The sequence below is a fragment of the Polyangium jinanense genome, assembly GCF_028435365.1.
Genome location: NZ_JAGTJJ010000043.1, coordinates 1 through 57,671, shown reverse-complemented (window position 1 = coordinate 57,671; position 57,671 = coordinate 1). Strand labels below are relative to the sequence as shown.

46 protein-coding genes (1 of these 46 running past the window's edge) are annotated in these 57,671 nt (G+C 65.9%); 25 read left to right on the top strand and 21 right to left on the bottom strand.

Annotated elements, in window-relative coordinates:
• Positions 1–366, top strand: partial view of a glycosyltransferase gene (locus tag KEG57_RS40225; RefSeq protein ID WP_272426238.1) — the end only. It extends 831 nt beyond the left edge of the window; the window shows 366 of its 1,197 coding nt (coding positions 832–1,197); its start codon lies beyond the left edge, outside the window; it ends in the stop codon at positions 364–366.
• A gap of 41 nt (positions 367–407) precedes the next feature.
• On the opposite strand, the gene KEG57_RS40220 is transcribed toward KEG57_RS40225, so the two are convergent.
• Positions 408–920, bottom strand: a complete 513-nt coding sequence (locus KEG57_RS40220) for a hypothetical protein (RefSeq protein ID WP_272426240.1) — start codon at positions 918–920, stop codon at positions 408–410.
• A 277-nt stretch (positions 921–1,197) separates the two neighbouring features.
• Here KEG57_RS40220 and KEG57_RS40215 point away from each other — a divergent pair, with 277 nt between their 5' ends.
• Positions 1,198–2,082 (top strand): ADP-ribosylglycohydrolase family protein, encoded by an 885-nt coding sequence (locus KEG57_RS40215; protein WP_272426241.1) that lies wholly within the window; start codon positions 1,198–1,200, stop codon positions 2,080–2,082.
• A 23-nt stretch (positions 2,083–2,105) separates the two neighbouring features.
• Here the strand turns inward: KEG57_RS40215 and KEG57_RS40210 are convergent, their stop codons facing one another.
• From KEG57_RS40210 to smpB, 3 genes are all read right to left on the bottom strand, one after another.
• The gene (locus tag KEG57_RS40210; protein ID WP_272426243.1) at positions 2,106–2,387 is read right to left on the bottom strand and encodes a hypothetical protein; all 282 of its coding nucleotides are present in this window, start codon (positions 2,385–2,387) and stop codon (positions 2,106–2,108) included.
• Between the two features lie 188 nt (positions 2,388–2,575).
• The gene (locus KEG57_RS40205; protein WP_272426245.1) at positions 2,576–5,059 is read right to left on the bottom strand and encodes a bifunctional aminotransferase class I/II-fold pyridoxal phosphate-dependent enzyme/GNAT family N-acetyltransferase; all 2,484 of its coding nucleotides are present in this window, start codon (positions 5,057–5,059) and stop codon (positions 2,576–2,578) included.
• A 175-nt stretch (positions 5,060–5,234) separates the two neighbouring features.
• On the bottom strand, positions 5,235–5,717 hold the full coding sequence (gene smpB / locus KEG57_RS40200) for an SsrA-binding protein SmpB (RefSeq protein ID WP_272426247.1): 483 nt from the start codon (positions 5,715–5,717) through the stop codon (positions 5,235–5,237).
• A 114-nt stretch (positions 5,718–5,831) separates the two neighbouring features.
• Here smpB and KEG57_RS40195 point away from each other — a divergent pair, with 114 nt between their 5' ends.
• The 3 genes from KEG57_RS40195 to KEG57_RS40185 all read left to right on the top strand — a co-directional run bounded on the left by KEG57_RS40195 (position 5,832) and on the right by KEG57_RS40185 (position 8,730).
• Complete coding sequence (locus tag KEG57_RS40195; RefSeq protein WP_272426248.1) at positions 5,832–6,602, top strand: hypothetical protein; 771 nt, start codon at positions 5,832–5,834, stop codon at positions 6,600–6,602.
• A 242-nt stretch (positions 6,603–6,844) separates the two neighbouring features.
• Positions 6,845–8,065 (top strand): DUF4374 domain-containing protein, encoded by a 1,221-nt coding sequence (locus KEG57_RS40190; protein ID WP_272426249.1) that lies wholly within the window; start codon positions 6,845–6,847, stop codon positions 8,063–8,065.
• A gap of 44 nt (positions 8,066–8,109) precedes the next feature.
• Positions 8,110–8,730 (top strand): MXAN_6652 family MXYO-CTERM-anchored protein, encoded by a 621-nt coding sequence (locus KEG57_RS40185; RefSeq protein ID WP_308215663.1) that lies wholly within the window; start codon positions 8,110–8,112, stop codon positions 8,728–8,730.
• Positions 8,731–8,764: 34 nt separating this feature from the next.
• On the opposite strand, the gene KEG57_RS40180 is transcribed toward KEG57_RS40185, so the two are convergent.
• The 3 genes from KEG57_RS40180 to KEG57_RS40170 form a co-directional block, all read right to left on the bottom strand.
• The gene (locus tag KEG57_RS40180; protein WP_272426252.1) at positions 8,765–10,372 is read right to left on the bottom strand and encodes a GMC family oxidoreductase; all 1,608 of its coding nucleotides are present in this window, start codon (positions 10,370–10,372) and stop codon (positions 8,765–8,767) included.
• A 30-nt stretch (positions 10,373–10,402) separates the two neighbouring features.
• The gene (locus tag KEG57_RS40175) at positions 10,403–10,888 is read right to left on the bottom strand and encodes a sugar dehydrogenase complex small subunit (RefSeq protein WP_272426253.1); all 486 of its coding nucleotides are present in this window, start codon (positions 10,886–10,888) and stop codon (positions 10,403–10,405) included.
• A 235-nt stretch (positions 10,889–11,123) separates the two neighbouring features.
• Positions 11,124–11,450, bottom strand: a complete 327-nt coding sequence (locus tag KEG57_RS40170) for a hypothetical protein (protein ID WP_272426254.1) — start codon at positions 11,448–11,450, stop codon at positions 11,124–11,126.
• 66 nt (positions 11,451–11,516) lie between these two features.
• On the opposite strand from KEG57_RS40170, the gene KEG57_RS40165 reads away from it, so the two are divergent.
• A complete protein-coding gene (locus KEG57_RS40165) occupies positions 11,517–12,152 on the top strand; it encodes a glutathione S-transferase family protein (protein WP_272426255.1) in 636 nt (211 codons plus the stop codon).
• A 29-nt stretch (positions 12,153–12,181) separates the two neighbouring features.
• On the opposite strand, the gene KEG57_RS40160 is transcribed toward KEG57_RS40165, so the two are convergent.
• A complete protein-coding gene (locus KEG57_RS40160) occupies positions 12,182–12,709 on the bottom strand; it encodes a hypothetical protein (protein ID WP_272426256.1) in 528 nt (175 codons plus the stop codon).
• 307 nt (positions 12,710–13,016) lie between these two features.
• On the opposite strand from KEG57_RS40160, the gene KEG57_RS40155 reads away from it, so the two are divergent.
• Positions 13,017–14,027, top strand: coding sequence for a hypothetical protein (locus KEG57_RS40155; protein ID WP_272426257.1), 1,011 nt, complete (start codon positions 13,017–13,019; stop codon positions 14,025–14,027).
• A 62-nt stretch (positions 14,028–14,089) separates the two neighbouring features.
• On the opposite strand, the gene KEG57_RS40150 is transcribed toward KEG57_RS40155, so the two are convergent.
• Positions 14,090–16,957: an MYXO-CTERM sorting domain-containing protein gene (locus tag KEG57_RS40150; protein ID WP_272426260.1), complete on the bottom strand. Its 2,868-nt coding sequence runs from the start codon at positions 16,955–16,957 to the stop codon at positions 14,090–14,092.
• Between the two features lie 422 nt (positions 16,958–17,379).
• On the opposite strand from KEG57_RS40150, the gene KEG57_RS40145 reads away from it, so the two are divergent.
• The 6 genes from KEG57_RS40145 to KEG57_RS40120 all read left to right on the top strand — a co-directional run bounded on the left by KEG57_RS40145 (position 17,380) and on the right by KEG57_RS40120 (position 25,222).
• Positions 17,380–17,916 carry a hypothetical protein gene (locus tag KEG57_RS40145; protein ID WP_272426261.1) on the top strand — a complete coding sequence of 179 codons (537 nt, stop codon included), beginning with the start codon at positions 17,380–17,382 and terminating at the stop codon, positions 17,914–17,916.
• Between the two features lie 52 nt (positions 17,917–17,968).
• The gene (locus KEG57_RS40140) at positions 17,969–18,334 is read left to right on the top strand and encodes a carboxypeptidase-like regulatory domain-containing protein (RefSeq protein ID WP_272426262.1); all 366 of its coding nucleotides are present in this window, start codon (positions 17,969–17,971) and stop codon (positions 18,332–18,334) included.
• Positions 18,335–18,444: 110 nt separating this feature from the next.
• A complete protein-coding gene (locus KEG57_RS40135; protein ID WP_272426263.1) occupies positions 18,445–19,809 on the top strand; it encodes a serine/threonine-protein kinase in 1,365 nt (454 codons plus the stop codon).
• A 179-nt stretch (positions 19,810–19,988) separates the two neighbouring features.
• Positions 19,989–21,917 (top strand): serine/threonine-protein kinase, encoded by a 1,929-nt coding sequence (locus tag KEG57_RS40130; RefSeq protein ID WP_272426265.1) that lies wholly within the window; start codon positions 19,989–19,991, stop codon positions 21,915–21,917.
• A 121-nt stretch (positions 21,918–22,038) separates the two neighbouring features.
• A complete protein-coding gene (locus tag KEG57_RS40125; RefSeq protein ID WP_272426267.1) occupies positions 22,039–23,040 on the top strand; it encodes a PEGA domain-containing protein in 1,002 nt (333 codons plus the stop codon).
• Between the two features lie 1,156 nt (positions 23,041–24,196).
• Positions 24,197–25,222 (top strand): hypothetical protein, encoded by a 1,026-nt coding sequence (locus KEG57_RS40120; RefSeq protein WP_272426268.1) that lies wholly within the window; start codon positions 24,197–24,199, stop codon positions 25,220–25,222.
• 1,065 nt (positions 25,223–26,287) lie between these two features.
• Here KEG57_RS40120 and KEG57_RS40115 read toward each other — a convergent pair.
• Positions 26,288–27,853, bottom strand: coding sequence for a hypothetical protein (locus KEG57_RS40115; RefSeq protein WP_272426270.1), 1,566 nt, complete (start codon positions 27,851–27,853; stop codon positions 26,288–26,290).
• Between the two features lie 12 nt (positions 27,854–27,865).
• Positions 27,866–29,086: a GTPase domain-containing protein gene (locus KEG57_RS40110; RefSeq protein ID WP_272426272.1), complete on the bottom strand. Its 1,221-nt coding sequence runs from the start codon at positions 29,084–29,086 to the stop codon at positions 27,866–27,868.
• Between the two features lie 156 nt (positions 29,087–29,242).
• Between KEG57_RS40110 and KEG57_RS40105 the strand changes: the two genes are divergently transcribed.
• The 5 genes from KEG57_RS40105 (at position 29,243) to KEG57_RS40085 (ending at position 35,573) form a co-directional block, all read left to right on the top strand.
• On the top strand, positions 29,243–30,808 hold the full coding sequence (locus KEG57_RS40105; RefSeq protein WP_272426274.1) for a serine/threonine-protein kinase: 1,566 nt from the start codon (positions 29,243–29,245) through the stop codon (positions 30,806–30,808).
• 106 nt (positions 30,809–30,914) lie between these two features.
• Positions 30,915–33,338, top strand: coding sequence for a DUF2169 family type VI secretion system accessory protein (locus KEG57_RS40100; protein WP_272426276.1), 2,424 nt, complete (start codon positions 30,915–30,917; stop codon positions 33,336–33,338).
• Between the two features lie 69 nt (positions 33,339–33,407).
• The gene (locus tag KEG57_RS40095; RefSeq protein ID WP_272426277.1) at positions 33,408–33,797 is read left to right on the top strand and encodes a hypothetical protein; all 390 of its coding nucleotides are present in this window, start codon (positions 33,408–33,410) and stop codon (positions 33,795–33,797) included.
• 9 nt (positions 33,798–33,806) lie between these two features.
• Positions 33,807–34,568, top strand: a complete 762-nt coding sequence (locus tag KEG57_RS40090; protein WP_272426278.1) for a hypothetical protein — start codon at positions 33,807–33,809, stop codon at positions 34,566–34,568.
• Positions 34,569–35,573 (top strand): WD40/YVTN/BNR-like repeat-containing protein, encoded by a 1,005-nt coding sequence (locus KEG57_RS40085; protein WP_272426280.1) that lies wholly within the window; start codon positions 34,569–34,571, stop codon positions 35,571–35,573. It abuts the gene before it with no gap.
• Between the two features lie 71 nt (positions 35,574–35,644).
• Here KEG57_RS40085 and KEG57_RS40080 read toward each other — a convergent pair whose 3' ends face one another.
• The 7 genes from KEG57_RS40080 to KEG57_RS40050 form a co-directional block, all read right to left on the bottom strand.
• Positions 35,645–36,397 (bottom strand): hypothetical protein, encoded by a 753-nt coding sequence (locus KEG57_RS40080; protein ID WP_272426281.1) that lies wholly within the window; start codon positions 36,395–36,397, stop codon positions 35,645–35,647.
• 136 nt (positions 36,398–36,533) lie between these two features.
• The gene (locus KEG57_RS40075; protein WP_272459488.1) at positions 36,534–37,130 is read right to left on the bottom strand and encodes a hypothetical protein; all 597 of its coding nucleotides are present in this window, start codon (positions 37,128–37,130) and stop codon (positions 36,534–36,536) included.
• Positions 37,131–37,163: 33 nt separating this feature from the next.
• Positions 37,164–39,827: a type VI secretion system tip protein TssI/VgrG gene (gene tssI, locus KEG57_RS40070; RefSeq protein ID WP_272426284.1), complete on the bottom strand. Its 2,664-nt coding sequence runs from the start codon at positions 39,825–39,827 to the stop codon at positions 37,164–37,166.
• A 91-nt stretch (positions 39,828–39,918) separates the two neighbouring features.
• Positions 39,919–40,638: a polysaccharide deacetylase family protein gene (locus tag KEG57_RS40065; protein WP_272426285.1), complete on the bottom strand. Its 720-nt coding sequence runs from the start codon at positions 40,636–40,638 to the stop codon at positions 39,919–39,921.
• Positions 40,635–41,522, bottom strand: a complete 888-nt coding sequence (locus KEG57_RS40060; protein ID WP_272426287.1) for a DUF4123 domain-containing protein — start codon at positions 41,520–41,522, stop codon at positions 40,635–40,637. The genes KEG57_RS40065 and KEG57_RS40060 overlap by 4 nt, the downstream gene beginning before the upstream one ends.
• Positions 41,519–41,881 (bottom strand): PAAR domain-containing protein, encoded by a 363-nt coding sequence (locus tag KEG57_RS40055; protein WP_272426289.1) that lies wholly within the window; start codon positions 41,879–41,881, stop codon positions 41,519–41,521. Before KEG57_RS40055 ends, KEG57_RS40060 begins: the two co-directional genes overlap by 4 nt.
• Positions 41,882–41,892: 11 nt before the next feature.
• Entirely contained in the window at positions 41,893–43,977 is a 2,085-nt protein-coding gene (locus KEG57_RS40050; protein ID WP_272426291.1) for a type VI secretion system Vgr family protein, read from the bottom strand.
• 292 nt (positions 43,978–44,269) lie between these two features.
• On the opposite strand from KEG57_RS40050, the gene KEG57_RS40045 reads away from it, so the two are divergent.
• The 4 genes from KEG57_RS40045 to KEG57_RS40030 all read left to right on the top strand — a co-directional run bounded on the left by KEG57_RS40045 (position 44,270) and on the right by KEG57_RS40030 (position 52,424).
• Entirely contained in the window at positions 44,270–46,279 is a 2,010-nt protein-coding gene (locus KEG57_RS40045; RefSeq protein WP_272426293.1) for a protein kinase domain-containing protein, read from the top strand.
• A 171-nt stretch (positions 46,280–46,450) separates the two neighbouring features.
• Positions 46,451–51,040, top strand: a complete 4,590-nt coding sequence (locus tag KEG57_RS40040; RefSeq protein WP_308215662.1) for an nSTAND1 domain-containing NTPase — start codon at positions 46,451–46,453, stop codon at positions 51,038–51,040.
• 86 nt (positions 51,041–51,126) lie between these two features.
• Positions 51,127–51,987 (top strand): helix-turn-helix domain-containing protein, encoded by an 861-nt coding sequence (locus KEG57_RS40035; RefSeq protein ID WP_272426297.1) that lies wholly within the window; start codon positions 51,127–51,129, stop codon positions 51,985–51,987.
• The gene (locus tag KEG57_RS40030; protein ID WP_272426298.1) at positions 51,984–52,424 is read left to right on the top strand and encodes a VOC family protein; all 441 of its coding nucleotides are present in this window, start codon (positions 51,984–51,986) and stop codon (positions 52,422–52,424) included. The genes KEG57_RS40035 and KEG57_RS40030 overlap by 4 nt, the downstream gene beginning before the upstream one ends.
• Positions 52,425–52,468: 44 nt before the next feature.
• Here KEG57_RS40030 and KEG57_RS40025 read toward each other — a convergent pair whose 3' ends face one another.
• Positions 52,469–53,098 carry a hypothetical protein gene (locus KEG57_RS40025; RefSeq protein WP_272426299.1) on the bottom strand — a complete coding sequence of 210 codons (630 nt, stop codon included), beginning with the start codon at positions 53,096–53,098 and terminating at the stop codon, positions 52,469–52,471.
• 108 nt (positions 53,099–53,206) lie between these two features.
• Between KEG57_RS40025 and KEG57_RS40020 the strand changes: the two genes are divergently transcribed.
• Positions 53,207–54,184 carry a DUF4423 domain-containing protein gene (locus KEG57_RS40020; protein ID WP_272426301.1) on the top strand — a complete coding sequence of 326 codons (978 nt, stop codon included), beginning with the start codon at positions 53,207–53,209 and terminating at the stop codon, positions 54,182–54,184.
• Between the two features lie 12 nt (positions 54,185–54,196).
• Here KEG57_RS40020 and KEG57_RS40015 read toward each other — a convergent pair whose 3' ends face one another.
• A complete protein-coding gene (locus tag KEG57_RS40015) occupies positions 54,197–54,562 on the bottom strand; it encodes a thioredoxin family protein (protein ID WP_272426303.1) in 366 nt (121 codons plus the stop codon).
• A 99-nt stretch (positions 54,563–54,661) separates the two neighbouring features.
• Here KEG57_RS40015 and KEG57_RS40010 point away from each other — a divergent pair, with 99 nt between their 5' ends.
• Both KEG57_RS40010 and KEG57_RS40005 read left to right on the top strand, forming a co-directional pair.
• A complete protein-coding gene (locus tag KEG57_RS40010) occupies positions 54,662–55,207 on the top strand; it encodes an RNA polymerase sigma factor (RefSeq protein ID WP_272426305.1) in 546 nt (181 codons plus the stop codon).
• 103 nt (positions 55,208–55,310) lie between these two features.
• Positions 55,311–56,102 carry a hypothetical protein gene (locus tag KEG57_RS40005; RefSeq protein WP_272426307.1) on the top strand — a complete coding sequence of 264 codons (792 nt, stop codon included), beginning with the start codon at positions 55,311–55,313 and terminating at the stop codon, positions 56,100–56,102.
• On the opposite strand, the gene KEG57_RS40000 is transcribed toward KEG57_RS40005, so the two are convergent.
• Entirely contained in the window at positions 56,099–57,280 is a 1,182-nt protein-coding gene (locus KEG57_RS40000) for a hypothetical protein (protein WP_272426309.1), read from the bottom strand. The two genes, KEG57_RS40005 and KEG57_RS40000, sit on opposite strands and share 4 nt — an antisense overlap.
• Positions 57,281–57,671: the final 391 nt, after the last annotated feature.

The following is a 57,671-nucleotide window of genomic DNA, read 5'->3' as shown; positions in this document are numbered from 1 at the left end:
GGTCTGATCGACGGCGCCTCCGATTGCATCGCGATCGGCGACGTCAATCAGCAGGCGCTGTTCCCGAGGGTCGCCGCGGTGGTGCACCACGGCGGGGCGGGTACGACCACGACCGCGGCGCGCGCGGGCGTCCCGCAGGTGATCGTCCCGATGTTCTCCGATCAGCCCTATTGGGCCTCACGCGTCCGGGCGCTCGGGATCGGGACGTCCGTGGCTCGTGGAGCATTGAGCGCGGAGTCCCTCCGGCCTGCATTGAGGGACGCCCTCGATCCCGGGGTCGCTGCTCGCGCGGCCGCGATCGCCGGCACCGTGGCGGTCAACGGCACGGCCGTCGCCGCCGACCTCATCGAGCGGGTCTCCGCGTAAAACCTCGGGGGGAAAGGCACGATCGGACGAGCCTGCCCAGCTCACGGAGTCGGGGCCATCGCCGTCGTGACCTCTCCGCAGGTCCAGTCGGTTTCGAGCGGCACGCAGTTCACGAGTTTGGGAAACTCGGTGCAGTTGCCCGGCTGGCACGTATCAGGCGGGTCCGCCACATCGCACAACTCGTGCGCGCCGAGCTCCCAGGGCATATTCGGCAAATCGCAGAACCCGCCGTCTTGGCAGGCGCGGGTTCGGCCCTGGACGAGCGCCCTACCGTCCCCCAAGAGCAACGTGAGCTTGTCGCCCATCCAATTGCCGGGGCCCGGCCGATCGTGCACCTCGATCGCCCCGCTTTCACCTTGGAGCCAGACGTCACCCGGGCACGTCGGCGGTTCCGATCCGCCGCCGCTGCAGTCGGCAATGGAGAGGTGAATGCAATATGCAGGGCAGCTGAGCTGCACGCCGCAGGCGAAGAGATCCACGTGCGCGGGCGGGGTCGCCTGTGGTTCATCCTCGATTGCAGTGCCGCAAGCGATCGAGCCAAGTGCCAGGACCAAGGAGAGTCCACCAAGAAGGAAGGAACGGGGCGAGAATGAGGAGTGTCTCATAGCGGCCGGCGCCTCAGGCACGAGTTGTGCCAAAGAAAAAGACTCGGCTTTGATGGGGTGTGTGAGCCAAACTCGAGGTCATTTTGGCGCAAGATGGCGCAGAGTATATACAACGTAATCGCATTATGCTGCTGACAATGAACGGCCCTCTCGGACGGCCCCCACGGGGTATCCGCGCCTGACCAAAGACGAGCGCCACCGGTGGTGCCGGCGTAGACTCCCGACCATGACCGACGTCGAAGCGCGAACACTCGCGCGGAACTGCCTGCTCGCGGGGGCTCTCGGCGATGCCTGGGGCGGTCCCTATGAGGGTCGCGCCGGGCCACTTCAGCCGGTCTTTCCGGAAGAACCGCGACTTTCGGATGACACTTGGTTGACCCTTGCCACATGCGAAGCGATCGTGCTGAGCCGAGGGCGTGTGCAGCCCGAGCGAATCGCAGAGCGATTTCGTAGCTGGTTCGAGTCCGGCCGCATCACTGGCGCGGGGTCTGCGACCATCAAGGCGCTTCGTGACCTTGCGGCAGGCGCCCATTGGGCCCTTGCGGGAGCCCGCGGCGAATTCGCCTCGGGCTCGGGCGCTGCCATGCGGGCCGCTCCGTTGTCGTTCTTCTTGGACCCGCGTGTCGAGGCCGACCGTCGAACGATTCGAGACGTCTCACGAATCACCCATCACAGCGACGAAGCCTACGCCGGTGCACTCGCCGTGGTCGTCGCGCTTCGACTCTGCGCGCAGCACGCGGCCGTGCCAGGACACTTTCTCTCGCTGGTTTCTGACGAGCTTCCCGACACGGCGGTCCGCGACCGGTTGCTCGACTTATCCACCTGTCAGGATTCGCCGAGCGACGCCGCCGGGCGGTTTGGGTGCTCCGGGCATGTGGTCGAGGCCGTGCCAATGGCCCTGTTCGTCGCGGCCAAAACTCCGGATGAGTCTATGGAATCGGTCATCTCCACAGCGGTATCTTTGGGCGGCGACACCGATACGATCGCCGCCATCACGGCGCAGGTCGCTGCCATTTCTGGACGGCCGCTCCCGGACACTCTCGTCGCAAAACTTCCCGAGGCACCGCGATTCGGCCCGGTACTCGACAACTTCGTATCGCTCCTGAAATGACAGTTCGCCAGGGTGCCATCGCGTCAGCGCGCGCGGGCTCCGACCACCAGGATTTCCCTCGGTGCTAGGTTCCGACTGCGGGAGCGGGAGGCGGTGTGCCCTCGGGGCCGACCATTCCGAAGGGTGTCGAACGTGCCGTTCACGGCGACCGTCGCCTCACCCCCCGTCCGGTCCTCGTCACTCTCGCCGTCGGCGCCAAGCGCCGCGGACTCCGTCTCGGCGGGCGCCTCGACCTCGGCGATGCACCCCACGCCGACGACAGCGACAGAGGCGGAAAGACCGAGCAGCGCGAAGAGCTTCGACATCGCAGTCATCTTGATATCCCCGTTTCTTCCTTTGCCTGGCGGCGCCGCAAAGGATCGCAGGGTCCCGGGCTCATCCCGACGACCCCGGATCCCCTTCGGCCCGCTCGCCCCGATGTCGAGGGGTCGCGTCCGCGCGCGCTCACGCTGCGAGCGATCCCCTTCCCTCCACCTTCTGCCCCGAAATTCCGCTACGAGTCGGCGCGGTTTCTGCGAATGGCGAGGCGGGTGACGTACTCTTGGAGCTGCGTCGCCTGGTAAGCATCGTCAGCCCGGACAAACGCGAACGTGGGATGAGCCGTCGCGCCAAAACGAGTCTTCTCCCGACCCGTGCCCATCCCCAGGTGCAGGCGCTTGCACCCGAGCTGGCCCGCGCGACGCACCACCTGCCAGATCAGCTGGCGGTAGGGGCTGACCTCTTCGGTGTTGAATCCCTCGTAATCGACCCCGGAATAAAGCCACCTGTGATCTTCGCCCACGTGACGGCAAGCCCCCCAGGCCACGGGCGCGCTCTCCCCCTTGCGCCTCAAGACCAGCACCTCCCATGAGCCGCTCTTGATCTGCGCCCGCAAGAGCTCGACCGGCAGGGGGAAGATGTTGATGCGCAAATTCTTCTTCGCAATGTTCAGGTAGAGCGCGTGCATCCGCCGCAGATCGTCGTCCGAGACGTCGGTCTTGCTGTCCCAGATCTCGACGTCGAAAAGCCATGACCGTTCGTGGATGGCTCGTACGTGCTTGCGCCGGGAGGCTGTCGGCAGCGACGCAATGAAAGATTCTTCGCCGCGCCAATCGAGCTCTACCATGTAGGACTCCACGAGCGGCACGGGGACGAAGCCTTGCCCGGTGAGCGCTTGCGCGATCTCGGGGTCGTCGCTGACGTCGCGAATGACCAACGTGCTCGACCCCTGGGCTTTCATCTCGGCGACGCCTGCCTCGACGAGCTTGACGAGCCCCTTCCTTCTGTCCGCCCCTGGGCGGAGGAACATGTGCTCGCCCTCGGACGCGAGCGTGCCCATGACGACGGCGCGAGAGGTGAAGAGGTAGGGGGTCTTCGCCCGTTCTGCTTCGAGTGCGACGCTGACCTCGGCGCTCATGAACGTGTCGTCCTTCATCAGGCACGTCGTGAACGGCGCTGCGGCGAGCGGCGCACCGGACGCGTCGCGCACCACAACGTAGCGGAAGGACCAGCGGTGCTCAGGTCGATCGTTCCCTTGGTGAAACACGCGTTCGACCGCGCGCATGGTGCGGGCGTCGATGTACGAGAGGCCTCCGACGAGCGAGTCCCAGAGCTCGGGAGTAATCTGGTCGATGGAGTCGAACGTCTCGACCGAGCCCGTATCATGCGCGGCGGTCTTTCGCTCCGGGACACGGTACATGCCCGACATCACGTTCTTCGCGAACCGCATGAAAGGCGGGAGCACGCCCTGGAATTGCTCGTCGACCTCGGCCCGCGTGACGCCCACGCTCTCGAGGACCGGCTCGAGGTGGCCAGCAATCGCAGAAAAGAGCGCGTCGACCTCGCGCTCTTCGTGGTTTGCATTGATGGCGACGCGCAATCCGCCGCGGCTCGACGGCACGGCAGGGAAGCCCGAGACGTTGACGTGGAAGCCGTCGTCGCGCAGCCTCTCGGCCATCTGATAGACGGCCTCGACGCGGCCGAGCGCGACGAAAAAAATGGGTGCTTCGTTGCGGATGACGAGCGGAATGCCCAGCCGGTCGCACAGGGTGTTGGCCTGTTCGATCCGGCTGCACAAAACCGCCTGGCGTTGGCCGAGCTCGGGGCTCAGGTGGATACGCGCCGAGGCCACGCTCGCCCCCAGATCGCCAGGGCGAAGCGGCCCCGAGAATGAGAAGGGCCCGCCCACGAGCCTCGCCATCTCCAGAAGTTGTGGGTCCTTGACGACGACGACCCCGCCCCCGGTCGCAAATGCCTTGGCCAGCGACGTCACCACCACCATCCGCTCGTCGAGCGGGAAACGGGACAGGAAGTGGCCACGACCGTTTTCACCCGCCCAGCTCATGCCATGCGCGTCGTCGACGTAAAGGCGGACGTTCGGCGCCACGTCGAGGACTGCCTGCAAAAAGCTCTCGGGCAGGTAGTCGCCGTACATGGAGTAGACGCCGTCGCAGGCGAACCAGACGCTCTGGTGCTTCACGGAGAGCTTTCGCAGCACGTCGAGGGCCCTGTCGAGCTCGCCGTGTTTGACGATGACCTTCGTCGCGTTGCTTCGCGCGCATTGCAGCGTGATCGCGTCGTCGACGGACTTGTGCACCTGGTGGTCGAACACGACCGCGTCCTTCTCGGTCAGCAGCGCGGGCAACACCACGTGGTGGGCGATGCTCGTGCTGGGCAAGACCAGCACCCGGGGGACGCCGAAGATCTGCGGAAAGAGCTCCTCTTCCAGCTCGTGATAAAGCGGACACGACAAGTACCCTCGGCTGTACGACGTCTGTGAGCCGAAGCGGCGGTAGGCCTCGACCCCGCCCTCGATGAGCCTCGGATCGAACTCGAGGCCCAGGTACGAGCAGCTGCCAAACGACAGCAGTCGTTGGCCGTTTACCTGGATATGACGGTCCGAGAGCCGTTCGTCCTCGGACGCCAGGAAGTAGTGCCCGCGCTGCCTGCCGTGGTTGTGAACCTGAAATACTGCGTCGCGGAAGCTAGATGCGTCCATTCTCGTGCACCTCTGGCGGTGGAGCCTCGGCGGTGTGGCATTGGTGCCCGAGGCCACCATCGAAGAATGGTATCGTGCACGGCATCGTGCAGATCATCAAGAAAAACTGAAGTTCGACCGTGCCGAGTGATCTACGTCGCGGATGCACCATTCCGCGCAATGCACGAGCCCCGCGTTACCCGCCGCGGCGCTGGCGGGCCCGCAGTTCTTGGAGCGTTTCGCGTTCCTCCGTGCGCTCGGCGATGGTGGCGCGCTTGTCGTGGACCTTCTTCCCGCGACCGACGCCGAGGGTCACCTTCACGTGGCCATTACGGAAATGCAGGTCGAGCGGCACGAGCGTGTAGCCCTCGCGCATGATGGCGCGCTCGATCTGCTGAATCTCGCGCGCGTGGAGGAGCAGCTTGCGTGCGCTGCGCTCGTCGTGCGGAAACGCGCGCGCGTGGAAGAAGGATGCGATGTGCATGTTCCGCAGCCATACCTCGCCACGCTCGACGACCGCGAACGCATCGGCGAGGTGCACGCGCCCCTCACGCAGCGATTTCACCTCGCTCCCGCGCAGCACGATCCCCGCCTCGTACCGGTCCGATAGCTCGTAGTGGAACGTCGCCGCGCGGTTTCGCGCGATGACGTGCTCGTCGCTCTGCTTCCGTCCTGTCATGCAGCGTCTTTCGGCGAGGCGGATGATGGCATCGTCGAGGGTTCTTGGGTACATTCCGCCGCGTAAAGATGGCGTGTCTGGGCGGAGCCAGCACCCTCTGGTCACGAGGACTCGATGGGATTCTTGCACATCATCGCGCCGGCTTCCGTCGGCGAGGCGGCGCTCCGCGAGGCGGGGGCGGCGTTCGAGGGATACCACTCCAAGCTCGTCGATGCCGGGAGCGGTGAGCCTTGCCTGCTCGCGTCGCTGAAGCCGGAGCGCGACTGGACGCGGTACGGGGGGTGGCCGCTGCACTGGGCGTCCCTGGAGGGGCGGCTGGATACGCACCGGTTTTTCCCGCTGTTCGAGGCGCTTTCGCGCGCTGCGGGTGCGCGGCCCGTGGCTGTGGTCGAGCTGGATGGCGTCATCGACATGGCGACCTTGGCCGTGTTTCGAGAGGGGGTGCTCGCGACCTTCCACTCGGTGTCCGACACGCCCGCGTGGTTCTCTCCAGCGCCGCCTGCCGTGGGGCCCCGCATCAAAGAGGTGGCGGATCCGCAGATCGTCGCCGCCTCGATTCCGGAGGCCTCGCTGCAGAGGAGTCCCTCGCGGCGTGTTCCCGGATGGAAAGAGTTCATCGACAGCGCGACGCGCGCGGCTGCTGCGTGGACGAGGCCGGGGATGAAGCCAGGGGCCTGCCCGGGGCTGTTCTCGCTCGTCAGCGAGTACCTCGTGTCCGAGGATGATTTTGCGGCGCCGTTCTCGAAGAAGGCCGGGGCGGCGAAGAAGAAGGCCACCGCCGCGAAGAAGGCCACCGCAGCGAAGAAGGCTACCGCCGCGAAGAAGGCCACCGCCGCGAAGAAGGCCACCGCAGCGAAGCGAAGCGCGCCTCGGCGAGGCCGGTAGGCGCCTCCGCGCCCGCCACGCCCGCGCGGCCCCTGAAGCCCAGACCTACAGCCCGCCTGCCCACGGCATCAACGACGCTCCCCGCGGAAGACCTGCGCGGAAGCCGCGGGGAAGGTATTCGCGCGCGCTCCGACGCGTGATCTACTTCACCGACATCCTTCCTGCGCTTGACATGCCAGGAACGCTCTTGTACTGAAAATGATAATGAGTATCGATTTCATTTACGCAGAAAGGCCGCTTCGATGAAGAACGTAGGCACACCCACTTTCTTGCGGCTTTCCTCCGGTCTGTTCGCTGTGGCCCTGGTCACGGGCTGTTCTGACGCGACGACAACGCAGAACGGCGACGACAACGGGCCGCTGTACGCCATCACCACGCAGCTGCTCGTCGCCGATCCGGTGGACAGCTACGTCATCGTGACGGACCAGGCGGAGCAGACGGCGTCGCTCTCTCTCGACAACGCCGTCCGGGTGTCCGGCCGTGCGCTGGGCGTGGGCATTCCCAAGTCCGGCACGGTCTACGCCGTGAGCGACGAGAGCGCGACGGTGACCCGCTACAAGCTCAACGGCTCGCGGGCGCTGGAGCCGGCGGGCACCGTGAGCTTCGACAGTCTGGGAGTGACGTCGCTCGGGGAGTACCAGGCCAACTTCCAGTTCGTCTCCGAAACCAAGGCCTACTTCTTCGATGGGGCCACCGCCCAAATCGTCATCTGGAACCCCGAGGAGATGACGGTCACAGGCCAGATCCCGCTCGATGAGCTGGTCACGCCGGATACGGTCATGGCCTTCTCGGGCGCGGCCATCCGGCTCGACGATCAGATCCTCATGCCCGTGGGTTGGCGTCCCGTCTCAGGCGTGGGCATCACTCCCAAGGCGGGCGTGGTTTCCATCGACACGGCGACCGATGTGGCCACCATCGCGACGGACGAGCGGTGCGGTTACACGCATGACGCCGCCGTTGGTCCCAACGGCAAGGTGTACCTCGCGACGGAGGCGTATGGAGCTGCGGTGCGCCGGGTGGTGGGCGAGGACGCGCCCGCGCCGTGCCTGCTCAAGTTCGATCCCCACACACGGACCTTTGATCAAGGCTTCTACCGGACGCTCGAGGAGCTCGTGGGGGGTGGCACCGCGGGCACGCTCGTCCCAGGCCCGGAGGGGACAGCATACGTGCGCGTGCTCGATGAGACCGTCGCCCCGGTCCTGGAAGGCACGCATCCCCGCACCATTGCGAGCGGGACGGGCTGGCAATGGTGGGAGCTAAAGCTCGACACGATGACCGCGACGCGGAAGGACAGCTTCCCGGCGACCTCGGGCAGCGTCTTTCTCTTCGAGTCACAGAACCACACCCTCTACACCGAATTCGGCGCGGGCGCCGCGTCCACCACCCTGCGCGTGCTGGAGGACAACGGCAAGCCCACGGTGACCACGGAGGGACTCTCCTTCTCCTTCCTCCAGCTTCGCTAGCGCGGCTCTAGCAACACCGCGTCTCACCCCTCCTTGGAGATTCCATGCATTCTTTGCTCCGTGTCGCAGGTCTCTTCGCCGTTCTAGCGTTATGGTCGTCTCCTGCTCTCGCCACCAGCACGGGCATTGCTGGTCAGTCCGGCAAGGACAAGGCGACGTGCATCACGTGTCACAAGGGGGGAGCGGCTTGCACCGTGGAGTTCGAGGGCCCCACAGCCCTGGAGCCGGGAGCCACAGGCCAATACAGCTTCGTCATCCGGGGGGGTGCCGCAAAGACGGGAGGGCTGGACATCGCCGTGGACAACGCGGAGGCCAGCCTCGAGACCGGCAGCAGCGGGATGAAGAAGGTGGGGGCCGAATTGACGCATTCCGCCCCGCAGCCTTTCACCGCCGACGAGCTACGCTTCGACTTCTCGCTCGTCGCGCCAGAGGCCGATATCACCCTCACGCTCTTCGGGGCCGGCAATTCCTCGAACGCGGACCTCGTTCCTGAGGGGGACAAGGCCGCAGCCACCAAAATGACCGTGACGGTGGGCAAGGGTTCGCCCGTCGATGCTCCAGATGGTGAAGAGGACAGCGGTGGCGGATGCGGTTCCGCCGGGAGCACGCCCACGTTGAGCCTCATGATGATAGGCCTGGCGTCGCGCCGGCGCCGTCAGCGCTGAGGCACTCCTCGCGGATCGTTTCTCGCGATGAATGTCAGAGCTGCGCCTGGATCGCCGCGACCGCGCGGAGGGTGAGCGCGACGATCGTCAAGGTGGGATTCGCCGTGCCGGCCGTCGGGAAGGTGCCGCTGCCGAGCATGAACAGGTTGTCATGCTCGTGCGAGCGGCACTGGGCGTCGACGACGGACGTCGCAGGATCGGCGCCCATGCGATAGGTGCCCATCACATGCCCCGCGCCTTGTGGCTCCGGATCGTGCTCTCGAACCGTTGCGCCGAGGGCATCGAAGATCTGATCGTGAACCCCTATCGCCTTGCTCATGCCGTCCCGCGTGTAGGTATCGACGCGGTAGGAAATGCGCGGGCGCGGGATGCCGAGCGCGTCGAGCTGGTCCATCGCGGGGACGATGCGGTTCTCCGGATCCGGGAGCTGCTCCATGAGGCTCGACAAGCGTAGCTGGCGCGCGCTTTGCCGGGAAAGCTCCTTCGCGAGCGCTTGACCTCGCAGGCCGAGCTTCACGAGCTCGCCCACGGTACTCATCGGCCCGCCCGTCGGCCACGTCCAGCCGTCATTGCCGAATTCGACGCGGAACGCGGCCGTTGCATTGCGGAAGGCCCCGCCCCGCGTCCCGTCGATCCCCCCGGTCGAGAGCGGTCCGCGGCTCTGGGCGAGCGAGTCCTCCGCGAGCGCCCAGCTCAGTTGAATCGGGTGATCCATCAGGTTTCGGCCCACCTGATCGCTCAGGTTCGAAACGCCGTTCGGCAGCGCGCCGGTCTTCGACATGAGCAGGAGCTTGGGCGTCTCCATGGCGTGCGCGGCGAGGACGTACACCTTGCCAGACGCCTCGTGCTCGCTGCCGTCGGGCCGCTTGAAGCGAATACGGCTCACGCGGCCGTCAGCGCCGATGTCGATGAAATGCGCGATGGCCTCATCGACGATCTGAACGCCCGCGTCCTCGGCTTTCTTGACGTGCACCGAGGCGTCGTATCGCGCGACGACAGGGCAGACAGGGATACACGTCCGGGCGCCGCAACACGGGGGACGCTCGTCGTAGGTATCCGTGTTGCGCGCCTGCGCGGTCGTCGTGACGGTATACCCGAGCCCGCCGATGGCGTCCGCGATGCGTTTGTCCGAGTAGGTCAGCGGAATGGGCTTCATCGGATAAGGCGTCGTCCGAGGCGAGCCGAGGTCCCCTTCCCCCGCGACCCCGAGCTCGATCTCAGCCTCGGCATAATAGGGCTCGAGGTCGTCGTAGGTGATGGGCCAATCCACACCCACGCCGAAAAGCGTCTTCATCTGGAAATCGTCCGGCACGAGCCGGATCGTGGTCCCCAGCCAGTGCCAGGTGGTGCCGCCGACGAGACGCAAGTACGAGCTCTTGAAGAGATCTGGGCCCTCCTGGACGTAATAGCCCTCGAGGTCGATGACGGCCGGCCCCGGCGCCGCGGTGGAGCGCGGGAAGGGCGATTCGGGGACCTTGATGAGCGCGCTGCGGTAGGTATCGATTGCTTTCTGCCGATCGACGCGGGGCCCCGATTCGAGGATGAGGACTTTGGCCCCGCCCTTGGCGAGCCGATGGGCCAGGATGGTCCCTGAAATACCTGCGCCGACGATGACGACGTCCGCTGTCAGTTGATCTCCCATGACGTGGTCCTTTCCAATCGTGGCGTGAGGTCAGCCCGCGGGGGGTTCCGCCCAGAAGCCTGTGAGGCCGCCGCATTCGCTCGGGGGGTTCGTGTAGTCCAGCGCGCGCCATGTCAGCGCGTCGGTGTACGTGGCGACCTCGGGGCCCGAAGCGCCCTCGTAGACGCCCGTGTACCAGTTGAGGATGATGGTGTCGGCGACGGCGCGCAGGCGTGCATCGGTGAAGGTGCCTTTCGCCTCGAGGTCCGCGAGGGAGCCCGGGCTCGATTCGCCGCCATAACCCGCCTCGGCATAAAGCTCGTCGAGCGCCACCGATTGCTCCGGCGAGGCGCGCAGCGCATCCAGGTAGATCTGCCCATGCGCGCGCGGGAGGTTCTCGAAGCCGGTGAGCAACGCCGAGAGCGCGAGGAACCGAGCGAGGGGTCCGTCAACGACGGGCTCGTCCGAGCCACAGGCCGGCAAGAGAGACGCCGCGAAGAGCGCCGAGAGCCCTCCGAGAAAACCCCGTCGGTCCACGCGAAGAGAAATTCCTTGGTCTACAGGTACCTGGGAGGAAATTCGCATGAAGCGAGGCTACATGAAACATTGCGAGCCCCACAACATGAATCAGCAGCAAGGGTTCTCACTTCGTCCCCCAGAGGCTGAAGACGAGTCCGCCCGCTCCCCTTTTGTCGGAGAGCAGCGCAGCGATCACCTCGCCCACGTCGTCGGGCTGCGCGATGCGCGCCGAGCAGTGTTCGCGGCGAGGGGCTCAGTCGAGCACCTCAAACCCCATGTCCCTGAGCTCGTCGAGCTCGTCATCCGAAAAACTCGTATCCAGCTCGTCCAGACGCTTGATGAATCCGGAGGAATTGATGATGCATTTTACGGCTTTCTCAGCAACCGAGACGACATAGGTGATCGTATTGGTTCCCTCGAGCGTTGAGGGCGGAAGCGGAGCCTCGATCACCCAAGCGGGGCCGGTTACGCATTCAAATGAATCGTACAGCCTGGCAGGCGTTCCGGCATCGATCGTTGTTTTGTATCCCTGGCGATCCCGAAAGGCCGTTGCGATTATCAGTGCCTCTTGTTTCGTCATTGTCTTGCGATCCTGCGCTTTACTACACTACCATGACCACAACAAGAGAGTAGAGGTATCGACTTCATGACGAACATGCTCACGCTTTACGGCGCCCCCGGGTCCGGCGCGGTCGCGGTCGAGGCTGCGCTCATTTTGCTCGGTCTGCCGTACCGTCTGATCGAAGGCGCCACCTGGGTGGAACCGGAGGCGCGCGAGCGCGTCGCGCCAGTCAACGCGATGCGCCAGTTGCCCACGCTGGTGTTCCCGAACGGCGAGGTGATGACCGAAAGCGCGGCGATTTTGATCGACCTTTCGGACCGGCATCCGGGGTCGCGCCTCGCGCCGGCGGTCGACGATCCGTCGCGCCGACAGTTCCTGCGCTGGATGGTCTTCGTGTCGTCCGCCATTTACTCGCTGCACTGGATCAAGCCGGACGTCACGCGCATCGGCGCCGAGCCTGCGCAGCGCGACGCGGTGGTGCATGCGGTGCACGAGCGCATTGCGTTCTGCTGGCAGCACATGGATTCGCAACTGACACCCGACCGCTACCTGCTCGGCGACACGCTGACGGTGCTGGACTTGTACGTGAACGTCGTGTCGCGCTTTGGTCCCTGGCGGCCGCGGTTCGAGCAGGAGGCGCCGAAGATGACGCACGTGATGGCGCGGGTCGACAACGATCCGCGGCTGCAGCCGCTGTGGGAGCGCCGCTTCGCAGAGTGAAGCGCCGCCTCACTTGCGCGGAAACCGCGTCAGCCACTGGCGCGAATCATGTCGCACGCCTGGTCGATGGCTGCATTGAAACGCTGGCGCCAGGATTCCTCATCGATAGAACGGGGGCGCGCAGTACGCTCTGCCCGAATCTGGAGGAGGACGTCGCGGCCTACCCACGCCCCGAACCCAAGCACAGCGGAGGCGACACCCCAGCCCACGCTTTCGAGCAGTACGCCGACACCAACTGCGCCTGCCAGAATGCCGACAACGAGCCAATCCGCCCACCAAGGAGGTTCAGGCACCGGTTTGAAGGCTGTATCAAGGTACAAGCGGACTTCACGCGTGTGCGTCTGGAGGCACAATACAATCAACGTTTCGTCTGGTAGAAAGCCCTCCGCCGTCCAGTCGGTGCCATGCTCACTCCCATGGCGCCAATCGATGGCGCCGACAGTGCGCTCCAGCCCTGGGAGCAAGGAGCACGCGACATGTGCGACAAGGCGCTCCGCGACGGCGTCGGAAAGGTCCAGGTCGTGCGGGATGGATCGGCAGTCCCGAAACTCTGTCATTTTAAATAGCTTTCCCTGTCCTGTTGGCGATGGGCTGACGTCCTATTCGGCGTTGTACATAATTCTAGCGACATTCGTGTACAGCGGTGGACATGTCGGCGTCCACTGTGATCGTCGTCTACAAGAGAGCCCTTCGAGAGCTTTTTCCCGGCCCAACGCGAACCCCATCCATGACCATCGAACGTTCTGCGCCTGTGCTCCTCATGGATGCGGCCCCCTGCCCACCGCCGTAGCCCCCGCATCTCGTTCGGTCGTAGCCCGACGTTCACGTAGTTACAAAATTCCTGGTTGTGCCGTATAGGGGAGCATGCCCAAGATTCTGCCTTCGCTCGTCGCCGTCGACCACGAACACAATGGCGCTCGTGCCGCGCCGGACTCGAGCGTGCGCGATCCGGTCTGTGCGTTCTGCCGGCAAGGCCTCGGCCTCGTTCGGGTCGTCGAGAGCCCTTTCGCCGCTGAACACCTCCCGATGCTCGATCCCAAGTGCTGTTCCGCGAACGGGCTCACGATGTACGACGCCGGCTCGGTCGACAAGCAGCGCGACCGCCTCGCGGCGTTTCTCCAAAACGCCCAGCCCGGGACACTCTGGGATGCGTACACGGTACAGACGAAGTCGAAACCGAAGCAGGTTCGGGAGGAGCCCGAGCCCTTCGGCCCCCTTCACCACGCCAAGGCCGAAACCGAGGTGTTCGCGAAGGTGCTCGAGGCGAAGGAGCACTGGCTCGACGTCATCGCCGCGCATCTTCGAGGGGATGACGAGCGGCTCGCGGTCGCTGCCGTGAAGCACCTGTCGCTCCGTCGACCGTACCCGCCGGCGTGGACGTTCAACCCCGCGGTGGCCGTGCCGGAAGAAGCCATCGCGGCGTACGAGGCCTTCCGCGCGGGCAAGGCCGAACGCTACTACGGCGCCGACGCGGCCGGAGAAGCGGCGCGGTTCTCGCTCCTGCTCGAGGCGTGGGCCGACCGGCGTGCAAGCGTCGCCGACGAAGCCCTGACGCAATTCTGGGACGCGATCACGGGGAACATGGGCCTGAACGAGAGCCTTCGCGGCCTGCCGAGCGAGCTGTTGACGCAAGCCATCGAGCAAGTCGATCGTGAAGTCGCGTCGCTCGAGGCGGGCACCGCCGCAACGACGCAGCTCGATTGGCGCAAGTCCCTTCTGCCTCGACACAAATTGCTGGCCGACGGCTTCCGCGCGCTCCTGGCAACCAGGAAGGCCGCGGCAAAGAAGACCGCGGCAAAGAAGGCGCCGGCAAAGAAGGCCCCCGCGAAGAAGGCCCCCGCGAAGAAGGCGACGACGACATCCAAGACGCGCTGATCGCCTCGGGGAGGAGAAATCGTTTGGGATGGGGATGCCGAACCGCGCAGGCGGCTCCTTGGCTAGCCTCGGCTCATGCGACGGCGTCGCAGCGGTCGTAGGAGCAGCAGCAATCCGGCGAGCGGCCATGCCGTGCGGGGGCCATCGCCGGCTTGACGGCATCCGCAGGCGCCCTCCTCCCCAATCGAATCGCCGCCGCCGCCCGACGAGGCCGTGCTGCTCGAGGACGACGTAACGTCGGTACCGCCAGAGCCAGCCGCTCCTCCTGCGCCGCCGCCGGTTCCTCCATTGCCACCGGAGCCACCGGAGCCGCCGGTTCCTCCATTGCCACCGGCTCCGCCCGCGCCACCGGTTCCTCCATTGCCACCGGAGCCACCGGAGCCGCCGGTTCCTCCATTGCCACCGGCTCCGCCCGCGCCACCCGCGCCGCCCGCGCCACCTGCGCCGCCTGCACCCGTCGGGTCATTCATGCAGACGCCGGCAACGCACATCCCGCCCGTGCAGGGCGTGCCGTCCGGCTTGGCAGGATTCGAGCACATGCCGCTCGCGGGAGCACACGAGCCCGGAAGATGGCATTCGTCGAGCGGCTCGCACGAAACGGGCGACATTCCCGTGCAGACCCCGCTCGCGCACGCATCCGTCTGCGTGCAGGCATTGCCATCGTTGCAGGTGCTGCCGTCCGGCTTCGTCGGATTCGAGCACACGCCCGTGGTCGGGTTGCACGTGCCTGCCAAATGGCACGGGGACGCCGCCTGGCAAATCACGGCGTTGGCGCCGACGCAGGCGCCGGCTTGGCACGTGTCGGTCTGCGAGCACGCATTGCCGTCGTCGCACGTGCTGCCGTCGGGTTTGGCGGGGTTATTGCACACGCCGGTGGCAGGGTTGCACGTGCCGGGCTGGTGGCAGGTGTCGAGCGCGGTGCAAACCACCGGATTTGCGCCCGTGCACGTGCCGGCCTGGCACGTATCGGTCTGCGTGCAGGGATTCCCATCATTGCAGGCGGCCCCGTTTGGCTGGGCCGCATCCGGCGGGCACGTGGTGGCGCTGCCATTGCAGGTCTCGGGGGCATCACAGGCCGACGCGGCCGCTCGGCACGTCGTGCCCGCCGCGACCGGGGAGCAAATGCCCTCCGCGCCCGGGACGTTGCATGCCTGGCAATCGCCGGCGACGCCGCCGCCGCAGGACGTATCACAACAATAGCCGTCGACGCAGAGCCCGTTCGGGCAATTCCCCCCGGCAGCGCACGGGACGGGGTTCGCCAGGGTGTAGATTTCAGCGCTCGTGGTGTAGCTCGTGTTGGGTGGATCCCCGCCGGCCACGAGCACGCCTCCGCTTTGCAGCAAGGTCGCCGTGTGGTAGCTCCGCCCGACGCTCATCGAGGCGGTCGTGCTCCACGCGCCGGAGTTCGGATCGTAAAGCTCGGCGCTGGCCGGGCCTGCGGCTCCGAGGCCGCCGCCCGCGACGAGGACTTTGCTGTTCGGCAGGAGCACCATGGTCGCCGCGGCGCGGCCGACGGCCATGGAGCCCGTGAGCGTCCACGAATTGGTGGCCGGATTGTACAGCTCGCAAAACGCGGTATAGTCGGTGTTGCCGCAGGTGATTGCATTGCCGTTATTGAGGCGCGCAGCACTATTGAAAGAATGCGGCACGTTGAGCATGCCCGCGGAGCTCCAGGCATTCGTCGCGGGATCGTAGAGCTCCGCGTTCTGCGAGCCCGTGCCCGAGCCGCCGATGGCGAGGACCTTGCCGTTCGCCAGCGTGACGAGCGCAAACGACGCGCGCGAGTCGACCATCGAGGGGCCCGTCGTCCAGGTATTCGCGACCGGGTCGTAGATCTCGGTGGCCTTCTCGTTCATGGAGTAATAGCCGCCGACGGCGAGCACGCGACCATCGCCGAGAAGCGCCGCGCGGTGGGTCGCTCGGTCCATTTTCATCGGCGGTGTCGCGGAAAACGTGCCCGTCGCGGGATTGTAGACTTCGCCGCCCGCGGAGCTGACCTCCCAGAGACCGCCGGCGATGAGCACCCGGCCATCGGCGAGCCTCGTCGACGTGTGGGCGAGGCGCGCGGCAATCATGGAGCCCGTGAAGCTCCAGAGGTTCGTCGCAGGGTCGTAAAGCTCCGCGAACTTGGTGGGCAGGTTGCCGGTCGTATACCCGCCGGTGACGAGGACCTTGCCATTCGTGAGCAAGGTGGCCGCGTGGCTGTCGCGCGGGGTGTTCATCGGCGCGACGGTGGTCCACGCCGGATCCACGAAGAGCGCAGCGCCCGGCGGGGCTTTGCCTTCCAGGTGGAGCGCGATCGTCGCGCCGTCGAGCGAGAGGCGCACGGAAACCGGCGCTCCGCCCTCCGCGAAAGCGCGCGGCGCCGTGACGTGTACACGCGCGCGGCCCCGCTCATCGAAAAAATGAATTCCCGACGCGTCCTGCCGCGCCGTCGCCCCGTCCACGCGCCAGACCGCGAGCGGCGCGCCCTCCTGCGCGTGGTCAGCTTCGAGCGCGAGCCACTCCTCCACGCCGCCCGCGCTTCGCACCCATAACGACGTGCCGCCATGACGCGGATATGCTACGGCCGCGTCGACACCGAATGCATCGCCCGTGAGCCCTTCCTCGCGCACCGCGATCTCGAAGCCGTCCTGCGTGCGAAAGTGCACCACGCCTTCGCCTTCGCGCGGCAGCGTGACCCGCAAATCGTCCCATGTCCCGAGAGACCGCGGCGGCGACCGGTGATAACCGTCCTCGCCGGCATCGAACGGGTCGGCCGAGAGCACCTCCCGGGCCTGCTCGGGAAACCGCGCCTCGAGCTTCGCGCGGAGCGGCGCGGCCTCTGTTTCGACGCCCCCGCCCGAAACCTCGTTCGCCTGCGGGAGCGGGCCGCCTTCATCGCAGGCCGTGGCGAGGGCGCAAAGCGCGATCCCGGACCAGGGCCTCATCCAACGTGCATTCGTCATTCGTTTTCGCATTCCATCCTCGTGCAGCAGCGTCCCCCCGGCTGGTTTGCTGGGAAGCTACATGGATGGCAGCGACAACGAAAGCCCCGAGGAAGGCGCGCAGCGCGGGACCCGCAGCTTGCTCCGGTGGGCGCGCCACCAAACGCTCGCGCTCGGCAGCGATGGGTGCGTGTACGTCGACGAGCACGCGAGCGATGCCGAGGTGCGCAAGGTGTTGCGTGGTTACGCCGCTCACCGACGAGGAAGCGGGAGCTACCGTCTCCGCCCGTGCATGCGTCCCTGCGGGTGCCCCCGTAAGCGGCAAGGTTCGTTCTCGGAACGTAGCCCCACTGCCGAGCGCAACCATCGTCCTAGCTCCCACTGGAACGAAAGCTGCACGAAAGCGTTGCAGCGCCGAGTCGACCGTGACGACCAGCCCCTCGGCCTGGAGAGAAGCGATGGACCCTGCAATCGTGCCGCTGTTTTACCTGTCGAGCTTCTCCGGCGCCATCATGGTGATCGGTGGCATCGTGATGCTTTACAAGCAGAAAATTTATATCGATCGAGAGACGAAGCAAGTCGCCGAAGTGCAGACCCCGCTAGGAACCTTCAAGACCAACATCCCGGCGCTGACGCTGTTCGCGCTCGGCTTCGTTCCGCTCATCTACCCCATATGGCGGCACGCAGAGCTCTCGAAACCTTTGCGAATCCTGGGTGCGGTACAATATGACAATGCGGCCATCGACGTCTACGCCGTGGTCAATACCGAAACGATTCGGGGGGGAAGTAAGTTCAGACTCGTCGTACCGAGTGTGGACAGAGACAGAGGAGAGTACAAGGTGCTGTTCATCAAGGACGCAACCCTGGTGAACACCGAGTTCATCGATCCCAAGAATTTTAAAAATGGCGAGTACGAGCTCCCGAAGGTATTGATCGACTCCCCTGAAAAGCCAATAAATTGACCGACCGAATGCTGCTCGAGCGACCTCTTCGTGATTGCCCGGACCATTGCACATGAATCAGAAGGGCAGAGTCATGATTGGAACTCGCAGACGGTTCGCCGCCGCGATCATCGTGCTCCTGGTATCGTCGAGCGCGGCTGCCGCGGATCTCACGTTGCGTGGCCGGATCGCGAGCCAAGACAAAGGTCAAGGTATCGCGGAGCTGAACGTCAAGCTCATACCATCGCAGCCCAAGCCGGCGTGGGTCAAGGTAACGAGCACAGCCAATGACGGGACATACCGGTTCCAGGATGTTCCGCCAGGAACCTACACGCTCGAGGTCTATCGCGGTGCCACCCAACTTCACAGTACCACGGTGACGGTGGACGAGAGCGGGGTCAAGGACGTGCATATCCAGGATATTCAGGTGGCGCCTTGAGGCAACGATAACGCCGCTCGCCCTCGCTGCTTGGCAGCCGACCTCGGCGCGCTTGTTGGCATCTGCACAGAACTTGTCGAGGAAGAGCCCCCGGTGTTAGGACGCGCCGGATGAAGTCCGGGGATCGACTCGGGAGCAAATACCGCCTTCTGCGCCAGCTTGGCGCAGGTGCCATGGGTGTCGTCTGGGAAGCCATACACGAGACGACCCAGCGGCGCGTGGCCATCAAGCTGCTCACCAAGCCCTCGGAGGACCTCCGTCACCGCCTGCTCCGTGAGGCCCGCATTTGCGGATCCATTGCGCACCGAAACGTCATCGAGATCTATGACATCGGGGAGACGCACGAGGGGGAGCCCTACCTCGTGATGCAGCTCCTCTCCGGCGAAACGCTCGCCGAGCTGCTTCTTCGGAAACGTCGACTTCCGCAGCCTCTCGCCGCCCAGATCGGGCGCGACATTGCCCGCGCGCTCACGGCTGCGCACGCCGTGAACGTCATTCACCGGGACCTCAAACCCGCCAATGTGTTTCTCCATCAAGAGGCCGGGGTCGAAGGGCTCGTCGTGAAGGTCCTCGATTTCGGGGTCGCAAAAAACCTCGCGGCGGTGAACGAATCCCTCGTGACGGCCGTCGGCGGCGCGGTCGGGTCTCCGGCGTACATGAGCCCGGAGGCCATCATGGCCGCGCGGGATCTCGACGCCCGCACGGACGTCTGGTCGCTCGGCGTCGTGCTTTTCGAGGTGCTCACGGGCACGCGGCCCTTTCCAGGAGGGGGGCAGGAGCTCGTCATTCGTATCGCGACCGGCAAGATCCCTCGCGTGTCGGAGATCCTGCGCCACGTGGAGCCGGCGTTCGACGACGTCGTGGCGATGTGCCTCGAGCGTGACCGTGCCAAACGTATTGCATCCGCTGCGGTGGTCGAGCGCCTGCTCCAGGCCTACGTGGGCCCCAACGATGCGTCGCGGATTCACGTCGGTCTCGCGGAGCGCGCCATGGCGCTTCCCGCGCCCGCCGCGGTGATCCCGGAGGTGCCGGCAAACCTCGAAACGACGATGCCATTGCCGGACAATGTCCCGGCGCCGGTCGCCCCGGCGCCCATTCTCCCGATGCAGCCTTGGACGGCGGCGCCGGCGGTGGATACGACGATGCCTTTGTCGCGCTCGTCGGCACAGGCGCAGCCGGCTGGGAAAGCAGGGACGGCGATTCTCGGGCCTGGGCCCGCGAAACCTGCCACGGGTCCCCGCGGAACCGCGCTGATGATCGACGCGCGTGCGGTGCTCGCGCAAGCACAACGCTCCGCCCCTCCACCGAGCCCCCCGCCGCCGCCATCCGTGCAGAACGTGGAGAGGTCTGTCGCAAGGTCGAGCATCGCTCCGGCGTCAAAAAAGCGGCGGCCCTCGCCCATCCTGGGCCTCGCCGTGAGCGCCCTCGTGGCCTTCGGCGTCGGTGTGGCCATCATCCTCGGTTTGGCGCGATAGATCACGCGCAGCGCCGCGCGGCTCCCCGCCCCGAACATGTGCTGTTGCTGAACGCGCGCCCAGACCAATGTGGCATCGTCTTGGGAACCTCAGAGGAAATCCATAGGTTCGTGAGCGGAGCAGGGCGGCAAACAAAATTCTTGTGACAGCGCTCGCTTTCATGGAATGATTGCAAGACCATGAAATCGGGCGACCTCCTCGGCGGCAAGTACCGGCTCGAACAGGAGATCGGCAAGGGCGCGATGGGCGCCGTGTGGGCGGCGTTCGACCACGCGACGAACCGCAGGGTCGCGCTCAAGCTGATCTTGCCGCAGCAAAAGGAGCACCTGACGAACGACCTGCGCCAGCGCCTGATGCGCGAGGCGCGGGCGTGCGGGAAGCTGCGGCATCGCAACATCGTCCAGATCTTCGACGTGGGCGAGACGCCGCAAGGAGAGCCGTTCCTCGTGCTGGAGCTCCTGCACGGGCAGACGCTCGGCGAGATGCTCAAGGAGAAGCGGCGCATCGAGCCGGCGATCGCGGCGCGCATCGCGGGAGAGGTCGCGAGTGGGCTCGCGGTCGCGCACGCCGCGCAGGTCATCCATCGTGATCTGAAGCCTGCGAACATCTTCCTCCACCGCGAGGAGGGCATGCCCGAGGACACGTTCGTCGCGAAGATCCTCGACTTCGGCGTGTGCAAGAATCTCGACTCGGTCGACAGCGTCGCGACGCAGACGGGCACGGCCGTGGGGTCGCCCGCGTACATGAGCCCCGAGCAGGTGGGGATGCGAAAGGATCTCGACCACCGCACGGACATCTGGTCGCTCGGGATCGTGGTGTACGAGATGCTCACGGGAGGGCGTCCCTTCGTGGGTTCGGTGCAGGATGTCATCCGGCACATCTTGATCACGCCGGTGCCGCCGCCTTCGAGCAAGGTGCGCGACGTGCCGCCGGAGCTCGATGCGATCGTGGCGCGCTGCACGGCGGGAAAGCGGGACGAGCGGTATGCGAGCACGGAGGAGGTGTCGCGGGCGTTGTTGATGCTCGCGGGCATGCCGCGACCGATGACACGCAAGGCGACGTTCACGGGCGTGGATCAGCCGATCCCGCAGGCAACGGGGCCGCAACGCAAGCCGACGTTCACGGGTGTGGATCAGCCGATCCCGCAGGCAACGGGGCCGCAGCGCACGCCGACGTTCACGCCGATGGACGCGACCGCGCCGCTGCCGGGCGCAATGCCGCGCGCGGGGATGGGCTCGACGCCCGAGGAGGACGACGAGAGCGACCTCGCAGCGACGCTGCCGCTGCAGGGGCGGATGCTGATGGACATGCGGCGCCGCGCGCCGCAGGCGGCGCGTGGGGAGGATGCGTCGACAGGGACGCAGCTCCTGCAGCCGAATCTGCCGGTCGCGTCTCCGGCGCCCGCGTGGAAAGAGGAGATGCAGCAGGCACTCGCGGCCCATCGGCAGTCGTATGTGGCGCTGGAAGGCGTGGTGCCGGAGCAAGCGTCGAACGGGCAGACGCAGATGGTGACCGAGGCGCACATGCCGCGGCTGCCGACGATGGATCCCTCGGGGACGACGTCGGCGGCGGGGGCACTCGCGCATGGCACGGGAGGGTATCCAGCGGCGCCGATGCCGATGATGGGGCCGGCGATGATGGCGGGGAGGCCGAAGCGAAGGAAGGGCGTGCTGTTCGGGGTGATGGGGGTCGGGGTGGCGGCGGCGATCGGGGTGGTTGGGTTGTTGCTGGTCAATGCGGGGAACGTCGATTCGGGCGGGGCGTCGTCGAACGGAGCCGGGGAGACGCCGGAGGCTGCGAGGAGCGCGGCGGCGGTGCCGGCGGTGCAGGAGTTGCCGAGGCCGCCGGTGAAGGTGGAGGTGACGGCGCAGCCGACGGCTTCGAGCGCGCCGACAGCGGGGCCGTCGGAGGCGGCGACGGCGGCGCCGGTAGTGACGGCTACATCCGCATCGGCACCCATGCCGCCGGCAGCGGCGACAGCCGCAACACCACACGCGCCGACGTCTACGTACACGGCGCCGACGACGAAACCGACGACGCAGGTGGCCAAGCCGGCGCAGAAGACGCCTGTTTGCACGGGCGTAGGGCTGTTTCGGAAGTGCAAGTAGGCGGGAAGAACGTGCGCGGAGAACGAGGCCTCTTGTTGGTGCGCACGAACTGCGGAACAATACCGTCGCAGGACACATGAAGACCGCACGGCGAAGCATGCTCAGGGCGACGATCTCCACGATGGTTTTGCTGGTAGCCGTGCCCGCGTCTGGGCAAGGCCCGACGGGGTCGACCCCTGCTCCCGTGCCGAGCGGCGCGTCGGCGCAACCCGCTGTCAACCCGCAAGTCAAGCAACTTTACGACGTCGGGATCAAGGCAGCGGAAAAAGGCCAGTGGGAGAAGGCGCGAGCCTCGTTCGAAGAGGCGTTCAAGCTGGATCCGAGGCCGAAAATCGCGGTGAACCTTGGGAACGCGGAGCTCGAGCTGGGTCGCTATCGTGACGCGGCGGAGCACCTCGAGTACTTCCTGCGGAACGACACGAGTGGCAACGCGGCGGCGCGCCAGCCGGTGCAACAGTTGCTCGACAAGGCGACGGCGCAAATAGGGACGCTGCGGGTGACGGTGGACGTCAAGGGGGCGGAGGTGCTCGTAGACGGACGAAGCGTCGGGCAGGCGCCGGTGGAGAGGCCGATCTTCGTGGAGCCTGGTAGCTACACGATCGAGGCGAGGTCGCCCGAAAAAACGCCGGTAAGCCAGAAGGTTGCGCTCGCGGCCGGGGCGAAGCTCGACGTGGACCTCAAGCTCGTGCCGGCGTGCGTCGAGGGGCCGAAGAAGGTCATCGAGGAGGAGCAGCCGTGGAAAAAGCCGTCGCTTTATGGAGCGGTCGGCCTCGCGGTGGTCGGGCTCGGGGTGGGGATTGGTTTCTCCGTGGCGGCAGCGATGAAGTCCGGAGAGTACGAGGACGAGATCGCGTACCTCCGGGAGAGGACCTTGACGACGGAGAAGATCTGTCCAGGCGGCGTCACGGATCCTCGCTGCCGGAAGATGGTCGAGCTTGGGGAGACGCAGAATACGTATGCCTACCTGGCGCGAGCCGGGTTCATCGTGGGTGGGCTCGCGACAGCGGGCGCGGTCGCGATTGCGCTCGTGAAGCCGAAGAAGACGACGGTAGACGAGACGAAGTGCAAGAACGTCGCGGTCACGCCGACGCTGGGTGGGCTCCTGGTGTCGGGTTGCTTTTGACGGTTCGAGGGTACGGAGGTCGTGCAGGATGTTGCGTCGGAATCGCCGGGCGCTCGTTTCGTTGAGCTTTGCGGGGTTGGTCCTGGGGTTCGGGGCCGCGGTGTTGCAGGGGGCGGGATGCACGGCGACCGTCGAGGTGGACGCGAACCAGGCGGGCGGATGTGACCCGGCGCGGGATGACAACAATCCTTGCACGGGCTATACGTGTATCGGTGGTGCCGCGGGGTTCCCTTCGCTGCCGGATGGGATACTTTGCAATTTTGGGACCAATGCAGGGAAGTGCGCATCGGGGAGGTGCAGGCTCGATTGCGAAGGCATGCCTGGCACTTGTATCTGTGCCGCCGAGTCGGATTGTCCCCTGGACACGGAGTGTATCCAGTATGCGTGCGGTGCCGACGACAGATGTGAGGCCACCGTTCTCGCTCAGCAAATCATGGGTGATTGCAAGGATGTGGTTTGCGATGCAGATGGGACGGCAACGACAAAGGAAAACGCAACGGACACGCCAAGCCCAGACGATCCTATCTGCTTTGTAGGCACGTGCGTCATGGGCCAACCGGTGGTGGAGCCCCAAGGCCCTGGGGAGGCCTGTGGAGGCGATGCGACGGGGGTCTGCGATGGCATGGGGGCGTGCGTCGAGTGTATCGAGAATGCGGACTGCAAACAGGGGGAAACTTGGCGCTGCTTCGACAACAAGTGCTTCAATTGCAACAATGGTTTGAAGGACGGAAATGAGATGGGAGTGGATTGCGGAGGCAACTGCGCGTTCCAATGCGATGGCGCAGACTGCAGCGATCCCGACCAATGCAAGAGTGGTTATTGCTCCGATGGCAAATGCTGCAACGAGGCATGCGGCGGCGATTGCCGAGCTTGCAACCTGCCTGGGAAGTTGGGCATCTGTTTCGATGTTCCCGCAGGTGACAAGGGCGACTGCGATAGCTCGGACGTCTGCGGGGCGAACAAGTCGTGCGGCGGAGGATCTCCAAACGGGGAAATGTGCGCGGTCGATAACAACTGTGCGAGCAAGATCTGCCAAGACGGAAAATGCAAACAATCTAACGGTACCGTTTGCATAGACGCTGCCGAATGCGCGTCCAGCAAGTGCGAGAACAACCTCTGCTCCCCCTGATCCGCTCCGCTCCCTGATGGTCTGACCGTGCCTACCCGCCATCACACCACGCTTCTCGCATCCCTCCTCGCCGGGAGCCTCCTCCTCCCCACCCTCCCCGCCCGCGCCGCCCCCACCGAAGCCGACCGCCTCGCCGCCCGCACCCTTCTCCTCGAAGGCCGCAAGAAGCTCGGCGCGGGCGACCCCAAGGGCGCGCTCCAGTTCTTCCAGAAGGCACACGACATCATGCACGTCCCCACCACGGGGATCGGTCTCGCGGATGCACACGCGCAGCTCGGACAGCTCGTCGAGGCCCGCGCGGTCATCATCGAGATCACGCAAATGCCCGTCAAGCCGGGCGAACCGGAAGCATTCACGGACGCGCGTCAACAGGCACGCGAGGCGCTCGAGAGGCTCGATGGGCGGATTCCCATGCTCGTCCTCCAGGTATCGGGGCTGCCCTTGCGCACTGTTGAGGCCGCGGTCGATGGGAAAGCGATTCCCTGGTCGGAGCTTGGTGCCCGGCAGAGAGTGAACCCGGGGTCGCACGAGGTCGTCGTCAAGGCGCCCGGGACGCCGACCTGGAAGCAAACCGTGACGCTGAATGAAGGAGAACGTACGCCCTTGGAGCTTCGGATCGAGCTCGGGGCGTCGACGCCGTCGGACGCGCCGTCAAAGGCCGGAGGGCCAGGATGGCGAAACATGACCCTGTGGGCCGGCATGGGGCTTTCCGCCGTGGGGGTCGGGCTCGGCATTGGCTTCTCGGTAGCGGCGGCCGGGAAAAACGCAGATGTTGAAGCCGAGGTGGAACGGCTCAGGCAGAACACCATGCAGGGGCAGTCCGTCTGCACGGGCCCCTCGGATCCTCGATGTTCGTCTCTGGTCGGGTTCGTGGACGACCGCGATGCTTACACGGGCGTCGCCATCGCCGGGTATGTCGTCGGTGGCCTCGCGGCAGCAGGCACGGTCGCGCTCTGGCTCACGAAGCCGAACGAGAAGAGCAGTGAGCAGGGAGCGGGAGCCGTGAGGATTGTCCCGTCCCTCGGAGGACTCGTCGTCGCAGGAACGTTTTGAGGGGACCATGAGAGGCAGCGGACGCGGAGCGACTTCGGAGCGACTTACCCTTGGCGCGGCTTCCCTTCTGGTCCTTGGGACGATGGTCTTCTTGGCGCCGGCCGGAGGGTGTGGCGCGGACATCGACACGTTGATCGCACAGGAAGGGACGTGCGAGCTGCTGCCGGAAGATGGCAATCCGTGCACCATCGACACCTGCGTGAGTGGAGTCGTGACGACATCTCCGGCCCCGGATGGAACGCCGTGCGCCCTCGGGCAGCACGCAGGGTTTTGCCTCGACGGTCAATGCGCGCCCAATTGCCAGACCGGAGAGATCCTCCCTCCCGTATTTCAAGCGCAGGGGGACTGTCAGGACAAGGTTTGCGTGGGGAATGGAGTCGCAACGACGCAGCCGAACATGGCAGACCTACCCATCCCCCCGGGGCCCTGTTATGTCGGCGTGTGCGACATGGATGGTCCAGGCGTGGAGCCGATCATCGCGGGGCAGCCGTGCACCGATGAGATCGTCGGTATTTGTGATGGAATGGGGGTGTGCGTCGAGTGTATCAACGACGCAGACTGCAAACAGGGAAACACTTGGCGCTGCTTCGAGAATAAGTGCTTCGGCTGCAACAATGGTGTGATGGACGGCAACGAGACAGGGGTCGACTGTGGGGGGAAATGCCTCCTCAAATGCGATGGCACCGATTGTGGCGACCTTAGTGAATGCAAAAGTGGCTTCTGCGCGGACGGGGAATGCTGCAATGAACAATGTGCTGACGGCTGCCGGGCGTGCGATTTGCCAGGAAAAGTGGGCTATTGTTTTGATGTACCGGCGGGTAACAAGGGCGATTGTGCTGACAGCAACGTATGTGGCATGAACGGGACGTGCGGTGGGGGAGCTCCGAACGGGGGGCAATGCTTAGTTAATTCCAACTGCGCGAGCGACATCTGCGTCATCCCAAGCGGCCAAACAACTGGGCTCTGCAAGCAACCTAACGGGACCGTCTGCTTGAACGCTGACGAATGTGCATCGGGCAAGTGCGTGAATAATCTCTGTTCACCCTGATCAGGTTTGACCATTCATCACAAGTTCGGATCTCCAATCGGCCCCTTCTTCGTCTTCCTCGTCGTCCCCGTCCCTGTAGCCTTCCCCGTTCCAGTAGGCTTCCCCGTCCCCGTCGTCGCCCCTGTCGGCTTCGGCCCGGTCGCCCCCGCCGAAGGCCCATCCACAATCACCGCCGAATCCTGCACCTTCCCGCTCGGCGCCACTGCCGGCACCACGGTCTCCGCCGGCTTGCTCGTCGCCACCACCGGCGCCGCACTCCCCACGCCGGCCCCCTCCTCCACCGGCACCGTCGGCGCCGACCCAATCCACACCGCCGCAATCCCCCCCATCACCGCAATCAACACCCCCACCCCAATCAACGTCGTAAACTGCTGCCTCCGCTGCTTCCTCTTCAGCTCCGCCGCCAGATCCACCTGCGGCAACCCCAACCCCGGCGCCGCCTCCGCCCTCTCCACCACCTGAACCAGCCCGCCGAGCCCCGCCGTCTTCGCCGCCGGATCCTCCCCTGCCGCCGGCACCTCCGCCGGCTGCGCCCACGGCCGCGCCCCTGCCTCCAGGGCCGCCGGCCTTACCGAACCGATCCCATTGCTCGTCGTCGCCGTCCCCGCACCGTGCCCTGTCGCCGCCCTATTCTGCTTTGCCTGCTGCTCCTGGACGTACCGCCAGTTCATCCGCAGGTCCGGGAGCTGCGAGACCCGTACCTCGTGCGCATTGAACAATTGCGCCGCGATCTCCGCCGGTTCCTGCGGCACCTGCTCCAAATACATCAGCACGACGTCCGCAGGCTCCTGCGTTGCTTCCCGGCGCGGAACAAACCGTACCGTCAACCCTCCGACCACGTCCTGCTCACGCCCATTGGAGATCGCCGTCCACTTGATGTCCGACTCCACGAGCACATTCGCGATCCGCGCCATGCAATACGCCAGCGTCGCGAAATCCACTCGGTCCGGATACACGATCACCACCCGCCGCGGCGGCGTCGAGTTCTCCACCGTCCACCGGAACGACAAACCGCTCGGCCCCGGCTTGTGCAGGTCCTCGAAATCTTCGAGGTACATCTTCAGCAAAGGCAACAGCGCGTCCTTGTTCTGCGCGTGCTGCACATACGTATGATACCAGCCGCTCCCCTCCGCCTGCGACTCCTCGTCCGGCAGGAGCTTCTGGTAAAACTGCACCGCCGTCCCGTAAATCGCCTCGCCGTCCAGGTGCCGGTCAACAATCGCCGCCGAATGGCAAAACGGCGGATCTTGCCTCCCTGCGTGATCCTTCGCTCCCTTGATGCGCAGGCCGAAAATCAGCGCGAGCCCACCGTGCCCCGGCTCGTATTGCGTGTCGTCGCGCGACAAGTTCCCGATCGCGAACGCGTACGCGCTCCCGTGCCGCGGCTCGATGTATTTCACGAGCCGCGAGAGGTGGCTGAAATGCTGCCGCGTCAGCGGCGCTTGCGGCACCTCGGGCCGGTAGATGAAGTCGATCTGATGACCCGGCACGTTCCCGTGGAGGAAATGGAACCAGGTCGCCCCGGAGGGCACCTTGTACGTCGGGACCTCGTATCCCGCAGTCACCACGTGCGTCTCGTCCATGTCCCCCTCCGCTCAACCCCTTCGAGGCGGTGGCTGGCGATTCAAGAGTGGCGCCGTGGCTTCCATCGGATTGAGGTCCTCGAGTGCCATCGTCCCCTTGACGTTCAGTTTGGCCCCGGGTCCCGGCCGCGCCCCGAAGTGTGGCGCGAGCGGCACCTGCGGAGCGGGCGCGTGCTGCGGAACCTGCCCGTAATGCTGGGGCGCCGGCATCTGCGGGTGCCCATTCGACGGCGGCGGCGCGTGCGGGATCTGCGGCGGGGGGAACCCCGGCTGTGATTGCGACGTGGGCGCATTCATCCCGGGCGTGACCGTCGAAGCTCGCGACCGGAACTCACTCTTCATGCGCTGCAAGAGCTGGAGGTCGTAGGCCGACTTCGGGAGGATCTGCTCGACGAAGTGCGAGAACAGGACGTGCGTCGAGTGCCCGTAGCTCGCGGACCCGACGAGCACCTTCACGTCGATCTGCGTCGCATATTGCCGCAGGCTGTCGATGAGCGGCGCGTAGAGCGCTTTCGCCTGCGCCTCCGCCTGCGCGGGTGAGCCGGGGATGAGGTCGCTCTTGTTGATGAAGAGCACCACGCTCTTGCACGACGCCACCGTCTTCGGGCTGAAGAAGTATTTCAACGCCTGCGGGTTGAACTCGTTGAGCTGCTCGCCGATGCGGTGCGTGTCGACCTGCTGCGCGTCCTTGCCGCCGAGGTCGACGACCATCAAGAGCCCGTGGATCTCCTCGATGATGAGCTCCTGCTGCGCGTCCACGATGTGCTCGCCGCCCCAGTCGTGCACCTCGAACACGTGCTCGACGAGCGTGTCCTTGTTCCGCACGTGACTCACGGTGCGCTCGTACCGCTCGATCTTCGTCCCCTCGATCGTCCCGAGATCCACGAGCGGGTTCGACCACTTCAGCGTGAGCGAGCTCTTGCCCGTCGCCTTCATCCCGAGCGTCAGGATCCGATAGATCTTCCGCTCGACCTTCGGCCGCTTCTCGAGCTCGCCCTTGTGCCAGTTGAGCTCCTCCTCCATGTGGTCGAGCCAGCCGATCTTCTTCTTGTTGTCGGCGTCGAGCGACGTGACCTGCACCTGGAGCTCGCGGTTCGCCGCGGCGAGCGATTGGTGCTTCATCTCGGCGGCTTCGAGCTCCTCCGTGAGCTTCGACGCGCGCATGCCGAGGACGATTAAGACGACGACCAGCGCCGTGATGATGATGCCGATGATGATGAAGACCGTCGTCATTCGCCCCTCGCGTCCGACATGGTTTGGCTCGTCGCATCAGATCATGCAGACCTGGTAGCGGGCAAGAAATCTTACCACGTATTGTTACATGGCTCGACTGGTACGCTACGATGCCCGTCATCGGCCGTATTGCCGGTACATCCGTCCTGACCAACGATGAAAGCTGGAAGCACGATCGGGAAGAAGTATCGCCTCGTCCGGGCCATCGGCGCGGGTACGATGGGCACGGTCTGGGCGGCGGAGGAGATCGGCACGCGCCGCGAGGTCGCGCTGAAGCTGCTCTCGAAGTCGACGCCGGAGCTCCGGCAACGCTTTCTGCGCGAGGTGCGGCTCTCGTCGCGCTTGTCGCACCCGAACATCGTGCGCCTGCTCGACGCGGGCGAGACGGACGACGGCGAGCCGTTCCTCGTGCTCGAGCTGCTCTCCGGCGAGTCGCTCGCCGACATGCTGAAGAGCAAGCGGCGCATCGAGCCGCCCGTCGCCGCGCGTATCGCCCGCGACATCGCGAACGCGCTCGAAGCGGCGCATCAAGCGAAGATCATGCACCGCGACCTCAAGCCCGCGAACGTCTTCCTGCATCACGAGCCCGGCGCGGCCGAAGGTGCGTTCGTCGTGAAGGTCCTCGATTTTGGCATCGCGAAAAACCTCGGACCCGGCGAGGAGACGCAGGCGACCATGACGGGCATGGTGGTCGGTTCACCCGGGTACATGAGTCCCGAGCAAGTCGCGCTGCGCGCGGACGTCGATCATCGAACGGACCTTTGGTCGCTTGGAATCCTGCTCTACGAGCTGCTCGCGGGCGTGCGGCCCTTCACGGGCTCGGTGCAGGACGTGGTGCGTCAGGTCCTCGTCGCGCCCATTCCTCCGCTTTCCGCGCGAGTGCGTGACGTGCCGCAGGAGCTCGAGGACGTCGTGATGCGGTGCCTCGAACGAGACCGCGACAAACGTATCGCGAACGCCGCCGAGCTCGTCGCGTTGCTCACGCCGCTCTTGGAGTCGAGCCGGATCTGGCGGGTGCCGTCGAGCGCCGCGATCCCCGTCGCGCGGGCTTCGCAGTCGTCCTCGCCCCTGCTCGTGGCGTCCGATGCGACGCCCGAAGGAACGGCATTCTTGCAGCCGAACACGCCTGCGCCCGACCCGCTGCCGCCGTGGCGACGCGAGATGCAGGAGTCGCTCTCCGCGCACCGTCGCAGCGGGGCGTTGACGGCAGGAATCCCCTTGCCTCCCGCCGAGGCCACGGCACCACCGATTACGCGCGACGAGACGGCGACGAGCAGCACGACGATCCATCGTCGCAGGCAGGGACGCGCGATCCTCGTCCTCTCGTTCGGGCTCGGCGCGGCGGCGATGCTGGCGCTGGTCGCGCTCGTCGCCGTGATTGGATTGCCCGGAAACGAGCCCGCCGCGCCCACGGTCGAGCCCTCCGTCGCGGCCGCCCCCGAAGCGGCAAGCGCGAAGCAAGCGCAAGAGCACGCGCCCACGCCAAAGACGACACCTTCGCCGCCTCCGCCGCCGCAAGCCCCCACGGCAACGCAGGAGCCTACGGCGATGGCGATGCCTGCGCTCACGGTCGCGCCTCCGCCCTCTTCGACGCTCGTGGTCGCGTCCGCGAAGGCCGCGCCGACCTACACGCCGCTCCCGCCGTGCACGCTGACGCTCCGCGTGGGGTGCAGGAACGTGTCGAAGCCGCCGGGGCGCAAGTTCGCGCCGTCGGGGCTCTGAGCGAGGACAGCGATCGTCGGTGCAGACGTGCATCGGGGACCTCGCGCGCGGGGACGAACCACAGAAGGCGCGTGAGGCGAAGAAGAGGTAGGATCACAGAAGAACCATGGACCTCGTTTGTCTCTGTCCCCTTCGCGCGTCGACGTTCGCCTGGCAGGCGCATACCGGAGCGCATGCGCTGACGGTGGTTGTCAAGGCTACTTTCGTGGTAGAGCCGGGCGAATGCACGCTCGCGCCGAAGCAGGAGGCGGTGCACGAGGAGGATGGATACTGGAACGACGATCCCGCGCGGAGCGTCGTCACGCCGAGCGACAAGGTGCCGTACAAGCCGCGCGCGGACGTGATGCTCGTCGGGCACGCGTATGCACCCGGAAAACAGCCGACGCGATCGATCATGACGCGGCTCGTCGTGGGGGAGCTCGACAAGTCGATCGAGGTCTGGTGTGATCGAGGGTTCCGCGTGCAAGACGGGCAACTGCTGGAGGGGCCACGGTTCGTGAAGATGCCGCTCCGGTGGGAGCGCGCGGCGGGCGGGCCGGAGACGAACAATCCGGCGGGGATGCGGTTCGACGCGGCGCCGGATGCATATGGCATGGTGCCGATTCCGAATTTGCAACCGCCGGGGATGTTCGTGTCCAAACGATCGGATACGTTTGCCCCGGTGTGTTATGGGCCGGTCGGGGCGGAGTGGCCGGCGCGGAAGCAGCGGCTGGGGCGTTTGGCAGGAACGTTCTCGCCGACGGGGTGGGCGGAGCGGCCGCTGCCGGAGGGGATGGATCCGGCGTATTTCCAGGCGGCGCCGCTGGATCAGCAGGTGAAGGAGATCCGGCCGAACGAGCGGATCGTGCTGGAAGGGTTGCATCCGGAGCATGCGCGGGTGGTGACGAGTTTGCCGGGGGTGCGGCCGAGCGTGGTGGTGGATCGGGCGACGGGGGAGAGGGAGGAAGTAAAACTCATCGCGGATACGTTGTCGATTGACACGGACCGCGGGGTGTGCTGCGTGGTTTGGCGGGGCATGATCGGGCTGCGCGGCGCGGACGAGGCGGGGCGGATTGCGGTGCGGATAGAGGGAGCGGGGGCGCAGGCGGAAGCAGCGGCGGAGGAGATCGCGGAGGATTTGCTGGAGACGATTCCGCCGACGGCGCTGACGGCGGGGGATGGGGACGAGGACGAGGATCTCGCGGCAATGACGTTGGTGCCGACGTTCGGGGCGAAGGCGGCGGGGCCGGTGATGCCGTTTTTGGGAGGTGAACGGCCGCGCGTGACGGGGACGCCTGCTCCGAAGCCGGGAGATGCGGCATTGCCGTTCGGGCAGCCGACGAGTTTGGCGGCGCTTCGGGCGGGGGACGTCGCGGCGGTGCCGGTGGCAGGGGACCAAACGATGCTGCCGCTCATGGCGAAGAAGGCAGCGACGCCGGCCCCGAGCGCGCCGCCGATTGCGCCTCCCGCGTACGTGCCGCCGCCTCCGCCGGTGGCGGCTCCGCGCGCGACGGCGGAAAGCGTGTGGTCCTCGGGCGCGCCGGGTACGGCGGCGCCATCGCGGGAGACGATTGGTTCGGCCGCGGCTGCTGCTGCGGCGGCTGCGGCGGCGATTGCGACGCCGAGTGTGGATCGGGCGAGCCAGGAGGGCGCGCTGGCCGCGTCGAATGCGGCGGCGGGTGCGGCGCCGTGGAGTGTGCCGAAGCGTGAATTGCGTCCGGCGATCGCGGAGAGCGAGGCGGTGGGCGTCGAGCCGGCGCGGGAGATGTTGCAGCTCCTCTGGTACGACCCGGAGAGCATCGCGCGGATGCGGCGGGTGCCGGCGTGGAAGAAGGTGTTCGAGGAGCTCGAGCGGAGTCCGCGATCACGCGAGATCGAGATCGTGGATGGAGCACGCGAGCCGTGGGAGATCGAGGATCGGCAAGAGGTTTTCCAGGTCCTCGCCAAGGCGCCGCGGGTCGACGGCAAGGGCGTGGAGGAAGCGCTGGAGGGGGCGATCGGTGAGGACGGGAAGTTCGTGCCGCCGATGGTGTTGCTCGCGGGGGAGATTGAAATGCCGTTCGACGAGCTGGAGGCGCTCAAGGCGGCAATGTCGACGGCGGCGCCGCTGGTGACGGCAGCGGATGAGGGGCTGAAGGCGGCGGTGGGGGTGGCGAAGGATTTCGTGCAGATGCCGGGGTTGTCAGCGGCACCGGCGGTGTGCGAGGGGTTGACGACGCGGATAAGGGACGCGTTTTCGCGGGAGAAGAAGGGGCTGCCGGCGGATTATTTGGAGCAGCAGATGGAGAGGGTGCTGCTCGGGGGAAGGCATTACCAGAAGAGGGAGGTGTTCGGGGGGAGGTTCTTGCGGTGTTTGATTTGGTTGCCGGGGGAGAAGGGGGCGATCGTGGGGTATTTGCCGGAGGAGGTGGGGAAGAAGGTGCCGATGTGGAGGCGGTGGCGGGGGAGAGTGATCGGGGAGGTTTGGCCGGCGCAGGATCAGTATGAGGCGGGGGCGCGGGCGGTGAAGGTGGTGGGGGTGGGACGGGTGGGGGGAGGCGGGCATCGATGAAGGTACCGCCAGCGGCCCCGGCTACGTGCGAAACGTCCTTCCGCGTTCACATCTTTATCCCCCCGGACCATGCTCAAGATCAAACAACTGCAAATGCATGCGCTCGCCGACGCCGAAACACGCGACTTCGAGCAGCGCGTCCTCGCCCATCTGCGCCGGTGCTCGCCCGGGAAGACCGAAGCCAGGAGCGACGAGGAGCTCCGGGCGCTGATCAGGGATGGTCTGGCGCTCGCCGAATCCTACGGGATCCTCTCCGAGCGCGGCGTCTGTCTTTACATCGACCTCATGGTGCGCTTCGGGGAAGACTTCGACCGGGCGCCGGGGCTCAGGTGGATCACACAATACCTTTCCGACACCTCCATAACAGACCCCGAGGCCAGAATACTGGCCGTCTTCGATGCGCTCCACGCTTACAGTGACGAACTCGATGCACACCGTCATGCACGGCGGAGCAACTGAGTCATTACGGTGCAGGATCTCGTGGCAAACCCTTCGGGTGGCCAGCAGGCAAAAGACGACTGCTTTGCGAATTTCAGTGACTCCGCTTTGCTAGGAGCGAACTCGACTTGCCCGAATGTGATCTGCGATCCCAAAGTACCTCCGGCCCCTGCGAACGTCCTCGGCAAGTGCTCGTACTACGTGTGGAGGTACGCCGACTTCATCCGGCGGCATCGGGGGTGCAAGCACACACCGCCTGACTATTACATGAACTATGGCTTCAAGTACTGCACCACCTTCAGTCTCGAAGTCCGCCCCAAGCTATCGCCGGCTGGCCAGATCTGGCTCGACAATGCACGCATGCTGCTGCAGGTGTACATGGAGAAAGGGCTCGCCTCCAATCCAGCGATCGAGCGCGACAACGACAAGTTCAAAACCTTTGCGTTCAAAACCCACCCGGATGCCTACTGGAATGCGGGCTTTCATGATATCTCCCTGAAAGACAAGCTGACGGTCGTACAGACCCCAGCATTCAAGGAATGGCTCGACAAGGAAACGTGGCAGCAGGCTTATGACATGGCCATGAAAGAGGCCAAGCAGTACACCAGAGACGCCGTCGATGCAGCAAGACAAAAGGGGGAGGAGGCCGTCGATGCAGCAAAACAAAAGGGAGAGGAGGCCATCGATGCGGCGATCGATGCGGCGCTGCGCGCGGCGAAGAACGCCGCCACAGACAAGCTGAACGAGGTGATCGACGGATTCTTGAACGACATCCCGGTACCTCATTTTTGAATGTCCATGATCTCTCAAATGTCACGATCTAAGTGGGAACTCGTCTCAACCACACCCCGGTTCCACGACGTGCGCGCGATGTGGTTCTCCAGCGAGCACCTGGCCGGCGTGCTGTGCTGCGCCTGCAGGCCGCTGGGGGCCATGCTGCGGCAGGGCGGGGAAGACGCGTCGGAGATGATTATATTGACGAGCAAAGGCGACTTCACTACCTGGACCACCGTCCATCGGGAAGCGGGGCGCGTGGACGACATATCCCACGCTGGCGGCGTGCTCCACGTGATCGGCGCCCGACAACGAGGAGATGGACAGATGCAACAGCTCCTGCTCAGAAGCGTGGATGCCGGCGCATCCTGGACCACGATCCCTCTTGGCGGCCCCGCGCAGCGCCAGGGTCTGGCATTCGTATCGCCCCGTTCGGGCTACGTCTGGTCCGCAACCGACCTCCGCATGACCCGTGACGGCGGCCAGACGTGGAGCACATCCATCCTCAGCACCCCGAAGAACAGCTCGCTGGCGAGGCCATCGCTCGGGGCTGATGGAACGCTCTGGCTAGCCACGGAGGACCACCTGTATTACGTGCGCGAGGATCGTGCTTTCGATGGTGGTGCGCTCCCCGCTGGACTCGAGCTGTGCTTCTTGCAGCCGACGAACGCCGGCGGCGTCCTCCTTCTGGGTCGCGCAGGCGACCCCGGGGCAAGCGGGCTCCCGGTGGAACTGCACGAGCGGACTGGTTCAGGCTCTCTACGATTGTGCCGAGAGTTTCCACCGTTCCTGCCAGACTATTTTCATGCTTCCGGCAGGTTCTTGCTCATCACCGGCACGACGACCCACGAGACGTCGATGCGCCCGCTGCTGTTTTTCAGCCACGACGCCGGAGACACGTGGTTCGAGGAGAACGACGACGCTCTTCCTGTGGTGAAGGGCGCTCATTTCGAGGACGGCGCCAATCGTCTATGGATTCGTGCTTCCTTTGACCGGATCCTGCGCAGGAACTTCGGACGATGAGGCCAGCGCCCGTCGACTGGGCGGCTACGCGGTGCTCCTCCGACCTGGGCAGGGGAGATCCTTTGCCAGTGTCAGGACGATTTCTTGTAAAATAGGATGTACGCAGCGCCTTTCTTCACATCGCCACCGCCATTGCAGTAAAACTCCCCGTAGGATTTCACCAGCTCGGTCCCCGATGTCCCCGGGTGCACGCTAGGCTCCTTCTCCTTGCTCGAGATGTAGAACCATTTGACGTCCTGCGTGATCTCGGGGTCGAGGGGCGGGAAGTTCTCGATGCAGTGATAGGGTTTAAGGAAGTTCGTGAACTTCGAGAAGTTCGAGTTCTTCCTGACCTGCGAGTTTCGCTTGGCGACATCATGAATGGCAGCCCGGGCCTTCATCAGCGACAGGAGCTTGGCGTCGTCCCACTGAGCTGGATTGTATTTCTCCTGCTCGGTTGGCTTGCTGGTCTTCGTGGGATAAATCCCTGCCGTCTCGCCCCACGAGACCTCGCTCAGCGTGAGCTTTCCGGTCTTCTTGATTTCGAGCGACGTGGTGGGGTGGATCGGCAGCTCGGCGATCTTCAGCGTTCCTCGCTGCAGGGCCCGCACGAGCACCGGTAAGACGTCCTTGTCGCGAGCGGATTGGGCACCTATCTCCGTGACGGCAGACAGGAAGCTCCTCACGTACGTGTAGTTCACCGGATCGCCCAGTAGCTTGGCGACGGTCGCCTCCGCAGCCGGACCTTCGAGGGGCGCGGCGGGGAGGTCATCGTGGCGCGTGCCGAGGACGAACATCTTACCTCTAACGTAGAGCACCGCCGGTCGGAGCATCGTGCCGTTCATCTCGACGTACCTCCTTTTCTGCTATTGCGTGGACGTGGGTCGATCGATGCCCTATGACGTGCAAAACTGCTCGACCTCATTGTTCACGCAACCAGCACTCAGTTCGCCTACCGAAGAAGCCAGGCTGTTCTAGCCGTCATGCCATGGGCCAGACGAACGTCCCCGCGGGACAGACCAGCGTCTTTTTCGTCTCGGCGACGTGCGATTCGTCTCCCTTGACGGTCCACAGCTCGACACCTCCTTTCACGTTGAAGCATCGAAACAAGAGCGTCCATCCGTGCCCCTGCTGGTGCAGCGCCGGATCCTCGCACTGCTCCTCGAAGAGCTTCCGGCTCTGCGGGTTGTCCTCGGCGAGCCAGTTGGCCATGTACGGTCTCACCCGCTGCAAGAATTCTCGCGAGGCGACCTGCCCGCGGGGTTCGAACGTGAGCTGCCGGGTAGCCTCTGCCAGCTTGATCGGGGGAAGCCCCTTCGGCAAAGGCCCTGTGCTCTCGACGAGCATCCGTGACAGGTTCGCGAGCCCGTCAGGGCCATTGAGGTGCCTCACCTCGCCGTCTGGCTTCACCCAGAATAACGCTTGCTTCCAGTCCTGCGTCCGCGCCCATACCACCCGGCCCGCGTGCAGCCAGGGGAACTTTGTTTCTATGACGGTGACGAGCAGATCGTCGAACGGCACCCCGAGCAAGCGCTCGGAATCGTCGGCCACGGCATCGATATAGTCTTCGTTATCCATACAGGTTCGTGATGAGTGATCCGCGGATGGTCGTCACCGGGGTAGATCGAGGACCCAGCCTGGGTCATCGGAGTTCGCTATCCTGGTGTTCCATTCGTCGCCGCCGACCGCTATCTGCCGGCACCCTTGTCTTCCAGGTAAAGCTGGGTCACGGATGAGAAGCTTCTTCTTGCCATCCGCGGTTGTTTGAATTCCATCGAGCACCACGAAGTGGCCCGGCGAGCGGAGCAAGAGCATGGCCGGTCTCCCTTTCGCGAGCGCCGACTCCATATCCTTGATGGTCGCTTTGCGCTTCCATTGGCCAGGGTTGGAGACGCCGTGATCCTTGAGCATGGTCAGTATGTCACGGGTGTACGTACCATTGAACTCGTCGTAGCCGGGCGGACTTCCGCGCGCGCTGGACTCCTCGCGCAGCGTTTCCTCTGCCACGTTCACGCCCGTCCGGGACTGGATGACCATCCGGACCGCCGCCGGGCCGCAGGACATGGGCTTCTCTTGCTGGATGAGCATCTTGCCACGGCAATCCACGGCTCCTCTCGGATACTTCCGCTTGCGTTGCCGTTTTGCCTTACCCTGACCTCCTGCAAAAGCGCCCTCGCCTCCCCCTCCGGCCTGTTCGTCCCGAGCCCCTCTCTCCGCGCTGCCGGCGTGCGCCCCGAGCGCCGGCTCCTCCGGTCCCTGGGGCTTGCTTCCCTTCCCTTTGCCGGGTTTGCCCGACACGTTGATCTTGACCAGCGTCCCCTCGATCGTCACCCCGCTGGCATCAATGCGGAGAAACCCACCAGGTCCGGCCACCGTCAGATCCTCGTCCGCCTCGGCGACGAGCTCCTCGCCGGCCAGTGCGTGGATCTGCTCGTTCGCCTTCAACGCATAGCGCCCGCTCACCCCTTCTTGCCGATCGTCCACCACGGTGAGCGAATGGTTTCCGTCGACTTGCTCGTTCCGGCTGCCGAGCACCTCCACGCTCACGTCGCCGTCGATGCGCTCGCGCTTCTTCTGCATCGTGACCTGATCGCCGTCGTTGCCGACCCACCGCCAGCGGCAACCGTCCGTGTGCTCGAATTCGTCATTTTTCACCAGCTTCTGCCGATCGTGCACCACGGTAGCGAACTCGTCATTCTTGACCAGCCGCGTCCGATCCTTCTCCGCCTGCTGCCAGACGAGCTCCTTCTCCTTGAGATCCTCGAACATGATCTCGTTGAAGCCGCCCGACCCGAGCGACGAGTCGCTTTTCCACGTGCTCCGCGTCTTGTGCTCGGGCAGCCTGTAAGGCACCTGCTGGACCGCGTTGTACACGCGGCCGACGATGATCGGTTGGTCCGGGTCACCCTCCAGGAAACCCACCATCACCTCCTGCCCGATGCGCGGCAGGACGATCATCCCGTAGCCCATCCCGCCCCAGCCCTGATTGACGCGCACCCAGCAGGAGCTTCCGTCGTTCTTCTTGCCTTCGCGGTCCCAAGGGAATTGCACGCGGACCCGCCCGAACTCATCCGTATGCACCTCCTGTCCTTGGGGTCCGACCACGGTTGCGCTCTGCAGACCGTGGACGATGGGCTTGGGTGTGCGGCGCGGGGGGCGATGAGGCGTGTCGGCGAAGACCGCGTGGCCGGTGAGGCTCCATTCGTCGTTGGCCGTGCCCTCGAGGGTGGTCTCCAGGACGAGCAGCTTGCGATCGTGCGGGAGATCGGGATGCGGATGTTGGTCGATCGAGAAGACGGCGCCGGGGGCGAGGTCGAAGGTGTTGGCCTCGAAGAAGACGCCGCGGACGCCGGCGCGCTCGCCGTGGAGGGAGCGCTCGGCGAGGAGCTTGCCGTATTTCGCATCATGGCGGGCAACCCCCTTGTCATCGGCGACGGGCGTGCCGCCGCCTTTGCCGGTCTCGACGAGGAAGGCGCCCTGATCGAAGTGGTATTGCTCGAGGCGAGCCTCGGGGGCGCTGGCGTGCGGCGCGTCGCCGAAGAGGGGGAAGTCCGGGTTGCGAAAATCGTGGTCGCGAGCGGCGAAGGCGCCGGGGCGGACCTCGCGGGCGAAGCGGACAGCGGTGACGCACTCCTTCTCGGAGGCCTGGCTGGGGTGATCGACGTAGCGGATGGGGGGGCCGGGGCGCCGGGGGTTCGCTTCGAGTCGGTCGCTCAGGGCGAGCTTGCCATCCTCGGATTCGGGGAAGGTGTAGACGATGCCGGCTTCTTCGAGGAGGCGGCTGACGAACTGGAAGTCGGTCTCGGCGTACTGGACCTTGTATTCGAGCTTGGGATAGCTCGTGCGGTCGATGTGCCAGACCTTCTCGACGGACCACTCGGCGAGGAGTTTGTCGATGATGTCGGGGATGGAGAGGTGCTGGAAGATGCGGTTGCCGCGGCGCTGGGTGAGGCGGAAGAGGTCGGGAACGATGCGGAAGTGGTAGGTCGAGAGGCCCTTCTGACCGGGGGCGGGCTGGAGGGCGTAAACCTGTTCGGTGTCGACGATGATGCCGCGGAAGGTACGGGCACCGAGGTTGGCGACCTCGAGGTAGCCCGCGACGATACGGAAGGTGGCTGGCTGGTCGAGGACGGCTGTCAGGTCGAGGCTAGGGTCGGGAGAATGAGCCCAGAGGGATACGGTGAAGAGGGAGGAGGCGGATTCACGGATGGAGAACCGGTAAGGCGAAAGAGCCGCGGTGATATTCGCTCTGATATGTAGATCTAGAACCGCCATTGGAACCCTGCGCGAGGTGACCAGCAAGCCACCCAAGGACCATCATTTACTTGCGACCATGGACATGTGCTTGTCACACCGCAGTGCAACATCATGCGCCTTCGTACACGGTGAATTGCCAGCAGTCACCCTTCATCGATTTGATAAAACCGTCAAGACGGTCCGCAGTTTCCTGCTGGACATGCATCAAGATATCCAGCGGATGCTTGCGTTCGTCATACATTTTCTTCCAGCTCGCGCGGGCAGGGCTGAACTTATGTTCGTCGAGTCCCTTTGGCTTTCGCCAGTCATTCGTATCGATGTCCCAGAGCGTGAGCTTCAGGCCAACCTCTCCGACTGCCTCACGCACAAGCTGGTTGCGAGCGCCGAATGGAGGACGTAGCCTCGTCGGTGCCTTGCCTGTGGCCTCTGCGATCGCCATCTGAGCTCGATTCAGGTTCTCGACAATGTCCTGTTTCTTGTGGAACCGAACCAGGCCCGAACCCTCGTGATCCCACGAATGACTCTGAGCGATATGCCCGCTTTCGACAATAAGCCTAGCAGCATCAGGGCTCCTTTTTGTCTCCTCACCAAGCAAATAAAATACGCCCCTTATGCCATTGTCATTCAGTATTGCTATAATGCGCTCCAGCTCACGCGTCGGCTCTGGACCATCATCGAACGTCAAAATCGCGCGGTACATCTGCGGACACGCATTGATCGGCAATTCGGTCCCGTCTTTATCCAATCGAACGGGGCGGCCGCTCTGCGCCTGCGCGTTCTTGGCACCTTGAGCGAGCTTACGTAGTTGCGGCGCAGGTATTTTCATCATCGTGGAGCCATCCACGCAGGTGAGCCATGCACCAGCAGCTCTTGATGCTCAGCCTCGTAAGAAAGGACCAGGTCGCCCTTCATTTCCGTGCGCTGTGATTCGTTACAGGTATCCCAGAACACCCTCATCACCCCTGGATCATAAAACCTAAAATAAACCCGCTCCCCCGTCTCCTCCAGCTCCACCATCAAAAACCGTCTCCAATGTCGCCGTACCTCGACAAACCGCTCCTCACTCGTACACCAGATCCCCCACCGCCTCCCCCACCCCTCCAGGACGAGCTTGTCGAGCAGCCCCGAATCCTCCCGCATCGGCCCCACCAGATACGGCGCCACCTCCTCCAGCGTCTCCCCCTCGACCCCGTCGTACAGCGACCGATGCGGCTCCACGTGCTCCCTCAGCAATTCCAAAATGCGATCATCCCGCGCCGCATCCACCACCGCATAAAGCTTCTCCCGCCCCGCCACCCCCCGCAGCTCCTCGAGCGCCTTCTCGGCCGCCTCCCGCCGCTTCCGCTCCTCCCGCGCCGCCTCCCGATCCTCCTCGTCGCTCTCGTCCTCTGGCGCCGGCGTCCTCCCCTCGACGTACACCATGAAATCCGTCTCGCCCGCCTGAATCCACCCCCCGTGCGGGATCTCCTCCTCCCCCTCGATCGCCTTTCCCCCGAGCATCGTCCCCTTGATGCTCCCAAGATCCCTCACGACCGCCCGCACCCCATCCCACCCGATCTCGAAATGCAGCCGCGACATCTCGCCATCATTCTCAACCACGAAATCGGCGCCCGCCATCCGCCCCACGCGCACCGTTTGCCCCGCCTTCAACACGATCTTCGTGCCCGCGAGCCTCCCCCACCGAACCTCCATGATGAGCCGCGGCGCTGTCACGACTTCCGCCCCCTCTTCCGCCGCTCCTCGCGCTCCTTCTTCTTCCGCTCGCATTCTTCGCAGAACGGTTTGTCCGTGCGCAGGGTATCCATCTGCGGATTCGACCCGATCAGCACCGTCGGACATCCTGAAACGATCCGCCCCCCGTGACTCGTCGGATCCCCTCTCCGCGCCGCATCCTTGTATCCGATGATCACCGTCGGTTCACCCATGACAATGGACGCGCCGCAAGCCTCCATGTCCCCCACGCGCGCCTGCCACTGGTACCCAACGACGACCGTCTCCTCTCCCGTCACGATCACGTTCGGTGGGTGCAGCGGGCACGTATGTCGATCCAGAATCCTCGCAGCCGGCGGCATCGCTCCTCCTCCTACTGCCCGATCAGCGTCACGCTGACGTCATCCACCTCGGCCTCGATCGCCTCTTCCGGCTCGTCCGGGCTCGACCCCTTCCCGCTCCCCGGCGACCCACCGCTGTTGATCCGCACCTGCTTCCCGCGAATCGTCACCCCGCTCTGGTCAATCCGCACGAACCCGCCCGGCCCCTTGATCGTCAGGTCCTTTCCTGCCTCGATGACAATGGCCGTCCCCGCCGCGACGTGGATCTCCTCGTTGACCCCGATCGCATAGTTCTTCCCGACGAGCTCGTGCCTATCGCCCTTCACCGTCAGCGATTGTTTCCCCTCGATCCGCTGATTGCGCTTCCCGTACACCCGCAGATGCGAATCCCCCTCGATTCGCTCCCGCTTGTTCTGTTTGACGACGATGTCCTGGTCCTTGCCGACGTAGACCTTCAGGAACCCGAGCGTCTTTTCGGACTCGTCGTTCTTCACGAGCTTTTGCCGATCGTGCCCGATCGTGATCGTCTCGTCGTTCTTCACCAGCCTGCGCCGGTTCTTCTGCGCCTGCTCGTACACGAGCTCCTGGCCCTTGAGGTCCTCGAACATGATCTCGTTGAACCCGTCCGAGCCGAGCGACGAATCACTCTTCCACATGCTGCGCGTCTTGTGCTCCGGCAGCTTGTACGGCACCGCCTGTTTCGCGTTGTAGACGCGGCCCACGATGATCGGTTGGTCGGGGTCGCCCTCCAGGAAACCCACCATGACCTCCTGCCCGATACGCGGGAGCACGATCATCCCATAACCCGTCCCGGCCCAGCCCTGGCTCACGCGGATCCAGCAGGAGCTGTTGTCGTCGTTCTTTCCTTCGCGGTCCCAGGGGAATTGCACGCGTACCCGGCCAAACTCGTCCGTGTGGATCTCCTGGCCGTTCGGCCCCACGACCCGCGCGCTCTGCACGCCCTCGACGCGCGGCTTCGGCGTCCGCTGCGGCGGCCTGTAGGGCGCATCCGTGAAGACTGCTTGTCCGGACATGCTCCACTCGCCCTCCGGCGTCCCCTCCACCGAAAACTCGGTCACGAGCAGCTTCGTCGACTCCGTGATGTCCGCGTGCGGATGCCGGTCGATCGAAAAAACCTCCCCCGGCCAGAGATCGATCGTGTTCGTGTCGAACGACACCACGCGCCGGTCCACCCGCGTCCCGCCGAGCAGGCGCGTCGCGCGCCCCTTGCCGAACCCTTGATCGTATCGCGCGACGCCCTTGTCATCCGCGGCCGGCGTCCCGCCGCCCTTGCCACCTTCGACCAGGAATGCCCCGGGCTCGTAATGGTACTGCTCGTACTTCGCTTCTTGCCCCTTGGCCTTCGGCGCCTCGCCGAAGAGCTCGAACGAGGGGTTCCGGAAGTCGTAGTCGCGGATCGTGTGCGCCCCGGGCCGCACCCCGTAGGACAAACGGATCCCTGAGACGAACTCCTTCTCGGCCTCCTGGTTCGGGTTGTCCACGTACGGAAGAGCCCCGCCAGGCCGCGGCGTGTTCGATTCGAGCTTGTCGGAGAGGGTCAGCTTCGAGCCCTTCGCGTCGTCGTCCGCAAACGTGAAGCCGATCCCCGCCTCTTCGAGCAAACGGCCGAAGAACGCAAAATCACTCTCGCCGTACTGCACCTTGTACTCGAGCTTCGGGTACTTGCCGCGATCGATCTCCCAGACCTTATCAATGCCCCAGTCGTCGAGGAGCTCGTCGACGATGTCCGGGATCGAGAGGTGCTGGAAGATGCGGTAGTTCCGCCGCTGCGTGAGCATCCACAGGTCGGGCACGATGCGCAGCGAGTAGGTCGACAGCTCTTTCGCGCCCGACGCAGGCTGCACCGCCTGCACCTGCTCGATCGAGCTCACGATGCCGGTCCAGAGTCGCGCGCCGCCGAGCCGCGCGAAGAGCCATCCGCTCACGACCCGCAAGGACGCCGGTTGCCCGATGATCGCCTCGAGGTCGATGCTCGGGCTCTCGGACCGCGCCCACACGGAGACCGTGAACAGCCCCGACACCGTCTCGTGCACCGAGAAGCGCCGCACCGACAGCGAGCTCTCTCCGCAGGCAAACGTCAACTCGAGAATCGGCATGCGCGCAACACCTCGTGTTCACCCTACCAAGCTCAGGGTTTGCCCGTAAACACTCTCGTATGTCCAGCAACAATCCCAAGCAAGTACCGATACTTAGTACGCCCCGCCCCTGCCCGAGACCTGGATCACCGACACCCCACCCATCAACGCCCACAAAAGTCAACACATAACGTCACTCCACACGCATCGCCCCAACCAAGCCCCCCACCAACTCCGCTCCCATGTCGATACCACCAACGTAGTACGCGCACATGTTTCCCCTACCAAACCCACCGCGCTACACTCCCACCTCATGGCATCCGCAGGAGGACCCGCGGCCCCTGGCGACGTCGTCGCCGAGCGGTACCGCGTCGAGTCGTGGCTCGGGCAGGGCAACATGGCCGCGGTGTATCGCGCGACGCACCTCGGCACGGGACAAACGTGCGCGCTCAAGCTCGTGCTCCCGCAGCTCGTCGACCGTAACGAGATTCGTGACCTGTTCGTCCAAGAGGCGCGCGTCGGTGCGCGAATCGGGAAAAACCCGCACATCGTTGACGTGTTCGACGCCGGAATCGACCCTCCGCGCGGCGTGCCGTTCCTCGCCATGGAGCTGCTCGACGGCGATACCCTCGACAAATACGTCAAGCAGCGGGGGCCCGTGCCGCCAGGCCTCATGCGGATCCTCTTCCTCCAGCTCGCCGATGCGCTCGGACAAGCGCACGCGGCGGGCGTCGTTCACCGGGATCTCAAGCCGGGAAACCTGTTTCTCACGTACGACCGCAGGAAGAGCCCGCTGCTCAAGGTCGTCGATTTCGGCATTGCGAAGGTCCTCGAGGAGGGCATCCAGGGAACGGCCACGCAGGTCGGATCGCCGGCGTACGCCGCGCCCGAGCAGCTCGGCGCGTCCCTGCGGCCCATGGCTGCGAAAATGGGGGTCGTCATTTCGCACGGAATCACGCCCCAGACCGATGTCTGGGCCCTCGGCGTCATCGCGTACGAGCTCTTGCTCGGCGCGCCGCCCGGACATCTATGGACAGGCGCGGAGCGTGGAACCGTCGCAGACATGGTCATGGGCGTGGCCATTCACCCGACTCCGTCTGCGGTCGCCCGCGCGGGCTTCAAAGCACACCTCTTTCCGCGTGGCTTCGACGAATGGCTCGAACGGTGCCTCCAGAAAAACGCCGCCGAGCGATGGCCAAGCGTGGAGGAGGCCGTCCGGGCGCTGGCCGAGTTGCTCGATAGCGGGTACGACGACGGAGAGACGCAGCAGATTCGTCCGCACGCATTGCTCGGCATCAGGAAGCCACAATCGATGCAGGCGACGATGCCACTTCATCCCAAGCCGCGTTCCGTACCGCCTCCGCCCGTGCAAACCGCCGTGCTTCCTCCGGGCTTCTACCCCGTGCCCGAACAGACCGCCCCGCCGCCACCCGAACCCCCGAAAGCTCGCCCCGCCGTTCCTCCGGCTGCCCGCGCACCGCTGCCCTCCGCCCCGACGCACGTCGCTCCCGCATATTCCCCCGCCGCCTCGATGCAAGCGCCCATGGCATCTGCATCGCAGCCCTCCCTGCCATCCATCCCTCAATTGACCGCGACGACGCACGGCCTTTCCGCGACGACCCCGCCGGCCACGGGAAGCGCTTCAAAAAAGCTTGGCGTCGTGCTCGGTGTCTCGGCGCTGCTCGCTGCCGTGAGTCTCGCGGCACTCGTACTGATTCCGAGAACAGGAGGGCTCCGAATCGAGGTCACCGGCCGCGAGCTCGGCAAGGTCGCGATTTACGTGGATGGACAGGAGCGTTGTGGGACGACACCGTGCGTCGTCGGCGATCTCGCGCCAGGAGACCGTATCGTCAAAGTGGTCGCGCCCGGGAGGGGCGAGAAGGTCGTGTCCGCGAGCGTGGCGCGAGGGGAAGAAAGCCCGGTCCTGATTCCCCTCGAAGGGGTCCGTCCGAATCCTCCCGATATCGAGCCTCCGAGGCTCGTGGAGGCATCGTCGACGCCGCCCGCCGAGTCACCTTCCGTGCCGGAGGCGGTTGGTACGATCCCAGCGCCGACGTCGGGCCCCTCGCCGACGGCAACGCCCACGGTTGGCACGGCAACCACCCAGCCAGCGCAGAGCAATGCGACGCTCAACCTCAATTCGATCCCGGTATCGAAGGTCGTGCTGGATGGGCGGCCGCTGGGCAGCACACCCAAGGTCGGCCTGTCGGTGCCGGCAGGGACACACACGGTGACCTTCATCCACCCCGAAAAAGGGAAACAGACCGTGACTGTCACCGTAAAGGCGGGGGAGGCGAAGACGGCCGCGGTCAAGTTCAAGTAAGGGGCGACCGAGCGCATCGAGCCGAGAGTGCCCGGGGTCACCGAGAAGGATCCGACAAAACGCGCGCGCTCGATGCTACCATCGCCCCCTGCCGAGCGAGCAGCGATGGTGCAAAACGAGAACAAAGGCCCCCCCGAGGCGCATCCCAACAGCCCCGATCCCAATCTCCCGTTGGCCCCGACCGCCAGCGCGGATTCTTCTTCCAAGCCGGAATCCGAGGCGTTCGCCGGGCCTTTGCAGGCCGGCTCCAGCATCAAGCACTACGAGCTCATCCGCAAGCTGGGCGAGGGCGGCATGGGGATCGTGTTCCTCGCCCGCGACACCAAGCTCGGCCGCCTCGTCGCCATCAAGGTTCTCCTCGAGCACAGCGGCGTGGGCGCCGAGCGCTTTCTCGCCGAGGCGCGGGCCACCGCCAGCTGCAAGCACGAGAATATCGTGGTCATCCACGAGGTCGACGAGCACGACGGATACCCGTACATGGTGCTCGAACACCTCGAAGGCCGCACGCTGAGCGCCTTTCTGGCGCAACGCGAGGCGCCCGGCGCGTTCGAGCCCCGCTCCCCCGCAGACACCCGAAGCGGGCGGGTGTCGCCGAGCGTCGCCGTCGAGCTCGTCCTGCCCGTGGTGCGCGCGCTCTCTTGCGCCCATCAGCTCGGGATCGTGCACCGCGATCTCAAGCCCGACAATATCTTCCTGACCGCCGGGGGGCATGTCAAAGTGCTCGATTTCGGCATCGCCAAGCGGCTCGAAGCCCAGGAGCTCTCGGCCATCACCGTCTCCAGGCAGCCGCTCGTCAAGGGCGCAGGCCTGACCGAAGACGGAGCGCTCCTCGGCACGCTCCCGTACATGTCGCCCGAGCAATGGCGCGCCGAGGACATCGATGCGCGCAGCGACATCTGGGCCGTGGGCATCATTCTTTTCGAGCTCTGCACCGGGGCGCACCCGCTCGCCCCGGCCACGCTGTTCCAGCTCTCGCAGGTCGAAAACCTCGACGAACCCATGCCCCGCGTGAGCGACAAACGCGCGGACGTGGGCCCGCTCGGCGACGTCATCGACCGCTGCTTGCGGAAGCGCAAAGCCGAGCGCTTCGGCTCGGCCGAGGAGCTGCTCGCCGCGCTCGAGGCGATCTTGCCCAGCCGAAAGTCGCTCGCGCAAAACGAGGACGAAAGCCCCTTTGCCGGCCTCTCCGCATTCCAGGAGGCGGACGCTGCGCGCTTCTTCGGCCGCGATCGCGACGTCGAGAGCATCCTCGGGCAGCTCCGCCACCAGCCGCTCGTGGCCGTGGCCGGGCCCTCGGGCGCGGGCAAGTCGTCCTTCGTGCGCGCGGGCGTGATCCCCGCCCTGAAGCGCTCGGGCGAACGCTGGGAGATCTTCCTCCTGCGCCCGGGGCGAAGGCCCCTCGCCGCGCTCGCCGAAGTGCTCACCCAGCTCTCGGCGGCCCCGCCGGAGAGCACGCGGGCGGGCGCGAACGAGCCGCTCGATCCCGAGGATCTCGTGGCCACCCTGCGCACGCAACCAGGGCTCCTCGGCGCCCGGCTGCGGTCGCGCTGCCGCCGGCAGGGAAGCCTGCATCGCATCCTGCTCTTCGTCGATCAATTCGAGGAGCTCTATACCCTCGGGACCGACCCCGGCGAGCGCGCGGCATTCGCCGCCTGCATCGAGGGCGCGGCCGACGACGCCTCGTCCCCGCTGCGCGTCATTCTCTCCATCCGCTCCGATTTTCTCGATCGCCTGACCGAGGATCGAAAGCTGATGACCGAAGTGATTCGCGGGCTCTCGTTCCTGCCGCCCGTGGGGCACGAGGGGCTCCGCGAGGCCTTGACGCGGCCGATCGAGGCGACCGGGTATGGCTTCGAGAGCGAGGAGATGATCGAGGGTATGCTCGACGCGCTCGAACGCACGCAGAGCCCCCTGCCCCTCCTGCAATTCACGGCCGCGAAGCTCTGGGAGGCGCGGGATCGGGAGCGCCGCCTGCTCACCCAGGACAGCTACGAGCAGCTCGGCGGGGTCGCGGGGGCGCTGTCCACGCACGCGGACGCGGTCCTTTCCGGGCTTTCGTCGCTCGACCAGCGGCTCTGCCGGGCGGTCTTCCTGCGCCTCGTCACGCCCCAGCGCACGCGCGCGGTGGTGAGCCTGGAGGAGCTTTACACGCTCGCCGAGGACCGCCACGCCGTGAAGCAGGTGGTCCATCACCTCGCCGACGCGCGGCTCCTGCTCATCGAGACCTCGAGCGAGCGCGAGGGCACGCGGGTGGAGCTCATTCACGAGTCGCTCGTCGAAAGGTGGGCGAAGCTCAAGCAATGGCTCGACGAGAGCGAGCTCGATGCGCAGTTTCTGGCCCGGCTACGCGCCGCGGCCGAGCAATGGGAGGCGAGCGGGAAAGCCGAGGGCCTGCTCTGGCGTGATCGCGCGGCGGAGGAGGCGCGCGTGTGGCTCGAGCGCCGGCGCGCGGAGGGGCGCGTGGCTTCGGCCGTCGGGTTCGGCGGGCGTGAGGAGCATTATCTCCAGGCCGTCGTCGCGCTTTCCGTGCGCGCGCGGCGCATTCGCCGGCGGATCGCCGCGGGCGCCATTGCCACCGTCGGTGCAATCGCCCTCCTCGTGTCGGGGCTCGCGAGCCGGGCGAGCCGAGAAGCCGCGCGCGCGGACGAAGCGGCGGCGTTCGCCGAGGGCGAGGCCCGGCAGACGCGCAATACCACCCGCATGGCCATGGCGCGCGAGCTTTTGGAGACCGATCCGACGACCGCGCTCGCGCTCCTGCGCGAAGTCGAACCCCCTGGGGTGCCGCGCGAGTGGTCCGATCTGGCGCGGACGGCCTTGCATAGTGGGCTCACGCTCGTGGTGCTCCCCCACCACGACAGTGTCTTTTCCACCGCGTGGAGCCCCGACGGCAAGCGCATCGCCACCGCGTCCCGGGACAAACTCGCGCGCGTGTGGAGCGCGGATGGCAGCGGCGAGCCCCTCCTCCTGCGTGGTCACGTAAGCGCGGTCAATGCGGTCGCCTGGAGCCCCGACAGCAAGCGCGTCGCCTCCGCCTCCGACGACAGGACGGCTCGGGTGTGGAATGCCGATGGAACCGGCGAGCCCCTCGTCCTGCATGGGCACGAGGATGCGGTGAGCTCGGTGGCCGTGAGCGCCGATGGAAAGCGCATCGTCACCGCGTCGTACGACAGGACGGTGCGGGTATGGAATGCCGATGGAACCGGCGAGCCCCTCGTCCTGCGCGGCCACGACAATGCCGTCCTGTGGGCGGATTTCAGCCCCGATGGCAAGCACATCGTCAGCGCCTCCGCGGACAGGACGGTGCGGGTGTGGAAGGCCGACGGGAAGGACAAACCGTTGATCTTGCGCGGGCACGAGAACAAGGTGCGTTATGCGTCGTGGAGCCCCGATGGCAAGCGCATCGTCACCGCGTCGGAGGACAGGACCGCGCGGGTGTGGAATGCCGACGGGTCGGGCGAGCCTCTGATCTTGCGCGGACACGAGGGCTGGGTCCGTTCGGCGAAATGGAGCGCCGACGGCAAGCGCATCATCACCACATCCGACGACAAACGGGCGCGGGTCTACAGTTCCGATGGCGTGGGCGAGCCCTGGATCCTGCGCGGTCACGAGGGCTGGGCCCGTGCGGCGGAATGGAGCCCGGATGGCCGGCACATCGTCACCGCGTCCTCCGACAGGACCGTGCGAATATGGGACGCCCGGAGGATAGGGGAGCGGCTGGTTTTCCGCGGGCACGAGGGCGCGGTCTCTTCCGCGGCTTATAGCCCTGGCGGCGAGCGTATCCTCACCGCATCGGAGGACGGCACCGCGCGGGTGTGGAAGGTCGACGGGAAAGAGGAACCCTTGATCCTGCGCGGGCACGAGGGCTGGGTCTCCTCGGCGGCGTGGAGTACGGACGGCAAACGCATCGTCACCGCCTCCCAGGACCGGACCGCGCGCGTTTGGAATGCCGATGGAACCGGCGAGGCTTTGGTCCTTCGCGGGCACGAGAGCGCGCTCAATTCGGCGGCATTCAGCCCCGATGGCAAGCGCATCGTCACCGCCTCCCAGGACCGGACCGCGCGCGTTTGGAATGCCGATGGAACCGGCGAGCCGCGGGTCCTCCGCGGGCACGAGAGCGAGGTCCGCTGGGCGGCGTGGAGCCCCGACGGCAAGCACATCGCCACGACGTCCTCGGATCGGACCGTGCGGGTGTGGAATGCCCATGGGGAGGGCGAGCCACGAATCCTCCGCGGACACGATCATTGGGTCGAATCGGCGGCCTGGAGCCCCGATGGAAAGCGCATCGTCACCGTGTCCTCCGACAGGACGGCGCGTGTATGGAACGTCGACGGAATGGGCGAGCCGCTGGTTTTTCATGGACACGAGGGCTGGGTCCGTTCGGCGGCGTGGAGCCCGGACGGCAAGTGCATCGTCAGCGTCTCTGTGGACAAGACCGCGCGGGTTTGGAATGCCGATGGGACGGGCGAACCCCTGGTCCTTCGCGGGCACGAGGGCTGGGTCTCTTCGGCGGCGTGGAGCCCCGATGGAAAGCGCATCGTCACCGCCTCCGACGACCAGACCGTGCAGGTGTGGCACGATCTGACGCCGCTCGTCAGCCCCGATGCCCCGCAGCTATGGGCCGCGACGCCCTATTGCGTATCCGTCGATTGGACGGTCAAGCACCTGGGCGTGTCCGAAGACATGGCCCGCGCCGAACGGCAAACCTGCGAGCGTCGCGTCGAAGAGGCGCGCGCGGCGGCTGCCGACGGCGCATCACGATAAATGAGCCTGCCCGCTTCCAGACCGGCGACCTTCCCGACCGCCCCCCAATTCCTGGCTCAGGCCGACCGCCGAGCTACCCTGGCCGCATGGTGATCAGGCGCGAGCCACGCGGACCGCTGCGGCTGTTCGTCCAGATGTTGTGGTACTCCGACGACACCGCGGATCGCGACGGTCGGTTCGAGCGCGAGCGCGTGTTGCCGACCGGTTCGATGCACGTCGTGGTTCGACTCACCGACCCTCCGCTGCGCGTGTTCGACGGAGCCGGCATCGCAACCGATGTCGGCCGTGCGGTGATCGGCGGCGCACGCTCGACGTTCTACGAGCGCGACATCTCGCGACCGTCGCGGTCGGTCGGGGCGTTGCTCTGCCCGGGCGGCGCATTGCCGCTGCTCGGGATCCCCGCGGAGACCTTCGCGGAGCGGCACACCGCGCTCGAGGACGTGTGGGGTTCAGCGGCGCTCGAGCTGCGCGATCGCCTGCTCGAGGTCGGATCGCCCCATGCTGCGCTCGATCTGTTCGAATCCGCGCTCGCGGCACGGTTTCCGCGCGTCCGCGGCGTGAATCCCGTCGTCGCGCACGCACTCGCGCGGTTCGAGACGACGTTCGATGTCGGCGCCGTGGTCGACGAAACTGGCTACAGCCATCGGCACTTCATCACCATGTTCCACGAGGCGGTCGGGCTGACTCCGAAGCGCTACTGCCGCGTTCGCCGCTTCCAGCGCGTGCTTTCGCGGGCCGCGTCGACGCGGCCGTGGAGCGAGATCGCCCTCGACGCGGGGTACAGCGACCAAGCGCACTTCACGCGCGAGTTTCGCGAGCTTGCCGGAGTTTCGCCGAGCCGGTTCCGCCTCCTGTCACCGGCCCACGCGCATCACGTGCCGATCGACACGCCGAGTTCAAATTCGTTCAAGACCGTGCGGGCACGCCGGGGCAAAATCGGGCCATGAAGATCCACGAAGCGTTCGCGTATCTCCGCGTGAAGCAGGCCGACCGAGCGATCGAGTACTACAAGCACGTCTTCGGTGCGACCGAGAAGCTCCGGTTGACCGAGCCGAGCGGCCGGATCGGACACGCCGAGCTCGACTTCGGCGCCACCATCGTGATGCTGTCCGAGGAGTATCCGGAGCTCGACATCCTCGGGCCGCAATCGATCGGCAGGACGTCTGTATCGATCCACCTCCATGTCGACGACGCCGACGCGCTCATCGACCGTGCGGTGGCGGCGGGCGGCACGCTCGTGCGCCCGCCGGCGGATCACTTTTATGGCGAGCGGTCCGGCACCGTGCGCGATCCGTTCGGGCACGAGTGGCTGATCGGTCACAGCATCGAAGCGGTGACACCCGACGAGATGCAGCGACGCTACACCGAGTTGATGAAGGGCTGACGACACGCGTTCGTCCCTCATCGGTCGGCAACCAGCGTCGCGGCTCAAAACGTGCCGACTTCGCCGAGCAGCGTGCCCGTCTCGATCAGGTACACATGGCCCCGAGGGTTCGACGCGCCCGCCTCCCAGCGCGATTCGAAGACGAGCTCGTAGGGGAAGCCGCACCCCGAGCAGCTGTCCCCCGACATACCGCCGGCGTACACGTCCGGGAACGGGTTTTCCTCGAAGGAGAAGGCCAAGCGAAGGTCCGCGGCCCCGTCGTTGCTCCGATAAAGCGCCCCGCGCTGCTCGTGTTCGAGAATGCCGTCGGCGCTTGATACCTGCCCGAGCACGAGGACCTGCAAAAACTCGTCGGCGCACTCGCTCTTGCGGTCGATGTGCTGCACCACCGGCGAGCTCTCGGTGTCGGCGGCGAGCGACCAGGTCACGGCGCTTTTCGTTCCGTTGGCCCACGCCACCTCGAAGCTCCCGGACCCGCCCGTCGCGTCGATGGCCTCCTGACCGCTCACACCGAGGGGCGTCGGGTCGGTGAGGCCATGCTCCACGCGCGTCTCCCCCGCCATCGCCGGGAGGAAGTCGCAGGGATCGGCGCCAATCTCCCCCGTCTGTCCCCCGGTGCTCGTGCACCCCATCAGCAGCCCCACCAAAGCCCAGCAAGCAAGTCGTGCGTTCATCGAAGCCTCCTTCGCTCTCCACTTGCCGCAGCCCATGGGCCGACGCAAGCGCCGCGTAGCGCACATACGCATTATCTATCGTGCCAATCTGCTATACTGTGTGCAGATATGCGATACAAGAAAGCGCACTACGATGAAATCGCAAAGGATTTCTGCCGAACGCTCCGCGGCCGGCGTTCGCAGCGGCAACTGAGCGTGCGGCTCGGGTACGGCACGAACGTCGCGTTCGGCTGGGAGTCCGGGCGGCGCTTTCCCACGCTCCCCACCCTGCTGCGCGTCGCGGCGTACAACGGTGTCGACGTCCATCACGCGCTCTCGGAGTTCGTGCGCCAGGAGAAAGCCTTCCGCGCGGACGTCGCCGTCTCCGACCCGATCCTCACGGCCACCCTGTTCCAGGTCCTCAAAGGAGGTCTGAGCAACGCCGAGATCGGCTCCCGTATCGGGCGCAGCGCGTCCCAGGTGTCGCGCTTCATGGCCGGCACATCGCAGCCGCGGCTCCCCGACGTGCTGGCCATCGTCGACGCGACCACCGATCGGCTCCTCGACTTCCTGGCCCTCTTCGTCCCCCCGAGCCAATTGCCCTCGGTGGCGCGCGATTTCCGAACGCTCGAGGAGCGCCGTCGGATTGCGACCGAGCTGCCCTGGTCGCACGCCGTCCTGCGCGTCCTCGAGCTCGCCAGCTACGCCGCCCTCCCCTGCCATGACGACGCCTGGGTCGCCGCTCGCCTCGGACTGCCGGACGACGAGGTGCGCGCGTGCCTCGAGGCCCTCTCGCGAGCGGGCCTGATCCGATGGCAGGAAGGCCGATATGCCGTGACGGCCGAGACGGTCGACATGACCCGAGGGCCCGCCGAGCCACGGCAACGATTAAAAGCGCACTGGCTCGACGTCGCCGCGCGCCGGCAGCGTCGCGGCGACCCGGGCCTGTATTCCTACAACCTGGTCAGCGTCGCGCGCTCGGACCTCGAACGGCTGCGGGCTTTGCACGTGCGGTATTTCCACGAGCTTCGCCAGATCGTGTCGGACTCGCGCGAGCCCGACTGCGTCGCGCTGGTGGCCATGCAGCTCCTCGAGCTCGGCGCGTGAGGCGCGAGCGAATCACGCGGTCGCGGCGGAGAGCCTGCGTTCGCCGGGCGGCAGGTGCGCGCGGACCATCTGCAAGAGTTTGTCCCTGGTGGTGAGGCCGACGTGCCGCGCGACCTCCTTCCCACCCACGAACGCGATGACCGTGGGGAACCCGCGGATCCCGAAGCGTGCCGCGAGGCGGGGCTGATCGTCGCCGTTGACCTCCACGACCTTCAGGTGCCCCGCCCCCTCCACCGCGAGCGCGTGAAGGATCGGCGCGAGAAGGCGGCACGGCGGGCACCAGGTGGCGGTGAAGTCGACGAGCACGGGCACAGTAGAGGTCGCCACCTCGGCGTCGAAGGTCTGCTCGGTGACGGATCGGACAGGGGTCGTGGACATGGGAGCCTCCTTGCCTCGGGAGGTTTCGAGACGGGCATACATTACAGAGAACGTTTTCGTGTAATGTCGGGCGAGCTCGAAACCTCACCCTCGGGAACCATGCACAACGCCGGCACGGAGGATGTTCTGGATCACATCTCGCAGCTCGCCCTCACGCGGCGAGCGGCCCTCGCGGCCCTCGCGCGGAAGGAGGGTGTATCGCCCGAGGATGCGGTCGATTGTGTCCAGGAGGGTCTCTGCAAGCTGCTGGTGGCCGCGCAGGACGGCTCGCTCGCGGCGGAAGGCGAGGACTGGGCCGCGATCCTCGGGGGCATGGTGCGCAACGCCGCGCGCAACCGGCGGCGACGCCACTTCGTCGCGCGGCCGCACGACGATCTCGACGCGTACCCGCTCGACGGGAGGGAAGGCGCGGCCGCGGACGAGGCGCTCGTGCGCGCGGAGGAGCACGTGCGGCTGCGCGCCTGCGTCGAGGAGTTGTGCGAGATCCAGAAAGCGGTGGTGACGCTCCGTATGCTCGAAGAACAGCCGGGCGAGGACGTGGCGCAGGCGCTCGGCATCTCGCCCGGGTACGTGGCGGTCCTGCTTCACCGCGCCAAGGCGGCGCTGCGCGTGTGCATGACCGGACGTGGCGCCGGGCCGTCCTGATGGGTTCGTCAAAGAATCGAGCGGCGTAGCGCGGCTCCAGCGAAGCACCTCGTATGCGGCGCGCCTGTCACACTCCGCGCCCCCGATCGGATAACGGGCCGCCATGCAGCCAATCGTAGCCCTCCTCCTGACATCGTTCGCCCTCGCCGCGTCCACGCTCTGCGCCTGCAAGCCGGCGCCCCCACCGGAGCCAAGGCCGTCGGTGGGTGCCCCGAGGCCCCCAGCGGCCGCGCCAGCAGAGCCGCCGGCCGCGGCCGTCGCCGAGCCGCAGGACGAGGCGGATGCGCGCTGCAAGTGTCCCGCGGAGCCGAGCGTGGCAGCCGAGGTGACCGTGGATGCGGCCGCAGACGAGACGGTCGACGCCGAGCGAGGCGCGCGAGCGCAACGGGAGCTTCCAAAGGCGCTCGCGGCCCGGCTACGCGCCGCGCTGCCGGAGCACCGCGCCGCCTGTGACGTCGCGCGGTCAGGCCCGTGCACCTTGCACGGGGATCTCGACGGCGACGGCGTCCTCGACGACGTGGTGCTCGTGCGCAGCCGCGCCGGCGCCGGTGGGATTGCCATTCTCTGGGGGAAGGGCGCCGCGGAGCTGCTCGGCGGAGGGCGCCGGGGGCAATGCTGGACAAGGACGGAGGTGCCCGACGTCGACGGCAGTCCCGGAGCGACGCCGTGCGCGACCGAGATCGACGCCGACCTCGGCTGGCTCGCGCGCTGGGAGCTGCGACCCCGAAAGCTCCGCAACGACGTCCCCGTCCTCGTCGGGCGGATCGGCGGAAGGACCGTCGAATCGCCGGCGAAAGGTGCCCTCGGCGACGGGCTGCTGCTCGACGGCGGCGACGCCGCGGCCGTCCTCTACCGCACCGCCGACGGCTGGACGTTGATGCACCTCGGCTTTTAGGTGCCGCTCGGGCGCCAAAGCTGCATGATTCCGTCGCGCATCACGCCGTCCACCTCCGCCGAATAGGCGACGCCATCACTCCACGCGAACGACTTCAGCAGAGGAATGTACCGCCATTTCGACAGGGCGACGTCGCCACCGCCTCCCGTTCCTTGCGTGCTCCACGCGGGTGCGTCGCCGCCGAAGGTCTCCGTCCCCCAGGTCCAGGTCGCGGTCGTGAAATCGAGGCTGCTCGGCGTCAGCGTTTCGACCGTGTTCTTTCCGCGCCCCTCGTAGATGTAGAACTTCTTCGTGATCGGACACCAATCGACGCCGAAACCGGCACTCATCACGTCGTGATCCGGCCAGACGACGAAGGTTTTCCGGACGGGGACACCGGAGGACATGTCGAGGACCTCGCCAAGAACCTTCGTCTGGCCATACTGCGTCCAGAAACCAACCGCCATGTCGGCCTCCGGAACGTAGATGTGGCGCGGGTAGTACGCTCCCTGGGCCCACCACCACGAAATCGCTTCCCGATGAATGGTGCGCGGGTGCGTGTCGGCAAAGTCGAACCAATTGACGGCCTGCTCGTCCGACCCTGCCCAGAAGACCTTGCCGCGCTTCGTGTCTTCGATGACGCCCGTGTAGGGTGACGAGGCCTCGATCGTTCCGATCGCGGACGAGAAGCGCGTCCACACCCCCGTCTCGAGATCGACGGCGTGCGGCGAAACGGGCGGACCATTGCGCACGAGCATCGGCAGCAACCACGACCCCTTCGGCCCGGAGCCTGATTTGTTCGGGGGAACATACGCCGGCAAATTGTACGTGTGGAGCGCCGGGACGATGTAACTGCCTTCGTGGAGATAGTCCTGCCACGTCGGATCGACCAATGAATTGTAATCGGTTTCCGGATTCGAAGGTCCGACGCGCGACCACTTGTTCGAGGTGAAGTCGAAGACGTAAAGGCTCACGTCGTCGCCGCCGCCGTGCCCTCCGCCCCAATAGACCATGGCTCCGTAGGTGGAGAAGCCGCTCGCGAAAGCGGCGCCGGTCCAATTCCGCCACGGCGCCTGCTGGCCCCCGCTGAAGTACCAGCAATTGTTCGCCGGACATGGACTGACGTCCGAGAGATTGTTGAGGTTGACATTCCTGATCTGTCCAGGCGGCGGAACCGTGTCCGGCAGCGGAGCATCCACGGGCCCGCCATCCGAGCCCGCGCCGCCCGCTCCTGCGTCGTCGAGCGAGCCGTCAGCGCCCGGGGGTGTCGGTTCGTCTCCCGAGCTGCAAGCGATGAATGCGACTGCCAGTGCGAACGTCGCGCATCGCGCGCCGGAAGGTGCCCATGCCGAGGTCCTACCAAAGATGGATTTCATGAGCGGGTAAGGAAATGCAGCGGGTCCGCAAAGTCAACGTAAATCTGCCCGCTACAGTCGCAATGCAATGGTACAAAGGTCGCACGGACGGCGACGATGAGGCAGCTCCGACGTCAAGGCCTTTAGCGCGGTTTTTACGCTGCGCTTCCGTGTGGCGGTAGCCGCGTTGACGTGCGCCGTTGCCTTCCTCCGACCTTCTTCGCTCCTCGGCATG

Excerpts from the sequence above, each read along its gene's own strand:
- KEG57_RS40215 (WP_272426241.1), top strand. The coding sequence starts at position 1,198 with ATGACCGACGTCGAAGCGCGAACACTCGCGCGGAACTGCCTGCTCGCG.
- KEG57_RS40210 (WP_272426243.1), bottom strand. The coding sequence starts at position 2,387 with ATGTCGAAGCTCTTCGCGCTGCTCGGTCTTTCCGCCTCTGTCGCTGTC.
- KEG57_RS40205 (WP_272426245.1), bottom strand. The coding sequence starts at position 5,059 with ATGGACGCATCTAGCTTCCGCGACGCAGTATTTCAGGTTCACAACCAC.
- smpB (WP_272426247.1), bottom strand. The coding sequence starts at position 5,717 with ATGACAGGACGGAAGCAGAGCGACGAGCACGTCATCGCGCGAAACCGC.
- KEG57_RS40195 (WP_272426248.1), top strand. The coding sequence starts at position 5,832 with ATGGGATTCTTGCACATCATCGCGCCGGCTTCCGTCGGCGAGGCGGCG.
- KEG57_RS40190 (WP_272426249.1), top strand. The coding sequence starts at position 6,845 with ATGAAGAACGTAGGCACACCCACTTTCTTGCGGCTTTCCTCCGGTCTG.
- KEG57_RS40185 (WP_308215663.1), top strand. The coding sequence starts at position 8,110 with ATGCATTCTTTGCTCCGTGTCGCAGGTCTCTTCGCCGTTCTAGCGTTA.
- KEG57_RS40180 (WP_272426252.1), bottom strand. The coding sequence starts at position 10,372 with ATGGGAGATCAACTGACAGCGGACGTCGTCATCGTCGGCGCAGGTATT.
- KEG57_RS40170 (WP_272426254.1), bottom strand. The coding sequence starts at position 11,450 with ATGACGAAACAAGAGGCACTGATAATCGCAACGGCCTTTCGGGATCGC.
- KEG57_RS40165 (WP_272426255.1), top strand. The coding sequence starts at position 11,517 with ATGACGAACATGCTCACGCTTTACGGCGCCCCCGGGTCCGGCGCGGTC.
- KEG57_RS40160 (WP_272426256.1), bottom strand. The coding sequence starts at position 12,709 with ATGACAGAGTTTCGGGACTGCCGATCCATCCCGCACGACCTGGACCTT.
- KEG57_RS40155 (WP_272426257.1), top strand. The coding sequence starts at position 13,017 with ATGCCCAAGATTCTGCCTTCGCTCGTCGCCGTCGACCACGAACACAAT.
- KEG57_RS40150 (WP_272426260.1), bottom strand. The coding sequence starts at position 16,957 with ATGAGGCCCTGGTCCGGGATCGCGCTTTGCGCCCTCGCCACGGCCTGC.
- KEG57_RS40140 (WP_272426262.1), top strand. The coding sequence starts at position 17,969 with ATGAATCAGAAGGGCAGAGTCATGATTGGAACTCGCAGACGGTTCGCC.
- KEG57_RS40135 (WP_272426263.1), top strand. The coding sequence starts at position 18,445 with ATGAAGTCCGGGGATCGACTCGGGAGCAAATACCGCCTTCTGCGCCAG.
- KEG57_RS40130 (WP_272426265.1), top strand. The coding sequence starts at position 19,989 with ATGAAATCGGGCGACCTCCTCGGCGGCAAGTACCGGCTCGAACAGGAG.
- KEG57_RS40125 (WP_272426267.1), top strand. The coding sequence starts at position 22,039 with ATGGTTTTGCTGGTAGCCGTGCCCGCGTCTGGGCAAGGCCCGACGGGG.
- KEG57_RS40115 (WP_272426270.1), bottom strand. The coding sequence starts at position 27,853 with ATGGACGAGACGCACGTGGTGACTGCGGGATACGAGGTCCCGACGTAC.
- KEG57_RS40110 (WP_272426272.1), bottom strand. The coding sequence starts at position 29,086 with ATGACGACGGTCTTCATCATCATCGGCATCATCATCACGGCGCTGGTC.
- KEG57_RS40105 (WP_272426274.1), top strand. The coding sequence starts at position 29,243 with ATGAAAGCTGGAAGCACGATCGGGAAGAAGTATCGCCTCGTCCGGGCC.
- KEG57_RS40100 (WP_272426276.1), top strand. The coding sequence starts at position 30,915 with ATGGACCTCGTTTGTCTCTGTCCCCTTCGCGCGTCGACGTTCGCCTGG.
- KEG57_RS40095 (WP_272426277.1), top strand. The coding sequence starts at position 33,408 with ATGCTCAAGATCAAACAACTGCAAATGCATGCGCTCGCCGACGCCGAA.
- KEG57_RS40085 (WP_272426280.1), top strand. The coding sequence starts at position 34,569 with ATGTCCATGATCTCTCAAATGTCACGATCTAAGTGGGAACTCGTCTCA.
- KEG57_RS40080 (WP_272426281.1), bottom strand. The coding sequence starts at position 36,397 with ATGAACGGCACGATGCTCCGACCGGCGGTGCTCTACGTTAGAGGTAAG.
- KEG57_RS40075 (WP_272459488.1), bottom strand. The coding sequence starts at position 37,130 with ATGGATAACGAAGACTATATCGATGCCGTGGCCGACGATTCCGAGCGC.
- tssI (WP_272426284.1), bottom strand. The coding sequence starts at position 39,827 with ATGGCGGTTCTAGATCTACATATCAGAGCGAATATCACCGCGGCTCTT.
- KEG57_RS40065 (WP_272426285.1), bottom strand. The coding sequence starts at position 40,638 with ATGATGAAAATACCTGCGCCGCAACTACGTAAGCTCGCTCAAGGTGCC.
- KEG57_RS40055 (WP_272426289.1), bottom strand. The coding sequence starts at position 41,881 with ATGCCGCCGGCTGCGAGGATTCTGGATCGACATACGTGCCCGCTGCAC.
- KEG57_RS40050 (WP_272426291.1), bottom strand. The coding sequence starts at position 43,977 with ATGCCGATTCTCGAGTTGACGTTTGCCTGCGGAGAGAGCTCGCTGTCG.
- KEG57_RS40045 (WP_272426293.1), top strand. The coding sequence starts at position 44,270 with ATGGCATCCGCAGGAGGACCCGCGGCCCCTGGCGACGTCGTCGCCGAG.
- KEG57_RS40035 (WP_272426297.1), top strand. The coding sequence starts at position 51,127 with ATGGTGATCAGGCGCGAGCCACGCGGACCGCTGCGGCTGTTCGTCCAG.
- KEG57_RS40030 (WP_272426298.1), top strand. The coding sequence starts at position 51,984 with ATGAAGATCCACGAAGCGTTCGCGTATCTCCGCGTGAAGCAGGCCGAC.
- KEG57_RS40025 (WP_272426299.1), bottom strand. The coding sequence starts at position 53,098 with ATGAACGCACGACTTGCTTGCTGGGCTTTGGTGGGGCTGCTGATGGGG.
- KEG57_RS40020 (WP_272426301.1), top strand. The coding sequence starts at position 53,207 with ATGCGATACAAGAAAGCGCACTACGATGAAATCGCAAAGGATTTCTGC.
- KEG57_RS40015 (WP_272426303.1), bottom strand. The coding sequence starts at position 54,562 with ATGTCCACGACCCCTGTCCGATCCGTCACCGAGCAGACCTTCGACGCC.
- KEG57_RS40010 (WP_272426305.1), top strand. The coding sequence starts at position 54,662 with ATGCACAACGCCGGCACGGAGGATGTTCTGGATCACATCTCGCAGCTC.
- KEG57_RS40005 (WP_272426307.1), top strand. The coding sequence starts at position 55,311 with ATGCAGCCAATCGTAGCCCTCCTCCTGACATCGTTCGCCCTCGCCGCG.